This is a genomic window from Allobosea sp. OK403, assembly GCF_900113835.1.
Taxonomy (GTDB): domain Bacteria; phylum Pseudomonadota; class Alphaproteobacteria; order Rhizobiales; family Beijerinckiaceae; genus Allobosea.
The window spans coordinates 1-54,456 of the sequence record NZ_FOQV01000018.1; the positions used below are offsets into that span (position 1 = coordinate 1).

The following is a 54,456-nucleotide window of genomic DNA, read 5'->3' on the forward strand; positions in this document are numbered from 1 at the left end:
ATGATCAGGCGGCACTCCTCCGGCTTCAGCCGGTAGAGCAGCGACAGGATCATGGTGTTGATCGCCACCGACTTGCCCGAGCCGGTGGTGCCGGCAACGAGCAGATGCGGCATCCGGGCGAGATCGACGATCACCGGCTCGCCGCCGATGGTCTTGCCCAGACCCAAGGCGAGCTTGTGCTTGGAGCTCTCGAAATCCTGGCTCGCCAACAATTCGCGCAGGAAGACGGTCTCGCGCTTGGCATTGGGCAGTTCGATGCCGATGGCGTTCTTGCCCGGGATCACGGCGACGCGGGCTGCGATCGCGCTCATCGAGCGGGCGATGTCGTCGGCCAGCGAAATCACCCGCGACGACTTCGTGCCCGGCGCAGGCTCAAGCTCGTAAAGCGTCACCACAGGGCCGGGACGAACCTGGGTGATCTCGCCGCGCACGCCGAAATCCTCGAGCACGCCCTCGAGCAAGGTGGCATTCTGCTCCAGCGCGTCGGTCGAGATCGCGTTGGCGGGCAGTTTCTTGGGCTCCGACAGATAGGTCAGCGGCGGCAGTTCGAACTTGTCACGGTCGAGCAGCGAGGGCTGGGCCTCGCGCTGCATGCGCTTTCCCGGCTTGGGTGCGACCGCAGGCGCGGTGACGCGCGGTGCGTTGAGATCACGCAGATCCTGTGGTTCGTCGTCGTCCTCGGGCAGGTCGAGCGCAGCGTGCCGAGGCGGGCGCGAAACGGGCAGGGGCTCGGGCGCGAAAGGCGGGGTCGCGGCGCGCGGTGCGGCCTCGCCGAATTGCGGCTCGCGGCGGACGCGGCCGGGCACGGGGGGCGAGGCGGCCGGGCCCGCATTGACCAGTGGCTCGGGCGGCTGCGGCAGGCGGCGCAGGATCATGCCCCTGAGCGACATTGCGCCATGGGCGAGCCAGCCGATCAGGATGACGGCGATGCCGGGTTCGTCGTCGCGACGATCCTCGCTCTCGCTCCAGGATTCGTCCTCATCCTCGTTCTCGGCGATGGGATCCTCATCGGTGACGAAGCCGAAGCCGGCCGCGGCCGTGATCGCAAGGATCGAGATGCCGGCATAGAGGAAGCCGACGAGGCCGCTCAGCGCGTTCCCGGCGATGCCAACGAGGTTGCGGGTGCCAAACAGGAGGCCGTCGCCGATGACGCCGCCCATGCCGGTCGGCAGCGGCCAGCGCGGCGTGGCGGGGAGCGCGCTGGCGACCGCGCCGGTGGCGACGATGCCGACGACCCAGAGGCCGAGCTTGAGCGCACCGCGATCGAACAGATGGAAGCGCACCAGCCGTAGCGCCCAGATCACCGGCGGGAACAGCAGGGCGATGACACCGAGCCCGATCAATTGCATCAGCAGATCGGCGACCATGGCACCGGGGCGGCCGAGCCAGTTCCTGACGGCGCCGCTGGTAGCGTTGTTGATGCTGGGGTCGTCGACCGACCAGGTCGCGAGCGCGATCGCGATCGCCGATGTCAGGGCCAGCAGGCCTAGTCCGACGAGCTCCGCCGCGCGCCGCGACAGGAACTCCCGCACCGGATCGGGCAGGCGGTCCATCAGCGAGGAGGAACGTCGGATCGTACGCATGCTGGTGTCGTGCTTCGGGCTTCCGGCCGCCAGAGTCGGGCCTGTCCGGTCACGTTAGGAAGGTGAGGTTAAGACCCGCTTAACCTTGCACGGGCCGCGGTTCTCGGCTGAGCAAATGCACAGTCGACAACGAAAAACCCCGGCGGTTTCCCGCCGGGGTTGTTTCACGTGAGACGTTGAGGCGAGAGCCGCTCAGTCGTGATAGGCGCGCTCGCCATGCTCGGCGATGTCGAGGCCTTCGCGTTCCTGATCGGGGGCGACGCGCAGGCCGACGATGACGTCGACGATCTTGTAGAGGATCAGCGAGCCGACACCGCTGAACACCAGCGTGAACAGCACTGCCTTGGCCTGGGAGAGGAAGGCATCACCCAGCACATAGGCGCCGACGGCAAGTTCACCGGGCTTCGAGGAGTAGTCCGGGATGCCGACGCCGCCGAGATCGACATTCACCAGGATGCCGGTCGCCAGGGCGCCGATGATGCCGCCGATGCAGTGGATGCCGAAGACGTCGAGCGAGTCGTCATAGCCCAGCGCGTTCTTGACGGTGGAGCAGAAGACGAAGCAGACGACGCCGGCGACAAGGCCCAGGACGATCGAACCCATCGGACCGGCAAAGCCGGCGGCGGGGGTGACCGCAACGAGGCCCGCGACCGCGCCAGAGACCATGCCGAGCATCGAGGGCTTGCCCTTGACGGCCCATTCCACGAAGAGCCAGCCGACGGCCGCCGCCGCCGTGGCGACGAAGGTGTTGATCATGGCGAGCGCGGCGGTGCCGTTGGCTTCCAGGTTGGAGCCGGCGTTGAAGCCGAACCAGCCGACCCAGAGCAGGGCGCCGCCGATCAGCGTCATGGTGAGCGAGTGGGGAGCCATCAGCTCCTTGCCGTAGCCGATGCGCTTGCCGAGCAGCAGGCAGCCGACCAAGCCCGCAATGCCGGCATTGATGTGCACGACAGTGCCGCCGGCGAAGTCGAGCGCGCCCCATTTGAAGAGCATGCCGGCATCGGCGTTGGCGGCGTCGAGCGCGGCCTGGGCCGCAACCTTGCCGTCCGCCCCGGCGCTAGCCAGCGCCTTGGCAGCGTTGCCGACAACGTCGGGACCGCCCCAGTACCAGACCATATGGGCCATCGGGAAATAGATGAAGGTGGCCCAGAGCACGCTGAAGAGCAGCAGCGCCGAGAACTTCATGCGCTCGGCGAAGGCGCCGACGATGAGGGCCGGCGTGATGCAGGCAAAGGTCATCTGGAAGCAGATATAGACATATTCGGGGATGACGACGCCGTTGGAGAAGGTCGCGGCCGTCGAGTTCGGATCGATGCCCTTCAGGAAGGCCTTGGAGAAGCCGCCGACATAGTCGTTCAGGCTGCCGCCATTGGTGAAGGCGAGCGAGTAGCCGTAGAACACCCAGAGCAGGCAGACGATGCAGACGATCGCAAAAACCTGCGTCAGCACGGAGAGCATGTTCTTGCTGCGGACGAGACCGCCATAGAACAGTGCGAGGCCGGGAATGGTCATGAGCAGGACGAGGACCGTCGAGCTCATCATGAAGGCGACGTCGCCCTTGTTGGGAACGGGCGCGGGAGGAGTGGCCGGAGCCTGCGCGAGCGCGGTGCCAGCGGCCGCCGCGAGCGCCAGCCCGACAAGTCCGGCCCGGCTGAGGGTCTTGAAATTCATCGTTGGAAACTCCTGAAGGATCGCTGGCTCAGAGGGCGTCGCCGTCGGTTTCGCCAGTGCGGATGCGCACGGCTTTCTCGATCGACGAAACGAAGATCTTGCCGTCACCGATCTGGCCGGTGCGGGCGGCGGCGGTGATCGCGTCGATCACCTTGCCGACGAGCTCGTCGGACACGGCAACCTCGATCTTGATCTTCGGCAGGAAGCTCACGGCGTATTCGGCACCACGGTAGATTTCCGTGTGGCCCTTCTGGCGGCCATAGCCCTTCACCTCGGTCACGGTCAGGCCGTGCACGCCGATGGCGGTGAGCCCGTCGCGCACCTCCTCCAGCTTGAACGGCTTGATGATAGCCATCACGATCTTCATTGCAGGGTTTCCCCGTTTACGCCGCCCGGAAGTCAGCCCCGGCGATCTTGTTGCGCCTCGCGCACCTGTGAGAGTTTCGGCGCACGTCGGGAACCGACAATTCAAGGCGCGTGCCAACTGCCCTGCGGTCACACCGGGGGTTGAATTCGCGAATCAGCGAACACGCCGGCGACGAGGTCGCTGGCGTTGGTCAATAAATATGCAAATGATGATTTATTGGGCTGATGCTTAGAAAGCGCTCATGCCATGTCCGGCCTCGGGCGGATCAGCCCTTCCTGTGCAACCGAGGCGACCAGCTTGCCGTCCCGGTTGAAGATGAGGCCGCGTGAAAAGCCGCGCGCACCGGAGGTCGAGGGGCTGTCCTGGGCATAGAGCAGCCATTCGTCGGCGCGGAAGGGCCGGTGGAACCAGAGCGCATGGTCGAGGCTGGCGCCTTGGATCTGCTTGTCGAAAACGTTCTTGCCATGCGCGATCAGGCTTGAATCGAGCAGCATCAGGTCCGAGGCATAGGCGAGCACGCTCTGGTGGATCGCCGGTTCGTCGGGCAAGGGCTGCATCGCCTTGATCCAGACGTTGAATTTCGGCTCCATCTTGCCGCCACTGGCATAGCGGGCGAGTTCGACCGGCCTGATCTCGATCGGCCTTTCGCGCTGGTAATAGGCGCGCACGGCGTCGGGCATATGCGGCAGCACGCTGCGCTTCATGGTCTCGCGGTCGGGCAGGTCCTCGGGCATCGGCACGTCGGGCATCGGCATCTGGTGCTCGAAACCCTCCTCCGCGGCATGGAAGGAGGCCGACATGGCGAAGATCGCCTCGCCTTTCTGGATCGCCAGCACGCGCCGCGTGGTGAAGGAGCGGCCGTCGCGCAGCCGGTCGACCTCGTAGACGATCGGGATCTCGGGGTCGCCCGGCAGTAGAAAATAGGCATGCAGCGAGTGCGGCTGGCGATCCTCCACCGTCTTGCAGGCGGCGTAGAGCGCCTGGCCGATCACTTGCCCGCCGAAGACGCGCTGCCAGCCGACCTTGGGGCTGCGACCCCGGAACAGATTGCGCTCGAGCGGCTCAAGGTCGAGAATCGACAGCAGGGAGTCGCTGATCTGTGACATGGTCTGAAGGCTCTTCGGGCGGGCGCGATCGCAGTCTATGCTGCATCAGCACCGACGCATCGCGCGTCGTCAAGCCGGCGCGCCTTCTGTGGAGCCGTCAGGCGAGGAGTGGATTGCAATGGCGTCTGGACTGGGCCTGGCCCGCAACCGGATCGTGATCGCGGGTGGCGGGATCGCCGGATTGTCGCTGTCGCTGGCGCTGAAGCAGGCGCTCGGCGCAGGCTTCGAGATCGTGCTGGCCGATCCGTCGCTGAACCAGGCCCCACGCGCCGACAGCCGCGCCTATGCGGTTGCCGCTGCAGCGCAGAACATGCTGGAGGCGCTCGGAATCTGGCAGCAGGTCGCGGCAACCGCCCAGCCGATGACCGAGATGGTCGTCACCGACAGCCGCAACCCGGATGTGGTGCGCCCGGTCTTCCTGACGTTCGATGGCGAGGTCGAACCCGGCCAGCCCTTCGCTCATATGGTCGAGAATGCAGCTCTGTTGAGCACGCTTCTCGACGCCTGCGGCGCTGCGGGCGTGGTGCTGCGCCCCGAAGCCGTGCGCCGCTTCGAGAGCGAGGACGACAAGGTCGAACTCCGATTCGCTGATGGCGAGCGGCTCCAGGCGGCTTTGCTCGTCGCGGCTGACGGGGCGCGCTCGAAGCTGCGCGAGCAGGCGGGTATTGGCTGGGTCGGCTGGTCCTATCGGCAAACCGGGCTGGTGGCGACGCTGGGTCACGAGCGCCCTCATCACGGCCGCGCCGTCGAGCATTTCCTGCCGTCGGGGCCCTTCGCCATCCTGCCGCTCACCGATGGAGGCCGGCTCGGCCATCGCTCCTCGATCGTCTGGACTGAAGCTGCGGAGAATGTGCCGGCGCTGCTCTCGCTCGACATGGCCGACCTCTTGGCCGAGATCGAGCGGCGTTTTGGGCTGGAACTCGGCGAGATCGCGCTGGAGAGTGCTGTCAGCGCGCATCCGCTCGGCTTCGGCGTGGCGCGGCGCTTCGTCGGGGAGCGGCTGGCCCTGCTCGGCGATGCCGCCCATGTCATCCATCCGATCGCCGGACAAGGGCTCAATCTCGGACTGAAGGATGTCGCGGCCCTGGCCGAAGCGATCGTCGATGCGGCCCGACTCGGGCTCGATCCTGGAGCCGCCGAGGTGCTCGAGGGCTATGAGCGTGCGCGTCGCTTCGACACTGTGGCGATGGGAGCAGTCACGGACGGGCTGAACCGGTTGTTCTCGAACGACGTCACCCCGGTGCGGCTCGCGCGTGATCTGGGCCTGGGCCTGGTCGATCGATTGCCGGGGCTGAAGCGCTTCTTCATTCGCGAGGCGGCGGGGCTTGCCGGCGCGACGCCGCGGCTGTTGCGGGGCGAGGCCCTTTAAGGGCGCATGCCGGACCCGCGGCTTCGAGCCGGGATCCGCGCGGTGTTTCGTCCCGCATCATCCTGTTCCAGAGAGGCCATTCCGTGAATCAAGCCGCCGTCATGCCCGTTCTGGACGATACCCTGTGCCACCGCCTGAAGGGGCTTGCCCTGCCGCCGGTCCGCCTGGCCTCGACGCAAGGCGGCAGCATCGATCTTTCAGCTTTGCCGTCCCCGCGCACGGTTATCTACTGCTATCCCCGCACCAGCGAGCCGGGGCAGCCCTCCCTGGCTGGATGGGATGTGATCCCCGGCGCGAAGGGCTGCACGCCACAGGCCTGCACCTTCCGCGATCACCATGCGGATCTCGCTGCGCTCGGGGCGGCGGTGTTTGGGCTGAGCACGCAGCCGACGGCCTATCAGCAGGACATGGCAGCGCGGCTGCATTTGCCTTTCGCTGTGCTGAGCGATGCGCAATTCGCGCTGACCGAGGCATTGGGCCTGCCGACTTTTGAGGCCGGGGGCATGCGGCTGATCCAGCGCCTGACGCTGGTCTTGCGGGACGGAGCGATTGAAGCGGTGTTTTACCCCGTCAGCCGGCCCGAGCAGAGCGCGGCGCAGGTGGTTGACTGGCTGGAGGACAACCCTCTGTAAGGAACTTCACGCCTGCAACCGGCCGGGGACGACCAGCTTTTAGAGAAATTTCCGATCTGATTGGATCGTTCGACTGCTCGAGATCTTTATTTCAAGGCGTTTTCTTCGCGCGAACCTGTGTCCGATTCGCGCGAAAACGCTCTACCCCTCCAATTGCCGTGCCTCTTCCGGCAGCATGATCGGGATGCCGTCGCGGATCGGGTAGGCGAGCTTGGCGGCGCGGCTGATCAGCTCCTGCTTGGCCGCGTCATATTCGAGCGTCGTCTTGGTCACCGGGCAAACCAGGATCTCAAGCAGCTTCGGGTCGATGCGGGTCGCGGTCGGTTCCGGTCCGGTCTCGGTCATGCGGGGTCTCGTTCAACTGTGCTTGTTGGGCAGGTCGGCAAGCATGCCGGCCGCGACCATCAGCTTTGGCAGGGAGAGGCCCGACATGGCAATGGCCGAAACCGTGCTGCGGGTGCGTTCGGCATCGGCGCCGCGCGTGTCGAGCCAGGCGTCGAGGGTGCCGGCGCCGTTGGCCGCGCCCGCGATCTCCTGGGTCAAGCCGGCATGGGCATCGACCAGGGTCTCGACGGCACGCTCGCGGGCGAGGCGTTCGTAATCGTCGGTCGCGGGCACGGCTGCGGCGGCTCCCTCCAGATTCGACAGGCCGAAGACCGAATCGACTCCGAAATGAATCCGCGCGACCTCGGTGATGTCGCGTCCCGTGCGCTCCGCGATATCGACGATGTCGGTCGCCTGGGCGAGCGCCGGCAGGCTGGCGACCCGGGCGGCGAGCACCTCGGGCACGCCTTCCGACGTCAGCACCGCGATCCGGGCGATGCGGGCCTGGGCGGCGGCCTCCGGCAGCAGGGTCTCGAGCTCGGCCGCGAGCGCGCTTACACCCTTGGCATAGCGCGCCACCGTCTGCTCGATCGCGCCCGGCTTGGCCACGCCACGGCGCAGGAACCAGCTCATCCGGTCGCTCACCAGCTCCTGCGCGGCAGCGTAGAGCCCGAGCTGGGTCTTGCCCGGCACTTTCGCGTCGAGCGCGTCGATCGATGCATTGAGTGCGATCAGATCGAAGGAATCGCGCGCGATCGCATAGGCGGCGGCGATGGCTGGAGCCTCGGCGCGGGTCTGGTCGGCGAGCGTCGTCACGATCGCCGGGCCGCCGCGATTGACGATCGCGTTGGCGAGCTGGGTTGCGACGATCTCGCGGCGCAGCTTGTGGCCAGCGATCTCGGGCGCGTAGCCGTCGCGCAGCGCTTTCGGGAAATAACGGACCAGTTCGCTGTTCAGATAGAGGTCGTCGGGCACCGGAGAGGCCAGAAGCGCGTCGTGCAGAGCGAGCTTGGCATAAGCGAGCAGCACCGAAAGCTCCGGCCGCGTCAGGCCTTCGCCGCGTTTCTCGCGCTCGGCGATGGTTGCGTCGCTCGGCAGATATTCGACGCTGCGGTCGAGACGCCCTTCGGCCTCCAGCGCCTGCATCAGACGTCGCAGGCCCGGCGTCGCCGCCTGTCCCTGCGCTTCGGTGAGGGAGAGCGCCAGTGTCTGCAGATAGTTGTTGCGCAGCACCAGCAGGCCGACCTCGTCGGTCATCTCGGCCAGGAGCGCGTTGCGGTCGTCCTCGGCGAGGCGGCCATCCTTGACCGGCCCGGCGAGCGCGATCTTGATATTGACCTCGACGTCGGAGGTGTTGACGCCGGCCGAATTGTCGATCGCGTCGGTGTTGAGCTTGACGCCCTTGCGCGCCGCCTCGATGCGTCCGCGCTGGGTCGCGCCGAGATTGGCGCCCTCGCCGATGGCGCGCGCCCGGACATCGGCGCCAGTGATGCGGATCGCGTCATTGGCGCGGTCGCCGACCTGCGCGTCGCTCTCGTCGGCGGCGCGGATATAGGTACCGATGCCGCCGAACCAGAGCAGGTCGACCCGCGCCTTCAGGATCGCCGTCATCAATTCGGGCGGCGTGACCTCGGCCTTGGGCAGATCGAGCAGCGCCTGCATCGCCGACGAAAGCGAAATGCTCTTGGCCTGCCGCGAGTAGACGCCGCCGCCGGGCGAGATCAGCGATTTGTCGTAGTCGGCCCAGGAGGAGCGCGGCAGATCGAACAGGCGCTGGCGCTCGGCCAGGGTCTTTGCCGGATCCGGATCGGGATCAAGGAAGATGTCGCGGTGGTCGAAGGCGGCGACCAGCTTGATCGCCGGTGAGAGCAGCATGCCGTTGCCGAAGACGTCGCCCGACATGTCGCCGACGCCCGCGACGGTGAAGGGGGTGGTCTGGATATCGATGTCGATTTCGCGGAAATGGCGTTTCACCGCTTCCCAGGCGCCGCGCGCCGTGATGCCCATCTTCTTGTGGTCGTAGCCTTGGCTGCCGCCTGAGGCGAAGGCGTCGCCGAGCCAGTGGTGCTTCTCCAGTGAGAGCGCATTGGCCGTGTCGGAGAAGGTCGCGGTGCCCTTGTCGGCGGCGACGACGAGATAGGGATCGTCGCCGTCATGGCGCACCGTGTCGGCGGGCGGGATCACGGTCTCGCCGTCGAGATTGTCGGTCAGCTCGAGCAGGGTGCGCACGAAGATGCGGTAGCTCTCGGTGCCCTCCGCCAGCCAGGCCTGCCTGTCCGAGGGAGCGGGAAGCTGCTTGGGCACGAAGCCGCCCTTGGCGCCGACAGGTACGATGACGGCGTTCTTGACCTGCTGCGCCTTGACCAGGCCGAGCACCTCGGTGCGGAAATCCTGCGGTCGGTCGGACCAGCGCAGGCCGCCGCGCGCGACCTTACCGAAGCGCAGATGCACGCCCTCGACGCGTGGCGAATAGACGAAGATCTCGTAGAGCGGGCGCGGCAGTGGCAGCGAATCGAGCTTGGCGCATTCGTATTTGATCGAGATCGTGCCGCGCGGATGCCCGTCCGGGCCGATCTGGAAGAAATTCGTGCGCAGGCCGGCATCGATCAGATTGACGAGGCGGCGCAGGATGCGGTCCTCGTCGAGGCTGGTGACGTCGTTGAGCGCGGTCTCGATGTGTTCGCGCTCGGCGGCGACGCGGGCCTCGCGTTGTTTCGCATCGATGCGTGGGTCGAATTTGGCGAGGAAAAGCGCGACGAGGCCGGAGGCGATGCCGGCATGGCGGGTCAGCGCATCGGCGATGTAGTCCTGCGCATAGGGCGCGCCGACCTGCCGCAGATAGCGCCCGAGCGAACGCAGCAGCGCCGCCTCACGCCAAGCCAGCCCCGCGACCAGGACGAGCTGGTCGAAGCGGTCGGATTCGGCCAGGCCCCGGAACTGCGCCATCAGCGCCGCCTCGATGGTCGGGTCGAGCCGTTCGACGTCGATCGCGCCGTCATCGGCGCGCTCCAGCGTCATGTCGTGCAGCCAGACGGGGGCGGTCTCCGAGCCTTCGCTCGCGGCCGACTGCGGCAGGATGTTGTAGGTGCGCTCGTTGACGACGCGGAAGCCCATATTCTCCAGCACCGGCACGCGGGCGGAGAGGGAGATCGCCGCGCCGCGCGAGAACACCTTGAGATTGGCGCGTGTCGCCGGATCGCCCTCGCGGCGGTAGAGATTGACCGCGCGGCCCCGGTCCGGGGTCAGCTTCTGGAGAATGTCGATGTCGGCAAGCGCATCCTGCGCCTCAAAGCGCTCGCGATAGGCGGCGCCGAATGCTTCGGCATAACGCTCGACCAGTGCCCGGGCGGCGGGTCCTGCCCTCTGCCGGTCGAGCACATCCTTGAGGCCGTCGCCCCAGGTTCGCACGATCGCGCTGATGCCACGTTCGAGCGCGGCGCGATCGACCTTGGGGGTTCTGCCCTCGTCGCGGCCGATGATGTAATGCGTGCGGGCGAGCGGACCTTCCGGATAGGCCGGATAGGCTGCCGAGATGCGGCCTTCATAGATGCGGGCGAGAAATTCGCCGACACGGCGGCGCACGGTCGTGTCGTAACGATCCTTGGGGATGAAGACGAGGATCGAGACGAAGCGATCGAACTCGTCAGCACGGGCCAGCGCCCGGATGCGCGGCCGTTCGGTCAGCTGCAGGATGTCGAGTGCGAAGCTTTCCAGCGTCACGGAGTCGATCTGGAACAGCTCGTCGCGCGGGAAGGCGTCGAGCACGTTCATCAGGGCCCGGCCCGAATAGCTCGCCGGATCGAAGCCGATATTGCGAGCGACGCGGGCGACCTTGAGGCGCAGATAGGGAATCGCGCGGGCGCTGCCGGTATAAGCATTGGAGGTGAGCAGGCCGACGATGCGCAATTCGCCGTCGAGCCGGCCGTCGGAGGTGAAGAGCTTGACCCCGACATAGTCGAGATGGACGCGCCGGTGCACCCGGCTCTTGACGTTGGCCTTGGTGATGATCAGCGCCTGGGGCTTGGCCAGGAAGGCGCGGATTTCGGGGGTGGTCACCACCATTTCGCGGTTCTTGCGCAAGACCCGGACGGAGGGGTCACGCAGAATCCCCAGGCCCGAACCTTCGATCGGGTCGGCGGCGGCATCGCCTCCCGGGAAGCGATAGGCGCGGATGCCGAGCAAGGTGAAATTGTCGCCGGTGATCCATTCGAGGAATTGCAGCGCCTCGCTGACCTCATCCTCCGGCAAGGGCGGCGGATTGGCGCGATAGGCCTGGATCACCTCGGTGATTCGCCCGCGCATCGCCGCCCAATCGTCGACGGCAAGGCCGACATCGGCGTAGACACGGTCGAGCGCGCTGCGCAGGCGCTCGCGCGCCTCGGGCGTGTCGATGCGGTCGAGATGGATATGGATCATGCTCTCTCGGCGGGTGCCTTCCGGCGCGCGGCCGGCGGCTTCGCCGGCAAGCTCGAGGAATTTTCCGTCCGCATCACGCGCGACCGCCAGGATGGGGTGGGCGACGAGGCGCGGCTCGAAACCCTGGTCGGCGAGTTCGGCCAGGGTCGAATCGAGCAGGAAGGGTTTGTTGTCGTTGACGACATCGAGAATCGTCAGCTGGCGCTCGCGGCCCTCGCTGTCGAAACTTTCGTCGCGGAAGCGCAGATTGATCGCTCCGGGCGCGCGGGCTGCGGTCAGATGGTCATAGGCGGCGATGGCGGTGCGGGCGAGCATGGCCGGTGGTAGGGCGTCGAGATCCTCGGCGACGACGCGGCCGAAGAGCAGCCGCACGAATTCGGCGGGGAGAGCGCTACCGCTCTGGGAGGCGGCGGCCTCGATTGCCGCGATGGCCGCAGCCGTCGCATTCGTTACCCGCTTAGCCATGCTTCTCCCCCTGTTCTTTTGCCGCAGCGATGACATAGGCTGCGCGGCCTTTCAACTTTCGCCGCGACTGAGGTCGCGGCAAGGCCAAATCGGACCCTGACTCGACCGATCCTGTCGAAGTCCGGGCAAAAGCGACGTGACAGGAGGAACCATGGCGACCAAGCATGACAAACCGAAGGTGGGCGAGGCTCCGGCGCAGCAGGATTCGCCGCCCGCGGTGATGGCGCTGTCGCTGCCGCCTGGCACGCTTTCGGCCGAGAATCAGGCCTATTTCGACAAATGCCTGGAGAAGCTCAGCTTCGTGCCCAATGTGCTTGTGTCTTATGCCCATGACGACGCCAAGCTGAGCGCCTTTGCGACGTTCTACAACGACCTGATGCTGGCGCCGTCGGGCCTGTCGAAGCTGGAGCGGGAGATGATCGCTGTTGCCGTCTCCAGCGTGAACCGCTGCTATTACTGCCTCACCGCGCATGGCGCGGCGGTGCGCCAGCTTTCAGGCGATCCGGTGCTCGGGGAATTGATGGTGATGAACTACCGAGCGGCCGAACTCTCGGTGCGGCATCGCGCCATGCTCGATTTCGCGGTCAAGCTGACGGAGACGCCGCATCTGATCGGAGAGGCCGATCGCGAGGGCCTGCGCAAGGCGGGCTTCGGTGAGCGCGACATCTGGGATGTCGGCGCGGTCGCGGCCTTCTTCAACATGTCGAACCGGATGGCCTCGGCGGTCGATATGCGGCCCAATGCCGAATATCACGGCCAGTCGCGCTAAGACCACCCTCATCGATTAGGCTGATGGCCGGAGAGCATCGACCGAGATGGGGCCGGGTGCGCGTCGCACCGCCCGGCCCCGCCGGCGGCCTCGGCCGACAAACCCTCACACGCGCAGCAGCGTCTTGATGGCGCGGCGTTCGTCCATGGCGCGATAGCCCTCGGCTACCTCGGCAATGGGCAGTTCGAGATCGAAGACCTTGCCGGGGTCGATCTTGCGTTCCAGCACCATGTCGATCAGGTCGGGAAGGAAGCGACGGACCGGCGCGGGGCCGCCGAGCATCCCGGTCTGCGAGAAGAACAGCGCCTGGCCGTCGAGCTCGACCCCGTGGGGAACGCCGACATAACCGATCATGCCGCCCGGCCGCGTGCACCGGAGCGCCTGCTGCATCGATTCCTGTGAGCCGACGCATTCGAGAACCGAGTCGGCCCCGATGCCCTTCGTCAGATCCTTGATGCGGGCTATGCCGATATCATCGCGCTCCGCGACGATGTCGGTCGCACCGTATTCGAGCGCGAGATCCTGACGGCTCTTGTGGCGACTCATCGCAATGATCCGTTCAGCCCCCATCTGCTTGGCCGCAAGGACGCCCATCAGCCCCACCGCTCCATCGCCGACCACGACGACGGTCGAGCCGGGCTGAACCCGGGCCGCATTCGCGGCGTACCAGCCCGTGCCCAACACGTCCGACGTCGCCAGCAGGCTGGGGATGAGATCATCGGGTGGCATCTCCTCCGTCGCCACCAGCGTGCCGTCCGCCAGCGGCACCCGCGCATAAGGCGCTTGCGCACCCGACATGAACTCGCGCTGCTCGCAGGAGGATTGGAAGCCGAAGCGGCAATGCGGGCAGGTGTTGTCGGAGAGACAGAAGGAGCCGACGACGAACTGACCAGGACGCACGGTTCTCACCGCGCTGCCGACTTCCACGACGACACCGCAATACTCGTGGCCCATATGGGCCGGCCCCTCCATCGGCTGAAGCCCACGATAAGGCCAGAGATCGGAGCCGCAGATGCAGGTCGCGGAGAGTTTGATGATGGCGTCGGTCGGCTTGAGTATCTTGGGTTCCGCTACGTCTTCGAAGCGGACGTCGCCGGGGCCGTGCAGGACAGTAGCCAGCATGGGTCAGTTCCTTTCGTTAGTCAGGAGATGCGAGGCCCGCAGTGGGAAGACGCCGCGTGTGAGCAAAGGTTGCGTGCCCCCGTCTAGGCGGCCGAGCCGGATCAGCCCGCTGGAGTAGCGATAGCCGGCATGGAAGAAGGCGAGGTTGCCCCAGGGGGCGTAGTAGCAAAGGTCGCCGGGCGCCTCGTTGCCGAACCGGCCGCTGCCATCGGTGGTGAGTTTGCGCGGGAGATAGGCGATCTTCTCGTTGGTGGAATAGTCGTCGATCTTGAGATCGAGCGGCAGCATCGATGCGAAGTCGCGGGCCGAGCGGTTGTCCTCAAGCGTGGCCGTGAACTCCCGCCCGTCAAACGCGAACCGGATCTTCATCGGCGGCGTCTCCTGGCCTGTGGCGGAACGGCGTGCGGATCGCGACCATGCGAGTGACGGCACGATCAGGCTCGCGGCAGCGGCGATGACGGCGCGCCGGGTCGGAGGGGGTAATCTCGTTGTCACTTCGCATGCCCCCGCTCGATCGAGGCCGCCCAAGCGGCGAGCGCGGATCCGAGCAGCAACACTGCGGCCAGGACTAAGGTGGCCCACCAGCCCGCCAGGTCGAAGAGCAGCCCGCCGCCGGCCGCGCCGAGGGTGATGGCGAACTGGATGACGGCGACCTGCAACCCACCGCCGGCCTCCGCGTCGTCGGCGAGCACGCGGCTGAGCCAGGTGCCCCACCCCACCGGCGCGGCCGTACTGAAGAAGCCCCAGGCCACGAGCAGGACCGCGACCGGAAGCTTGAACGAAGCGACGGCGACGAGCATCGCCGCGAGAGCCGCCATCACCAGCGGGATTGCAATGACCACCGAATAGAGGCGCCGATGCAGCAGATGCCCGATGCTCCAGGTTCCGGCGACGCCGGCCAGGCCCATCAGCAGCAACGCCAGGGACAAGGCGGGGACAGAATAGTCCGCGACCTGCTCGAGGAAGGGGCGCAGATAGGTGAACAGCGCGAATTGCCCCATGAACAACAGGAACATCGACGCCATGCCGAGCGCCACCTGAGGACGTCGCAGGAGAAGCAATACATTGCCCTTCGCCTTGCGGTTCCGGGGAGGAAGTGCCGGCATGCCTATCCACTGCCAGACCAGCGCGACAAGGGCGAGTGGGACCACGCAGAAGAAGGCGCCGCGCCAGCCGATGAGGTCGCCGAGAAAGCTGCCCAAGGGCGCGGCGATCGTCGCCGCAACGGCGTTTCCGGCGTTCAGCATGGCAAGTCCGCGCGGCACGGCGTCCTCGGGCAGCAGGCGCATGACGATGGCGGTGGACATCGACCAGAAACCGCCGATCGCCACGCCGAGCAGAGCGCGGCCGAGCATCAGCACGGCATAGCTCGGGGCAAAGGTGACGATCGCGCCGGACAGGATCAGCAGACCCGCGAACGCCGCCAGGACGACCTTTCTGTCGATACCGCGGGTGAGCTGCGCGACGAAGAGGCTGGTGACGACGGCGAACAGGCCGGAGATCGAGATTGCCTGTCCGGCTTGCCCTTCCGACAGACCGAGATCGGCGGCGATCGGCGTGAGCAGACTCACCGGCATGAATTCGGAGGCGATCAGAACCGCGACGCAGAGCGACATCGCCGCGACCGCTCCCCAGGCCGCAGCCGGCCTGGCCTGTGTCGTATGTTCGAAGGTGGCGTGCATGATGTGTCTGCCTTACCGCGCGGCGCCTCGGATGCGCCGGGCCTTGTTCGGCAGAGATAGGCCCGGACGGTCACGTGGATTAGCCACTATAATCAGCATGAATTTATCGATATGGGCCATCAATCTGGACTGCGTCGAAGAAGCGGACCGCCGAACGGGCAGCGGCACGGCATGGCGAAGCGCCCACCAGATCGTCGACCTAGCGGGCGCCATCGAAGGAGGCGGGTCTCAGCGCGAGCCGAGGAACTCGATGATGGCGCGGCGCTCCTCGGCGTTGCCGAAACGCTGGATCATGCGGGTGCCACGAACCAGCGAGGCCGGATTGGCGAGGAACGCATCCAGGTTCTCGGTGGTCCAGGTGATCCCGGATTCCTTAAGGCCGGTCGAAACATTGCTGCCCTGAACGGAACCGGCCTGGCGCCCGATGATGCCTTGCAGATGGGGGCCGACGCTGTTGCGGCCGGTATCAATCTGATGGCAGGCACCGCAGCGTTGCTGAAACAGCCTTTGCCCGACAGGCGGCTGGCTGGTCTGGGCCCGTGCGGATTGAGTGGCACAGGCCAAGAGCCCGAGCGCCAGCGAACCGAGAAAAACGTGCCTCATCCCTGCGACCCCTTCAGGTCGATCTTGGAGAGCGGCAGGCTGCGAATGCGCTTGCCCGCGAGCACCGACACGGCATTCGCGACGGCGGGAGGCACACCGGGCAATCCCGGCTCGCCGATGCCGCCCATCGGCGCGCCGCTCTCGACGATCCGGACATGGACCTTCGGCATCTTGTCCGGCGACAGGATGGGGTAGCCGTCATAATTGCGGGCCCGCGGCATGCCCTTTTCGTAGACGACCTCCTCGAGCAGGGCCGACGACAGGCCGAGCGCAACGGCGGAGTTGACCTGCGATTCGATGACAGCCGGATTGACGATACTGCCGGGATCGATCGCGACCCAGACATCGTGAACGATGACCTCGCCGTCGCGCAGCGAGACCTCGGCGATCGTCGCCACCTCGCTGCCGAAGGGCGAAGCCATGGCGACGCCCCGGGCTCGCCGGCTGCCATCCGCCGCGGCGAAGGGCCCGCGCCGCCAGCCGCCCGCCAGATCGGCTACAGCCTCGAGCAGCGCCTTGTGTCGCGGGCTGGCAGCAAGGAGCCGCAGCCGCAGCTCATAGGGATCATGCCGGCCGACATCGGCCATCTCATCGAAGAACGTCTCGTAGAAGAAGTCGTTCATGGAATGGCCGACCGAGCGCCAGAAGCCGAGGATCGCGGGATCGTCGACATGGATCTGCCCGACACGGCGGTTGGGGATCGCATAGACCTTGCCCGCGATCCCCTCGACGGTGGAGCTGTCGACCTTGTCGGGCTGCCGGCCGAACCAGCGCCCGGTGGGGCCCTCGGTGACGGTGACCGCTTGAAGGGCGATCGGCAGCCCGTCCGCGTCGAGACCGGCTCGGAAGCGGGCGACGCTCATCGGCCGCAGCGCATCGCGCAGGAACTCCTCCTCGCGGCTCCAGATCAGCTTGACCGGACGGCCCACCGCCTTGGCCAGCGCGATTGCTTGCGGATAGGGATTGGCGGTCTGGTAGAGGAAATGCCGGCCGAAGAAGCCGCCGAGGGGCGGCGAATGGATGATCACCTTCTCGGGCGCGATCCCGGCGACCTTCGCGGCGTCGGCCTGGAACATCTCCGGAGCCTGGTTGGGCAGCCACAATTCGAGCGTGCCGTCCTGGCTCCAGTGGGCCAAGGCCGAGGGAGGCTCGAGCTGCGCATGCGCCAGATAGGGCGCGTCATAGGTCGCTTCGACGACTGTCCGCGCGCGGTCGAAGGCACGGGCGGCATCGCCCACCGTCTCGAAGGCCACGCCTTGCCCCGGCATGGCCTTGAGCTTTGCCATATGGGCTTCGGAGGAGAAATCCGCCGGCATGACGCGGACGGAGCCCGGGCTCGTCTCGGTCCAGGTCACCTGCAAGGTTTCGACGGCACGGCGCGCCCGCCACCAGCTCGTGGCGAGCACTGCCACCGCACCCGGCAGCCGATGGATCGAGTGCACGCCGGGCATCGCGCGCACCTCGGCCTCGTTTGCGAAGGCGCTCGGCTCGAGGCCGAGACGCCCGGCATGTTGCACGGCCGCGTGCAGCATGCCCTCGAGCTTGAGGTCGATCGCATAGCGGATCTTGCCCGTGGACTTGTCACGCACGTCCAGGCGCGGCACCGGCTTACCGATCCAGCGGAAATCGACAGGGCGGCGCAGGGGTACATTGGCCGGCACCGGCAGTCCCGCAGCCGCCTCGGCAATCTCGCCATAGGCAACGGCCCTGCCCGATGCGGCATGGACGACCCGTCCCGGTTGCGTCGAGAGCGAGGAGACCGGCACGCCGAGCCGCGTCGCGGCGGCCTGGAGCAGCATCTGGCGCGCGGAGGCGCCGAGCTTGCGCATCGTCTCGTAGCTTCGGCGGACTGACATGCTGCCGCCGGTAAATCGCCCGCCCCCAATCAGGAGATAATCGCGGCCGGGAGGCGCGCCCTCGACGACGAATTTCGAGGGCTCGACATCGAGCTCCTCCCCGACGATCTGCGCCATGGCGGTGAAGATGCCTTGTCCGCCCTCGATGAAGGGGCTGCGAAACAGGACGCTGCTATCAGGCCTGATTTCGAGAAAGGCGCGCACGCGTGTGCCCGGCACGATGGCCGCAGCGGCGCCCTGTGCGCGCGCGGAGCCTCCCGGCAGGGAGATGCCGAGGACCAGCGCGCCCACCCCGCCGACGAAGCCCCGGCGGGACAGGTTCAGCGGGGCGGCCTCGGGTAGCTCGGCGGAGATGGCGGACGTCGGAGTGATCGCGTTCATGCCGGCCCCCTCAGGCGCGCGCCGCATGCCGCACGGCGGCAGCGATGGCGTTGTAAGTGCCGCAGCGGCAGAGATTGACCATCGCACTGGCGATGTCAGCGTCGCTCGGCTGCGGGCTCTGCTTCAGAAGCGCCGTCGCCGCCATCACCTGGCCGGACTGGCAATAGCCGCATTGCGGAACCTGATGGGTGACCCAGGCCTCGACGACCTTCTGGCCGACGACATCGGAGGCGATCGCCTCGATCGTCGTGATCTGGGCCGCGGCGACGCTCTCCACGGGGGTGACGCAGGAGCGGGTCGCCTGACCGTCGATCAGCACCGTGCAGGCGCCGCATTGCGCGAGCCCGCAGCCATATTTCGTGCCGGTCAGCCCGAGTTCGTCGCGCAGCACCCAGAGCAATGGCGTGTCGGGCTCGACCTCGACCTGATGCTTCGACCCGTTGATGCTCAGCTCCATGGCTCTCTCCTCGGGCATGGGTTGCGAAGCGCGACCCGTAGGCGGATCGCGTCTCTTGAGATCGCTTTTAGATAGCGGGGGGCCAGGACGCCGATTAGTGGCGATAATTCACTTGCATATATTGATGGGAGCCATAAATCGCCTGAATCCAGGGAGCGCGCCGATGGCCAGGGAAGACTTCAACGATCTGATATGGTTCCTGGCGGTAGCGGAGGAACGCAGCTTCACACGGGCTGCGGCCAAGCTCGGCATCACGCAATCCACGCTCAGCCATACCATCAAGCGGCTCGAGACCCGCATGGGCATCCGCCTGCTGACGCGGACGACGCGCAGCGTCGCTCCCACGGATGCCGGCGAGCGCCTGAAGCAGTCGCTGGCACCGCGCGTTGCCGAGGTTGAGGCAGAGATCGCCGCATTGATGGCCTATCGCGACAAGCCTGCAGGGACCATCCGCCTGACATTATCGGATCATGGGCTCGAGAGCGTCGTCTGGCCGAAGCTGCGGCCCGTGCTGGGCGCCTATCCGGACATCAAGCTCGAATTCAGCATCGACAACGGTCTGCGCAATATCGTCGAAGATGGCTTCGATGCGGGCATTCGGCTCGGAGAAAGCGTCGAGAAGGACATGATTGCCGTCCGGATCGGCCCCGACTGGCGTCTCGTCGCCGTCGCCTCGCCGAACTACCTCGCGACGCATCCGCGCCCCGTGCATCCGCACGACCTGATCGGACACGATTGCATCAACATGCGTCAGGCTCGCGCGGGAGGCCTCTACGCCTGGGAGTTCGAAAAGGACGGCCAGGAATTGCGTGTCAGGGTGGACGGTCAGCTCACCTTCAACGCGTCCTATGCGATGGTCGATGCGGTCGTAAACGGCTACGGCATCGCCTACCTGCCCGAGGACCTGGTCGATCGCCACATCGCCGCCGGCGATCTGGTCGTTTTGCTCGACGAATGGTCGCCGCGCTTCCCCGGCTATTACATCTATTACCCCAGCCGACGGCAGAGCCTCCCCGCATTCAAGATCATCGTCGATGCGCTACGGCACACGGATGGTTGACCGCTGGGGACGGCCTTTTCCATGAAGGCCGTCAGTATTCGTTGACGGCAGGCAAGTTGCTGGTGCGACGGCTCGAGCCGATGCCGAATCAAAGCCTGAGGCCTGAACCGCGGCAACAAACGGCAAAAGAAAACGGCCAGCGGAGACCGCCGGCCGTGAGGTAGCCTCGAACCGATTGGCCCGGCCCATCCGAAATCCGGGGGGCTGGGGGGCTGACAAATCCGAAGATCGGCAGGCCGGGCCGTCGAGGCAACATGGTCAGTTGAACCGCCTAGTTTGGCCGTCGCTTGTCCCGTTTCGGGCGAAAATGCGGCGAAGCTGACGAAGCTGTGATGGTCTTGAATGCCCTGTCGGCGGGGAACCTTGCCAGCGCAGCATCGCAGGCGCATCATTGGTTGCCAAACAGCGTGGCGACTTGGCGGTCGCCGATCGGGAGGCGCAATGAGCGAAAGCGAAACGCCGCAATCGCAGCAGGCCGGCGGGGTCATTGCCTTCCCCAGCCCGGCCAAAACCCCCACCGTCACCTTCGACCGACGCGAACTCGCGGAATTGCTGAACCTCTACGGCCGTATGGTCGCATTGGGTGAATGGCGCGACTATGCGATCGATTTCCTGAAGGATAAGGCACAGTTCTCAGTCTATCGCCGCTCTTCCGAGGTGCCGCTTTACCGCATCGTCAAGGATCCGGCACTGGCCAAGCGTCAGGGCGCCTATTCCGTCGTGGCGGCGACGGGGCTCGTGCTCAAGCGCGGCCCCGATCTCGGCCGCGTGCTGCGGGTTGTCGACAAGCGCCTGAGCGTGGTGAGTTGAGGCTCACAGCGAGGGCGGCGTCCTGCCCGCCTCGCCCAGCTCCTTCTGCATCAGCATCTGGTCGAGCCAGCGGCCATGCTTGTAGCCGACCTTCTCGGCCACGCCGATGAGCCGGAAGCCGGCGCGCTCATGCAGGCGGCGCGAGCCGATGGAGGCGCCGGTGCCGTCGCCGATGACTGCAATCATCTGCCGGAAGCCGCGTGCGGTGCAGGCCTCGATCAGGGCTGCCAGCAAGGCGCCGCCGACGCCCGAGCCTTGTGCGGCCGGAGCGATATAGATCGAATTCTCGACGGTCGCGCGATAGGCGGGGCGCGGGCGGTAGGCCCCGGCATAGGCGTAGCCGAGCAGAGCCCCGTCGCGCTCCGCGACAAGATAAGGGTAGCCCCCGGCCAGGATCGCCTCCTGCCGGCGCAGCATCTCGGCCTCGTCCGGGGGCTCGACCTCCCAGGAGGCGGTGCCGTGCAGGACGGCTTGAGCGTAGATCGCCGTGATGGCGGGAATGTCGGCGGGGCCGGCGGGTCGGATCGAGAGCGTCGTCATTCACCGATGATGACGGTGCGCTCGCCTAAAAGAAAAGCCCCGGCCTTGCGGCCGGGGCTCGTTTTTCATGCAGGGCGGAGGTCGCTTAGCGACGGTCGCCGAAGAGCTGCAGCAGCATCTGGAACATGTTGATGAAGTTCAGGTAGAGCGACAGCGCGCCGTTCACCGAGAGCTTCGCGGCCGATTCCGCATCCATGTCCGAAGACAGGTACATTTCCTTCAGGCGCTGCGTATCCCAGGCGGTCAGGCCGGCGAAGACCAGCACGCCGATCGCCGAGATGGCGAAGGACAGCGCGCTCGAGGCCAGGAAGATGTTGACCACCGAGGCGATGATCAAGCCGATCAGGCCCATGATCAGGAACGAACCCATGCCCGAGAGCGACTTCTTCGTGGTGTAGCCGGCAAGGCTCAGCGCCCCGAAGGCCGCAGCCGTGATGAAGAAGACCTGGGTGATCGACGCACCGGTGAAGACGACGAAGATCGAGGACATCGAGACGCCCATCACCGCCGCGAAGGCGAAGAACATGATGCGCGCCGAGACCGAGCTCATGCTTTCGGCCTTGAACGAGAACAGCATGATGAAGGCGAGCGGAGCCAGCATCACGACCCATTTCAGCGGGCTGAGATAGAGCGCCCTGCCGAATTCGGTCAGGCCGGCGATCTTGCCGCCATCCGTGTAGCCGGCGATCGCCAGCGTCGAGATGCCGATGGCGGCGAGGCCGGTGATGGCCAGACCAATCGACATGTTGTTGTAGACGCCGAGCATGAACGAGCGCAGGCCCTGATCCATCTCGACGGCGCTGGTCTGCTGTGCGCGGCCGGCACCCCAGACTGGAGCATTGCGGTCGAAGTTGCTCATCGAGCGAGTTCCCCTGACGTTGATTCCGGAGACGGATATCGCCTCCGCGAAACCCATCATCGCCGACAATCGTGGCGATGTCGCGAATATGAGGGGGATCAGCCGCGCTTACAAGGGGGCGTCATGGTTAAGACGGGCGCCCCATAGAAACGCGGCGCGCGAATAATGCAATGCAGCGGCCATTTCATGTCTATCGTTAGCCGGGGCAGATAGTCATCACAAATTCCGCAGATGAGAAGCCGGCGCTTTCGATAGTATCTGCAGCGTGCCGACAAGCCCGAACAGGACGGTAACGCCGACAGCCGCAGTCGCAGCTAGTAGAGCTCCGGTCGGATCACTGACGAATGCGATCTTCATCACTTGCGTGACGACGCCCCAGCCGGCCAGGGTGCCCGCGAGAACGCCGAACAGCGCCGAAACGAGGCCGATCGCAGCGTACTCAAGGGCGTACGACGAAAGTATAAAGCGCCTCGTCGCGCCCAGCGTCTTCAGGATCATTGCGTCATAGAGCCGCGCGTGCTGTCCGGCCGCGAGCGCGCCGCCCAGGACGAGCAGGCTTGCGGCGATGGCGAGGCCCGATGCGCCCCGGATCGCGGTGGCGAGCTGGCCAACGATGGTGTTGATCGCTTCCAGCGCGTCCTTCACCCGCACGGCCGTCACCGAGGGAAACGTGACGGCGAGCTTGCGCAGCAGGCTGGCATCGTCGGCGCTGCTTGCGTTGGTGGCGGGCGTGATCGTGGCGAGGTTGGTGTGGGGTGCGCCGGCGAAGGTGTTGGGCGAGAACAGCATCACGAAATTGATGCCGAGCGAGCGCCATTCGACCGCGCGCAGATTGGCGACGCGGGCGGTGATGTTGCGGCCGAGCACGTTGACGGTGAGCGTATCGCCGACCTTGAGGCCGATTCCCGCCGCGATCGGCGCGTCGAAGGAGACCAGCGGCTCGCCCTTGTAATCCGCCGGCCACCACTCGCCGGCAGTGAGCTTCGAGCCTTCCGGCAGGGCTGCGGCATAGGTGATGCCGCGGTCGCCGTCGAGCACCCAGGCGGATTGCTCGGTCGCCTTGACGTCCTCGGCCCTGACTCCGTTCACGCTGACGATGCGCCCGCGCATCATCGGCACGCGCTCGATCACCGCGCCCGGCCGCTGTTCGGCGAGAAAGGCGTCGAAGCGCGCCGATTCGGCATTGGGGATGTCGAGGAAGAAGAAGCTCGGGGCTTTCTCCGGCAGCGCCTGGGTGAGCTGGCGCGTCAGGCTGACATTGATGAAGGCCAGCGCCGAAAGCAGGGCGACGCCCAGCCCCAGCGAGAGCACGAGCGAAGGCGTCAATGCGCCGGGGCGGTGGCTGTTGGCGAGCGCCATGCGCAGGCTCGGATTGCGCGGTCGCGGCAAGGCGCGCGCCAGCGCCATCAGACCCCATGAAACCGCGCGCAGCAGCAGGAAGATGCCGGCCATCACAGCAAGGTAGATCAGCGCGATGCGCTGGTCATAGGCGAAGACGAGTGCGACGCCGACGAGCCCCGCCAGCGCCAGGGCGAAGATCGCCATATAGATCGGGCGCGGGCGGCGGGCATCCGGCTCGATCTGGTCGCGGAACAGCGCGGAGACCGGCACGTCATGGGCGCGGCCGAGCGGCAGAATCGCGAAAACCAGCGCCGTCAACATGCCGTAGAGCGCCGCGACGCCGAGTTCGCCCGGCGCCAGGGTCGGCTCGAAGGGCAGCGGCAGAATGTCCTGCAGCGCATAGCCCAGCGCGAAAGGCGCGGCTGCGCCGAGTGCGAGGCCGATTGCGGTGCCCAGGGCCGCGACCAGCATGACCTCGGTCAGATGAATCGCGACGACGCGTCCGCCGGTCGCCCCGATCGCCTTCATCGTTGCGAAATCGAGCTTCTTCGCCTCGACGAAGCGGCGCACTGCATTGGCCACGCCGACGCCGCCGACGAGCAGGGCGGTCAGCCCGACCAGCGTCAGGAACTGGGTGAAGCGCTCGAGATTGCGCTGGAAGCCCGGATTGGCGTTGGAGCGCGAGCGGATCTCCCAACCCGCCTCGCGCTGCTGAGTGCCGGCGGCTGCGATCAGCGCGTCGAGCGAGGCTTCGTCGGAGGCGGCGGCGGGCAGGATGACGCGATAGGTCCAGCGCACCAGGCTGCCGGGCTGGAGCAGGCCGGTAGCGCGCAGGGCAGCCTGCGTCGTCAGCAGACGCGGACCGAAGCCGACGCCAGCTGCGATCTTGTCGGGCTCCGAGACGAGATTGGCGCGAAGCTGAAGCTTTGCGGCGCCAACCGAGATGATGTCGCCGGGCTTCAGGTCGAGACGCCCCAACAGGACCGGATCGGCGACCGCGCCGAAGACGCCGTCACGTTCAGCGAGGAGATCCGAGAGCGGCGCTGCCGGTTCGGTCGTGACCGCGCCGATGCTGGGATAGCCGGCATCGACCGCCTTGATCTCGACCAGGGCCGCGCCCTTTTCGCCGGCATTGGCCATGCCGCGCATGGTGGCGATGGTGGAGACGGCGCCATGGGAGGTGAGGAAGGCCAGTTCCTGCGGGCTCGCCTCGCGGTGGATCAGGCTGAAGGCGGCGTCGCCGCCGAGGATACGCCGTCCTTCCCGGGAGAGGCCCTCGGTCAGGCCGCGCGAAGCCGAGGCCACCGCTGCGATCGCCATCACGCCGAGCGCGAGGCAGGCGATGAAGACGCCGAAGCCGCGCAGACCGCCGCGCAGATCGCGCCAGGCGAGCCGCAGCGCCAGGGCGACGCTGGCAGCACGGGAGGGGGGCAGGGCTTCCGGCTTCACGATTGCGTGCATGATCAGGCGACCGCCAGATCGGCATCGGCCTCGATGCGCCCGGCGCGCAGGCGGATCGTCCTGTCGCAAAGCGCTGCAAGCGACAGGTCATGCGTGACCAGGACGAGCGTCGCGCCACGCTCGCGCCGGAGCGCGAAGATGAGGTCGACGATCGAGCGGCCGGTGTTTTCATCGAGATTGCCGGTCGGCTCGTCGGCGACGAGGATAGCCGGGTCGGGCGCGACCGCGCGCGCGATCGCGACGCGCTGCTGCTCGCCGCCCGAGAGCTGGGCGGGGTAATGGTCCATGCGATCGCCGAGGCCGACATTGCGCAGTTCCGCCTCGGCGCGGGCGAAGGCGTCGTTCGCGCCGGCCAGCTCCAGCGGCAGCGCGACATTTTCACGCGCCGTCATGGTCGGGACGAGATGGAAGGACTGGAAGACGATGCCGATGCGCTTGCCGCGGAACAGGGCGAGGCCGTCCTCGTTCAGGCTGCCGAGATCCTGGCCCGCGACCTTGACGATGCCGGAATCGGGGCGCTCCAGTCCAGCCATGGTCATGAGGAGCGTGGACTTGCCCGAACCGGAGGGACCGACGAGCCCCGTCGCCTCGCCCGAGGGCAGCGACAAAGAAACACCCTTCAGGATATGGACGCGGGCAGCGGCACGCCCCAGACTAAGGTGGACATCCTGCAATTCGATCGCCGGGGCGGGCTTTTCGCTCATTGTGACATGATCCTGACTTCACGTTCCATCAGACCCTCTCGCACCGCATCATGGAGCGAGTGGGGCGGTATCGCAGCGCACCCCGTTCCGGGGCGATATGGGCGTGCCCATGCGCTTGTCCAATCGCTTGCCGCGGTTTTTCTGTTCTGTCTCATGCTGCTTCCGGTCGCGACCATGGCCCAGACACCGTCCCGCCCGCTCAAGCTCGTCGCGTTCGGGGACAGCCTCTCGGCCGGCTACGGCCTGCCCGCCAGCGCCGCCTTTCCCGCCGTGCTGGAGCAAGCCCTGCGCCAGAAGGGCGTTCAGGTCGAGATCAGCAATGCAGGCGTCTCCGGCGATACCGCCTCGGGGGGGCTGGAGCGACTGGATTGGTCGGTTCCCGACGGGACCGATGCCGTCATCCTCGAGCTCGGCGCCAATGACGCGCTGCGCGGCATCGATCCGGCGATCACCGAGAAGGCGCTGGATGCGATCATCACGCGGTTGAAGGCGCGCAACATCGCCGTGCTGCTGGCCGGCATGTATGCGCCGCGCAATCTCGGCCCGGACTACACCAGCCGTTTTGACGCGCTGTTCCCGCGGCTTGCGCAGGCGCATGGACTGGTGCTTTACCCGTTTTTCCTGGACGGCATCGCGGGCGACCGCGCGCTGAACCAGGCCGATCTGCTTCATCCCACCCCTGAGGGCGTCCGCGTCATCGTCCAGCGCATCCTGCCGACGGTCGAGCGCTTCCTCGCGACGCTGCCCGCCAAATCCTGAACGCGGTTCTCGGCCCGAAAATCGCTTCCCCTCCTTTTTCGTCTTGCCCGCCTTTTCCGTTTTGCCTTCCTCGCGGCGCGCGTCTGCTCGCCGGTCTTTTCTCGGAGCTGCATCGCCATGGAATACCGTCGTCTCGGGCGCACCGATCTCAAGGTCTCGGTGATCTGCCTTGGAACCATGACCTATGGCGAGCAGAACACGCAGGCCGAGGGCCATGAACAGATGGACTACGCCCTCGACCAGGGCGTGAATTTCTTCGACACGGCCGAGATGTACTCGATCCCGCCCAAGGCGGAGACGCAGGGCTCGACCGAACGGATCATCGGCAACTGGTTCAAGGCCAGGGGCAATCGCGACAAGGTGATCCTCGCCTCCAAGGTCGTCGGGCGCGGCACCAGCGATTGGCTGCGCGACGACAAGGGCCCGACGCGCGTCACCCGCAAGCAGATCTTCGAGGCCGTCGACAAGAGCCTGGCGCGGCTGCAGACGGACTATATCGACCTCTACCAGATCCATTTTCCCGAGAGGCCGATGCCTTGGGGCTCGAACCCGACGCGCTTCAGCAAGGCGGCCTTCGAAAAGCCGGCGGACGAAACGCCGATCGCCGAGCAGCTCGATGCCTTCGCCGAGGTCATCAAGGCCGGCAAGATCCGCCATCTCGGCCTCTCCAATGAGAGTGCCTGGGGCACGATGAGCTTCCTGCGCGATTCGGAAACGCGCGGCGGCCCGAGGGTCCAGTCGATCCAGAACGCCTACAGCCTGCTGAATCGCACTTTCGACACGGCGCTGGCCGAGGTCGCGATCCGCGAGGATGTCGGTTTGCTCGCCTATTCGCCGCTCGCCCAGGGTTTCCTCACCGGCAAATATCTCGACGGCGCGCGACCGGCCGGAGCCCGCACCACCCTGTTCAATCGGGCGCAGCGCTATGAGACGGCAGGCGCGGAGGATGCGATCAAGCGCTATGTCGCGCTTGCCCGCGAGGCGGGGCTCGATCCGGCGCAGATGGCGCTGGCATTCGTCAATTCGCGCTCTTTCGTGACCGCCAACATCATCGGCGCCACCAAGATGGATCAGTTGAAGACCGACATCGCCTCGATCGGCGTGACGCTTTCGTCCGAGCTTGAGGCGAAGATCGACGCGATCCACCAGCTCGTCGGCAATCCCTGCCCTTGATGGGTGACGTCATTTCCCGGGCTTGCCCGGGTATCTCCCGCCAGGGATGCTCGGGTCTTTGCCCGAGCATGACGGGTGAGCAACGCTGCCTTGTGGACGAAGCCGGTGCTCACCCGGCTTTTCGTCTCGCCAGAGTCACAAAAAACTGGCACTGATTCGTCATGCCGAGGCTGTTCACAGCTCTGGAAATACCCGCCGAGGTTGCCTCGGTGCTGACGCTGCATCGAGGCGGCCTCGTCGGCGCGCGCTGGATCGAGCCCGCCGATTATCACATCACCTTGCGCTTCCTTGGCGATATCGATCGCCGCATGGCCAACGACGTCGATAGCTTTCTGGCCGATCTGCAATCCTATCCCTTCCAGGTGACGCTCGATTCGCTTGGCAGCTTCGGCGGCGACAAGCCGCGCGCGGTCTTCGCCAGGGTGCAGCCGAGCCAGAAGTTGAGCGAACTCCAGGCCGATATCGAGCGATTGATGCGCCGGCTCGGCCTGCCGCCGGAGGCGCGCAAATTCGTGCCGCACGTTACCCTGGCGCGGCTGCGGGACGCCTCCCCGGTCGATGTCGCGCATTATCTCAGCCAGCACCCGATCGTCCGGCCGATCAGCTTCACGACCCGGCGGCTGGCGCTGATGTCGTCGCGCGATTCGGTCGGCGGCGGCCCCTATGTGCTGGAAGCGGCCTATCCGCTTGGACCTGCCTACCCCAACCGGCTGTCCCAGACCGGTTTCCAGCGGAGATGACGATGCCGAAGCGATTAGGCGCGGAGGCCCGCAACGAGGCGCTGGTGACATTGACCGGCTGGCGGCTTGTCGAAGGGCGTGAGGCGATCACGAAGCGCTTCATCTTCCGTGATTTCAGCGAGGCCTTCGGCTGGATGACGCGCGTCGCGCTACTGGCCGAGAAGATGGACCATCATCCGGAATGGTCGAATGTCTACAAGACCGTCGAGGTCACGCTGGCGACGCATGACGCCGGCGGCCTGACTGAGCTCGACGTCAAGCTCGCCCGCGCCATGGACGCGCTGGCGGGCTGAGACCCATCAGGACCGCGCCGTTATCCCGGATCTGCGCCGCTCCGCGGCTTGTCCAGGGTGACGGGGAGGTTCCTGGCCAAGGCTGAACTCGTCAGCCCTTGCCGGTGTTCGACCAGGCGACGAGGCGGCGGGTCACCGGCTCCGGCAGGTTCCGGACGGCGGCCCGCAGCGTCGGGCGCAGATGGCGCAGCCCGAGCCGGCAGACCAGGCGGCCCCACCAAGACAGCGGTAGCATCGAATCGCTCACCACGGTCTGCCCATCGGCATGCTCGAGCTTGTAGGCGTCGGCCGGGGCCAGCAGATCAAACAGCGTGTTGCCGCGCGCCTTGGCGGCGGCGAAGCTGCGATGCACCAGGATGCCGCCGACGCCGCCTCGCTCATGGTCGGGATGGGTCGCGATGACGTGGCCGAAGCTCACCTGCTTGCAGTCGAGCGCGAGGTCGATGCCGATCGCCTGGTCATCGCAGCGAATCACGGCGATCCGGAGTGGCGAGCCGCCCTCGGCGTCGCCGGCGAGATCGTGGAAAAAGGCAGCAAAGCGCGGATCGGCGACGGTCGGTGCGACGATACCGTGCCGGGTCAGTGCCACCTGCTTCATGGCGATCGCCTCGGCGGCGAGCACTGCGGCCTGCGGGCCTGGGTCCAGCGTTGTAAAGGAGATGTCGCCGCGCTCGCTCAAACGGCGCAAGCGCCTGCGATGGTTCGAGCGCTCGCGCGCGGCGTAGACGGCGCTGGGGCCTTCCCGGCCGACGCGCAGGTCGAGATCGGCGTAGGGCGCCTCGCGCTGCTCAAGCAGGATCGCATCGCCCGGCATTCCGGTGGAGGCAAGGGCGGCATCGGTACGCAGCTTGCGCAATTCGAACAGGTCGGCGCGCAGCCCGCGGACCGCCGCCCAGCCGGCCTGCAACAGCTCGGCTTCATGACCGGTACGCTCGACGAGCACGTCGCCGAACTGCGCGACCGGTACGCCCATGAAGCGCAGGATGGTCATACCGAAGCGGCGTTGGGTGATCAGCGGCCAGACCATGACGAGTCGGCCTCCGCGCCTGGCCGTGACGATGCTGAGGCGGCTGCCGGCTTCGAGGTAGTGCTGCGCCCAATGGCGCAGGAAGACATGGCTCTGGAAGACCTGCTGCGGCAAAGCGGCGCGGGCGAAGAGCGCATCCCATTCGGGCTGCAGCGCCAGGAAGCCGCCATGCTCGCTGACGATGTCGATGGCGGGCGCACCATCGCGTGTGGCCGGGGCCGCCATGCTGGGCGCAGGCGGCTCGATGCATTTGGTACGCAGCGCGGTGAGGACGGCCATCAGGCGCCGGTCCGGACATGCGAGATCAAGCGTTTCACGCCCGCCAGCGGGAAGCGCAGGAGATAGGGCGCAAGCAGGAGCGGGTGGCGGGCTGCGAAGGGAGCGTCCTGCTCGACCATGTGGCGGATGGCGAGCACCGGTAAAGGCGCGCGCAGCGGCCGGAATTCGGGGTTCCACAGTCCTGGCGCGTCGGAATCGGCATACATCAGCCCGATCATGCGGTTGCGGGTAAGCGAATAGAATCTGTGGCGCTTCTGGATGCGCTTGAGCATCGCGATGCCGTCGGGCGCAGCGCAGGCGGGAAAGCCGATGATCACGGTGCGGAAATGCGCCATGGCCGGCTTGGCGGGAATCGCGTTCAGCGCCTTGAAACCGTCGCGCAGCAGCGTGAAGACCGCCTCTTCGTCCCCGGGGCCGGCATCGCTGATGCTGAGACGCACCGTGTCGAGCTTGGCGGCCTGACGGGTGAATGGGCAGACTGCGCCGGTGCGGCCGAGATCGGCATGAGCGCTCATCAGATAGCTCTCGACCCAGCCGAGCAAGATCGACAGCGCTGTTCCGGTTTGGCCAGCGCAGCGGGAGCGCGCTTCGGGCAATGTCAGAAGAGGACGTGCAGTTGGACCGACCGACATTGGAGTGTCGGCCGCGCTGATTGTCTGATGCATGGCCCCGCCCGGCTTTGATGTCGGGGCGGGTTTTAATGGGTACACGTTAGGGAAGGGTTTCCCGCAACCTCCGGTAGCCGATGAACGGCGTTAGGATTTTGTAAAAGATTTTGTCCAGCCGCAGAGCGAAAGCGCCTCCTGCATATGCTCCGGCGGCGGGGCCTCGACATGGATCGGCGCGCGTTTGCGGTAGAGCGGGATCGTGATGCTGCGGGCATGTAATTGCAGCCCCGGCCCGCCCTCGCGCGGCGCCGTGCCGTAGATTTCGTCGCCGAGCATCGGCCAGCCGGACGCCGCGCAATGCACACGCAATTGATGGGTGCGACCGGTCAAGGGCTCCAGAGCGAGCCAGGCGAGCGGCCCGGTCTCGTTGGCACCACGTCCGAGCACACGGAAACGTGTCTGCGAGGGCAGGCCTTCGGGGTCGACCTTCATCCACCAGCCGCGATCGGGCGCGCGCTTGCCGAGGGCCAAGTCGATCAGACCTTGGTCGCGAGCGGGATCTCCCTGCACGATCGCCCAATAGGTCTTGTCGATGCGGCCCTCACGGAACATCTGATTGAGTTCGGCCATGGCGCGGGGATGGCGGCCGAGCACGAGGCAACCGGAGGTGTCCTTGTCGAGCCGATGCGCGGCCTCGGGCCGGCGCGGCAGGCCGAAGCGCAGCGCGTCGAGGTGATCGGTGAGGACCGGGATGACGCGGCGTTTGGCCTGGGGACCGCGATGCGAGGGTAGGCCCGCCGGCTTGTCGATGACCAGCATCATGGCGTCGCGATAGAGCAGCGGGACGGGAAGCTCGGAATCCGGCGTCGCGTCCGGCGTCCCTTGCGAAATTTCTGGTTGATCGGGCGCGGTCATGGCATTGCGCTAGAGCAGGATGCGAAAAAGTGGGAACCGGTTTTTCGCATCGATCCTGCTCTAACTCTTAGATGAGAGACGGATTCAGACGTCAGATGGGATCACTTCGTGAGCCCTTCTGACATCATCCGGCTCTAGCGAAGGCGGCCGGACGACGCAACCTCTAGGCGCGGCGCGGTCGGACGACAGGACGGATGATGAGCGAGACGCAACCGAAGAAACGCGGTTTCTTTTCCAGGCTTTTCGGCGGTGAGGACGAGCAGGCGAAGCCGGCGGAGCACCCCGGCGCGCCCGCCCCGCAGGCGGCGCCGGAGCCGGAACCTGACGCGCTGATCGCACCCGACCTGCTGATGGGCGAGGCCGCGCCCTTGCCGATCGCGATGCCGGAGTCCGCGCCGGTGCAAGCCCCTCCGGTCATCGCACCTCCAGTCATGGCGCCTCCAATCACGGCTTCCCCGCCGGTGGTCGCCGCGCCGGAGCCGAAGCGGAGCTGGTGGCGCAGGCTGACCGAGGGGCTGTCGCGGACCTCCTCGGCGCTCACCACCGGGATCACGGACCTCTTCACCAAGCGCAAGCTCGACGCCGGCACGCTCGAAGACCTCGAGGACATCCTGATCCAGGCCGATCTGGGTCTCGCGACCTCGGCTCGCATCGCCAAGGCGGTCGGCGAGGGGCGCTACGACAAGCAGATCGATCCGGCTGAGGTGAAGGCGATCCTGGCGCGCGAGGTCGAGGCGATCCTCACCCCCGTGGCCTTGCCGCTGGCGATCGACGCCACGAAAAAGCCGTTCGTGATCCTGATGGTCGGCGTCAACGGTTCGGGCAAGACGACGACGATCGGCAAGCTCGCGGCCAAGTTCAGAGCTGAGGGCAAATCCGTGATGCTCGCTGCCGGCGACACCTTCCGCGCTGCCGCGATCGAGCAGCTCAAGGTCTGGGGCGAGCGCACCGGGGCCGAGGTCATCTCCGGCCAGCAGGGCGCGGATGCGTCGGGCCTGGCCTACGAGGCCTTGCAGAAGGCCAAGGCCACTGGGGCCGACGTGCTGCTGGTCGATACCGCCGGGCGGCTGCAGAACAAGACGGGATTGATGGACGAACTTGCCAAGGTGGTCCGCGTCATTCGCAAGATGGATCCGGAAGCCCCGCATGCGGCGCTGCTCGTGCTCGATGCGACGGTGGGGCAGAATGCGCTCGCCCAGGTCGAGGCGTTCCAGCACACCGCTGGCGTCACCGGGCTGGTCATGACCAAGCTCGACGGTACGGCGCGCGGTGGCATCCTGGTGGCGCTGGCGGCGAAATTCGGCCTGCCGGTGCATTTCATCGGCGTCGGCGAGAGCGTCGACGATCTGGAGCCGTTCTCGGCACAGGAATTCGCCCGCGCGGTCGCGGGATTGGGAGAAGCAGCGTGAGCGAGAATGTGGTCGAGGCGAAGCCGGGCAAAAGCGTCAACCCGCTGCTCAAGCTTGCGCTCGAATTTGGGCCGTTGGCGATCTTCTTCTTCGCCAACTCCTATGGCGACCGGCTCTTTGGTGTCGCGCCGGACCGGCGCATCTTCGTTGCGACCGGTATCTTCATCGCCGCCTCGCTGGTGGCACTGGCGCTGTCGCGGATCGTGCTGGGCTATCTGCCGCGCATGGCGATCGTCAACGCCGTGGTGGTCAGTGTCTTCGGCGGACTGACGATCGCGCTCGACGACGCCTTCTTCATCAAGGTCAAGCCGACCATCGTGAACGCGCTATTCGGCTGCGTACTGCTGGGCGGCCTGTTCTTTGGCCGCTCGCTGCTGGCGCTGGTGCTGGAGACGGTGCTCCAGCTCGACGCGGAAGGCTGGCGCAAGCTGACCTTCCGCTGGGGTCTGTTCTTCTTCGTGCTGGCAGCTCTGAACGAGGTGGTCTGGCGCACGCAGACGCAGGATTTCTGGGTTGCCTTCAAGGTCTGGGGCGTGATGCCGCTGACCATGGCCTTTGCGCTCGCGCAGACGCCATTGATCCTGAAGCATGAGCTGAAGCCGGCGAAGACCGAGGAGTAGCAGGCGGCCTCGCGAGCTGGTTGCTCCCGTAAATTGGGCTTGCGCCATGCCATGGGCGCATCGTGGGCTTGCCCTGCGAGGCGGGGTTACAGGTTGCGATCGGCGGATATCGAGGCTCTGCTGACCTCACTCAGGCAGTTTGACAACCAAGGTCTGTCGACAACGAAGACCTGTCGACAACCAAGACCTGAGACGGAGGTAACGCCCATGCCGTCACTTCGTTTTCCGTCGCTTGCCCTCATCTTCGCTATCAGTGGTTCCATAGCCGCCTGGGCCCAGGCGGTTCCGGCCCCGCAGGCTGCGCCGCCGGCCAGTTTCGCTGCCGAACAAGCTGCCGCCAACGCCGCGGATGGTCCGCGCAGGACGCCGCCGCGCAGCTTCCCGGTGCCGACCGAGGAGGTCAGCCCGGAGATGCGCAAGCTGATCGCCCTGCCGTTCCCGCCGCATATGGACGCTGCGCCCAAGAGCGCCGCCGAATGGAAGGACTTGGTCGACAGGCGCGCCAAGCTCGCCATCGCCGCCCTGCCGGCGCTGAAGGAGAAGCTGAAGGTCAATGTCCAGCCTGCCGTGATCGGCGGCGTGAAGGCCTTCATCGTCACGCCCAGGACGATCCCGCGCGCCAACCGGGACCGGCTGCTCGTCCATGTCCATGGCGGCGGCTATGTCTTCGGGCCGGGAGAGGCGGCGCTGCCGGAAGCGATCCTGCTCGCCGGCTTCGGCGGCTACAAGGTGATCTCGGTCGATTACCGCATGCCGCCCGATGCGCCTTATCCCGCCGCGATGGACGACGCCATGGCGGTCTGGAAGGCGGCGACCAAGATGGCCAAGCCTCGCAACATGGCGATCTTCGGCACCTCGACCGGTGGCGCGATGACGCTCGCCATGGTCCTGCGCGCCAAGGCGGAGAGGCTGCCGCTACCGGGGGCGATCGCGCCGGGCACGCCCTGGTCGGACATTGCCAAGATCGGCGACAGCTACGCCACCAATGAATGGGTCGACAATGTCCTGGTGACCTGGGACGGCTGGCTCGGGCGCGCGGCCTTGCTCTACGCCAATGGCCACGATCTGAAGGATCCGCAGCTCTCGCCGATCTATGGCGATTTCCACGGCTTTCCGCCGACCATCCTGACCTCGGGCACGCGCGACCTGTTCCTGTCGAACACGGTCCGGACCCATCGCAAGCTGCGCCGCGCCGGCGTCGTCGCCGACCTCAACGTCTATGAGGGCCAGAGCCATGCACAGTATGGCGCGGATATGAACGCCCCCGAGACGAAAGAGGCCTTCACCGATATCGCCAAATTCTTCGACCGCCATCTCGGGCGATAGAGCCCGTTGTCTCGGTACCGATCACAGCGTCATTCCGGGCCTCTGCTTCCTACGCCCGGGATTCGATCTTGGGCCTGATCTTGCCATTTGGCATTTTATGTATTATTCGATGCCAAATGGAGATTGCGTCATGACCGCCTTGCAGCGCATCGAGACGACCCAGCGCGACTTTGTCCCGGATCCGATTTCGGATGACGAAGCCAGCGCGATGTTTCGCGCCGCAATCAATCTCTTCCGGCTCTGGCACGTCACCGACGAGCAGGCGGCGACACTGCTCGACCTGCCCTTGCGCAGCTACCGGCGCTGGAAGGCCGGCGAGATCGGCCGCATCTCGCGCGACGGCAAGGCGAGGCTCTCCAATTTGATGGGCATCCACAAGGCGCTGCGCCTGATCTTTCGCGAGCCGCAGCGCGGCTATGACTGGATCCAGGCGCCGAACGCTGCCTTCTCCGGCCATACGGCGCTGGCGATCATGCTGGGCGGCGAATTGACGGATCTGATGCGGGTCAGGCGCTATCTCGACGACGAGCGGGGCGGCTGGTGATCGATGTCAGCGCCGTCCCCGCCACCGATCTGGTGTGGCGGGGGGCGGTCCGGATCATCCGCAGCCTGTTTCCGCCGATCGACCTGTTCGAGGACATCGCCGATCCCGCCGACTGGCCACTGATCCTGGCGGCCGAGCAGAAGACCAATCCACGCTTGATGGAGAGCATCGGCAATCTCGCTCTCGTGCCGCCGGAGAGGCGCGTCTCGGGCCCGGGCGCGAGCTGGCTGATGGCGCCCTTCACCCATGTCAGCCCGGACCGGCCGAGCCGCTTCAGCACTGGGGGGTTCGGTGTGCTCTATGCCGGCGACAGCTTCGAGGTCGCGCTGTTCGAGACGGTGCACCACCATGGCCGCTTCATGGCCGCGACGAAGCAGCCGCCGGGCTGGACCTCGCAATTTCGTGAAATCCTGCTCGATGTCGAGGCGCGACTGCACGATCTGTGCGCGCCCGGGGCGGCCGTCAGCGCGGTGCTCGACCCGGACGATTATGCGCAAAGCCAGGTGCTCGGCAGCGCGCTTCGCGCTGTCGGTTCGGAAGGCGTGGTCTATCCGAGCGTTCGCCGGGCCGGCGGGGCCTGCGTCGGCCTGTTCTATCCGGACGGCGCCTCGAACCCGGTTCAGGGCCGCCATCTCGACTATCACTGGAACGGCGAGCGAGTGGATCTCTACCGTGATCTCAGCCGCGGCGAGGTCTACCGGATCGTTCAGGGTCGCGGTTGAGGCTCGTTCGTTGCTCAAGTATCGGCCGAACGCAGCGATTCGAGCAGGGGCCGGTACTCCTCGAGGGCAAGATTTGGAAGCGCAAGGGCTTCCTCCAAGCGAAACCAGCCGAACTCGGTGTGCTCATCATCCATGATACGCGGCTCGCCCTGCCATTTCCTCACAGCATAGATATGGAAGGCAACCGGCTCGGCCGATGTATGCGGACCGGCGATTCGGCCAAGAGCATCGCAAGCCAGGATCGCGATGCCCATCTCTTCGTGAATTTCGCGGATGAGCGCCTGTTCCAGCGTTTCTCCGACCTGAACATGGCCGCCGGGAAAGCTCCACAGGCCAGGATGAGCCTTTCGATGCGGACTGCGCCTGGCCAGGAGGACGGCATCGTCTCTCAGCAGCACGGCGTTGACGATGTCATGCATTCAAACCTCCGGGTGCTGATCCCGAAGGATGGCCTCGGCCGGGACTGACAGCGATGAACCGAAGTCCATCGCGTTGTTCTACTTCGCCGCCAGCCGAATCGCGCCGTCGAGCCGGATCGCGGTGCCGTTGAGCATGTCGTTCTCGATGATGCTCTTGACCAGGGCCGCGTATTCGCCGGCCTTGCCGAGCCGCGACGGGAAGGGGATCGAGGCGCCCAGCGAGGCGCGCGATTCCTCCGGCAGACCGTCGAACATCGGCGTCTCGAACAGGCCGGGCATGATCGTCATCACGCGGATGCCGTAGGCGGCGAGTTCGCGCGCGATCGGCAGCGTCATGCCGACGACGCCGGCCTTGGAGGCAGAATAGGAAGCCTGGCCGATCTGGCCGTCCTCGGCGGCGACGGAGGCCGTGTTGACGATCACGCCACGCCCGCCATCCTCTGTGACCGGGTCGAGAGCAGCCAGCGCCACGGCTGATTTCGCGATCACGCGAAAAGTGCCGGTCAGGTTGATGGCGAGGCCTTTCTCGAAGGTCGCCATGTCGTGAGCGATGAGCTCGCCGGTCTCGCGCTTCCTGGAGATGACACGGCGGCCGGGTGCGATGCCGGCGCAGTTGACGATGATGCGGGCGACGCCATGGGCGGCCCGCGCCTTGGCGAGCGCTGTGTCGACGGAGGCGTCATTGGTGACGTCGCAATGGCAGAAGACCCCGCCGATCTCGGCCGCGACCGCCTCGCCGCGCTCCGTGTTCAAATCCAGGAGCGCGACCTTGACGCCGAAGCCCGCGAGCATGCGCGCGGTGCCTTCGCCGAGGCCCGAGGCGCCGCCGGTGACGATGGCGGAGAGCGAGGAATCGAGTTTCATGGGCGCTTCCTGTTCGCAATGGCGTTTGCAACGCGTTTAGAGGCCCGGCCGCCCCGCTCCAAGCGAGATTCTTGGGCCGCCCCTTGTGCAGCCTTTGGCCTGGGGCCACATTTTCCTACGTTCCAGGCAGGGCATCACCCCGATGCCCTGCCTGGATCGATAGCCCGCAAGGAGGGGCTGGCATGAGCGACACGTTCCATTCGCGCTTTTCGCCCGAGGAGATGGCGGAGATCCGCCGGAGCCTGCGCGACGAGGCGCGCTTCGGTGCGGAGTTCCTGGGCCGGCTCAAGCGCGTGGCAAAGCGGGTGCCCTTCGCCGAGGATCTGCTGGCGGCCTGGATCTGCACGCGCGATCCGGCGACGCCGCGGCGCGTGCGGCTGACGCTTCTGGCGGCGCTGGGCTATTTCGTGCTGCCGCTCGACGCCATTCCCGACTTCCTGCCCGTCATCGGCTTCACCGACGATGCGGCGGTGATAGCGGCTGCCCTCGCCGCGGTGGCGGGCTCGATCACGCCTGAGCATCGCGAGAAGGCGAAGCGGACGCTGGCGGAACTGTAGAGCCGGGCCGCCCGCTCGTCGAAAGATGTCATTCCGGGGCGACCTGGAATGACGGCGAGATCACAGCGTCAGGATGATCTTGCCCTTGGCCTTGCGGTTCCCGATCAGGGCGAAGCCCTCGGCCCAGCGCTCCAATGGCAGGGCGGCGTGGACATGGGCGCGGATATGCCCGTTCGCGGCCCAGTCCAGCAGGCGCTCCATATTGCGGCGATGCGCGGCGGGCTCGCGCCGGACGAACTCGCCCCAGAACACGCCGCGCAGATCGCAGCCCTTTAGCAGCAGCAGGTTGAGCGCGATCTTGGGGATCGCACCGCCGGCAAAGCCGACCACGAGGTAGCGGCCCTCCCAGGCCATGGCGCGCAAAGCCGGCTCGGCAAATTCGCCACCGACCGTGTCGTAGAGCACGTCGACGCCGCGTCCTTCGGTCAGGCGCCGCAGGCCAGCCTTGAGATCCTCGTTGCTGTAGTCGAGCTCTTCCTGGGCGCCGTGCGTCTTCGCCAGCGCGAGCTTCTCGGCCGAGGAGGCGCAGGCGATGACATGGGCGCCGAGCAGCGCGCCGATCTCGACCGCCGCCAGCCCCGCGCCGCCGGCGGCGCCGAGCACGGCCAGGGTCTCACCAGCCTTGAGGCCAGCGCGCTGGATCAGCCCGTGCATCGCCGTGCCATAGGTGACAAACAGCCCCGCCGCCTGGACGTCGTCGAGCGCATCGGGCACACGCACGATCTGCTGGGCGGGGACCACGACGCTCTCGCGCGCCGCGCCATGGCCGAGCCAGGCGGCAACGCGCTCGCCGACACGCCAGCCGGTGACGCCTTCGCCGATGCTGGCGATTGTGCCGGCGCATTCGGCCGAGGGCGAGAAGGGCAGCGCCGGCTTGGTCTGGTAGCGCCCCTCGATGATCAGCGTGTCGAAGAAGTTGAGCGCGGCCGCCTTGACCGCGACGACGACTTCGCCCGGTCCGGGGCTGGGCTCGGCGATGTCCCGGATGACGAGCGACTCGGCCGGCCCATGGGCCTCGCAGAGCAGTGCCTTCATCGTTTCCCCAACCGCTGTGATGGCGCTGCACGCGAATGTGGCATGCTCAGATGACGAACGGAACCATAGCGGGGGTGTAGGCATTCGCATTTTCGCCCGGATCGTGACATCCTATCGTTTCCGCGATCTTGAACTCTCGGGTCAAATGCCCCGGGAATAGAGACGCTGTTAAGATTTCTGCTGATTGATGGCGGCCTATGAATCTCTGTTTGCTCCGCACCGATTTCGCCGCCTCACGGCTCATGATCGTCGCATCGCTGTTCGCCGCGAGCGTGATCGCCGCCGTGCCGGCCTCCGCTCAACCCAAGCCGAAGCCCCAGGCGAAGCCTGCGCCGGTCGCATCGGCAAGCACTGGCCAGGCTCAGGCGATGCTCCTGGAGACGGCCGGCAAATGGCAGGCCTTTTCCTCGCAGCAGGGCCGCTCGAAGGTCTGCTACGCGCTCTCCAAGGCGGAGACACGCGTGCCCGCCAACCTCAAGGAGGTCGAGGGACTGCTCTTCGTCTCCAGCCGCCCGACGGAGGGCGTGCGCAATGAGATCAGCTTCGTGATGAATTTCGACCTGAAGGAAGATGTCGAGCATCAGGCGATCATCGGGTCCGAGCGCTTCGCGCTGGTCGCGAAGGGCCAGAACATGTGGCTCAAGAACCCGGCCGAGGAGCCACGCATGCTGGACGCGCTGCGCAAGGGTTCGGGGCTCGAGGTCAAGGGCACCTCGAAGCGCGGCAACCCGACCAGCGACAAATACTCGCTCGCCGGCATGAACCAGACGGTGAAGCGCGCCGAAGACGCCTGCAAGTAGGGCGGCGCCGGAATCCGCGAGCGCGGCCGTCTGACGCGGCTTTCTGTGCTTCCGGTGCTCACGGACATGAAGTCCGCTGCGCTCCGGTTCTCGAAATCCGCCCCAGCCGACTCACGCTGGCGAATTCCACCTGCCACCCTGCGTCGCACCGGTTTATGGGGGTGTTCGGACTGTGATTTCGCGGCTGGGCGTTCTCGTGCTATGAGCCCCGGATATTCGGGCCGATGATCGCCCGTCCGAGCCAGAGTTCCGATGACCTTGTCCGTGCTTGAGCCCGCCGCGCCAGCGGCCGAACCCGTTGTTACGAGCCGCGTCTCGCTGGTCGGGCGCACGCGCGCCGGGCTTGGCGACGCGCTGGCCGAGATCGGCGTTCCCGAGAAGGAACGGCGCATGCGCGTCGGCCAGCTCTGGAACTGGATCTACCATTACGGCGTCCGCGATTTCTCCGCGATGACGACGATCGGCAAAGGTTTGCGCGCGGCGCTCGGTGAGCGCTTCACGCTCGACCTGCCGGAGGTCACGGCCGAACAGGTCTCGACCGACGGCACGCGCAAATGGCTGATCCGCATGGCGTCGACCGGCCCGCGCGATCGCGGTGCCGAGATCGAATGCGTCTATATTCCCGAGGTCGACCGCGGCACGCTTTGCGTCTCCAGCCAGGTCGGCTGCACGCTGACCTGCACCTTCTGCCACACCGGCACGCAGCGCCTGGTGCGCAACCTCACCTGTGAGGAGATCGTGGCGCAATTGATGGTGGCGCGCGACCGGCTCGGCGATTTCCCGAACCGGAGCAAGCCCGACGGTGCTTTCGTGCCCAATGATGGCGGGCGCTTCGTCTCCAATATCGTCTTCATGGGCATGGGCGAGCCGCTCTATAATTTTGACGGCGTGCGCGATGCCATCGACGTGATCTCGGACAATGAGGGGCTGTCGCTCGGCCGCCGCCGCATCACGGTCTCGACCTCCGGCGTCGTGCCGCAGATCGGTCCGCTCGGGCATGAGATGGGCACGATGCTGGCGATCTCGCTGCATGCGGTGCGCGACGAATTGCGCAACGAGCTCGTGCCGCTGAACAAGAAGTATCCGATCGCCGAACTGCTCGAGGCCTGCCGGACCTATCCTGGCGTCTCGAACGCGAAGCGGATCACCTTCGAGTATGTCATGCTCAAGGGCGTCAACGACAGCGATGCGGATGCGCGCGAACTGGTGCGCTTGCTCAAGGGCATTCCGGCCAAGATCAACCTGATCCCGTTCAATCCCTGGCCCGGCACCAAATACGAATGTTCGGACTGGGACCGGATCGAGCGCTTCTCCGAGATCGTCTTCCGGGCGGGCTATGCCTCGCCGGTGCGCACCCCGCGCGGGCGCGACATCCTCGCCGCCTGCGGCCAGCTCAAGAGCGAGACGGAGAAGCTCTCGGCCCGCGCCAGGCTGCTGCTGGATCAGGACGAGGCGGCGGCTGCCGCCGTCGCTGCGGAATAATCGCCTTGCTGCGCTGGCTGCTGCTGATACCCTTCGCCTTGCTCGTTGCCATGGGGGCGGGGTTGTTCGCCATGCTCGTCGCCAGCGTGGTCTCGCCCGAGATCGCGCTTCTGATCGGCGGCGGTTTCCAGCGCTTGATGGAGGCGCTGTTCGGCCTGGCTGAAAGCGACATCGATCCCACGCCGGTGGCGCAGGCCGCCTTCAGCCTGCTCGGGCGGCTTGGCATGGCGATCATCGTCGCGCCGGTCGTGCTGGTCGCGGTCTTCAGTGAGCTCTTCCGCTTGCGCAGCGGGCTGATCCAGAGCGGGCTCACCGGCCTGCTGGCAACCGCAATGCCGCTGGCCATGCTGCGCCTGTCGCGCGCGCCGAGCGAGGCCGAGATGCGGGTGATCGGCGCCCTGTTCCTGATCGGGGCCGCGACGGGGTTCGTCTATTGGCTGATCGCGGGGCGTGGGGCGGGCGCCGCCCGGACCGTTCCGGCCGGCGCGCCGCCCCGATAAGGCTTACGGCTCTCATCAAAGAGTTAGAGCAGGATCGATTGCGAAAAACCGGTTCCCACTTTTTCGCATCCTGCTCTAGAGGCCGAGGACCTTGCGCAGTTCGGCCTTCGCCACGGCATATTCAGCCTGAAAATCGGGCTGCTCCATGATCTTGGCTGCGATCACCGTGCCGGCGATGCGGCCAGCCTCGATATCGGCGCGGAAATGGATGCCGCCGATGATCCGGTTCTCGCCATAGGCCCAGGCGCGCGCCATGATCTCGTTGCGCTTCTCCGGAACCATGTTCGAGAGAACGACGCCCATCAGCGTGCCGACAGTGGTATGGCCCGAGGGGTAGGCGCCGGAGTTGGAGAGCTTCACCGCGGGCTTGACCAGCGGGCTGTACTGATGCGGGCGCGGGCGCTTCCAGCTGTCCTTGGCGGGGTCGACGACCTCGCCTTCGGTCGCAACGATGCGGTCGAAGAAGGCCGAGAAGGCCGGTAGCGCCTCGGTCTTGAAATTCGGCCCCATGACATTGGCGAAGCGCCAGACATTCTCGACGACATCGGCCTGGGCCTGGGCTTCCATCTCCGGCGTGCGCGTGACCTGGATGCTCAGCACCTCGGCGAGTTCGGCGCGGGTCTGGGCCGAATCATTGGCCGGCGGCGGCTTGAGCAGGGTCATGAGATCGATGGTCTTGGCCGTGGCGAAGGGCTTTGCCTCCTCGGCGTGAACCGGGGAGAGGGCGAGCACGGCCGTCGTCAGGGCGGCGAGGAAGAGGGAGCGCATGGTGGGTTTCCTAGAGCCGGATGATGTCAGATGGCATCACGCAGTGATCCCATCTGACATCTGAATCCGCCTCTCAACTAAGAGTGAGAGCAGGATCAATGCGAAAAACCGGTTCCCACTTTTTCGCATCCTGCTCTGGTGGGGAGAAACCGACGCGCCCAAAACATGACAGGGCTATGAAGCCAGGCGGAGATGCTGCACAGCTTCAAATGGATGTGAGCGAAAGCGGGCACTGCAGTCAGCGCATCTCTCAGAACAGATGCGTGAGATCACGGCGGCCGTCGATGACGCGGACGATCTCGACGCTGTCGATCGACCCCTCGTCGCTATCCGGCTCGGTCTTATAGAGCAGCAGAAAGGGTGGTTCGATCAGCATGCGAAGGCTTGGCCGAATCTCGGGCCGGCGCACGCCAAGGCGCGGATACTCAGCAAGGATCACGGCCTAGGCCTCAATGCGCTCGAAGTAACGCTCGGCCGCTGCCGGGCTCTCAAGCCCGATCACCACATAGAGATCGAGCAGATCTCTGCGTGCTTGAGGTGACCAGAGAACCTCATCTGCGGCCACCGGCCACGGCCTTTCTGGCCTTGGCAAGACGATCGCGCGCCTCATCCCGCAAAGCAGTCATGTCGATCGCTCCGGCTTGGCCGCTTTGCAAGCCCTCATCCCAAAGCTGCCTAAGGCGTTCGATTTCGCCGCGCCGCATATCTCTCTTGATCTGCCAGTCGCGAAGGGCGTCACGGACGACTTCGCTGGTCGTCGCATAGTCTCCGCCATCGACCGCCGCACGAACCGCACTCAATTGCTCGCTCGTCAAGGCGATGCTGATCTTTTCTATGGTCGGCATCCAGCCATTCTCCCCGTTGAGGCCAGTGATAATGCTACTCAGTCATACCACCGGGGTAAAACCTCGGGAACCGCTCAATCGCCGATCGCGACACCCTCGCGCCGGCCATCGGCGCCGCCGACGAAGCCTTCCGGCGTCTTGACGATCGCCTGGATGCCCGAGGTCATCTCCAGCAGGCGGACCTCATGGCCTTTCGCCTCCAGCGCGGCCTTCCAGGGTTCGGCTTCGGTGCCCTTTTCCAATTCGGTCGGGCCGTTGCGGCTGCCGAAATTGGCGAGGTCGACAGCATTCTGCGGATCCATCTTCCAGTCGAGCAGCGCAACCAGCGTCTTGGCGACAAAACCGATGATCTGGCTGCCGCCGGGCGAGCCGACCACGGCATAGAGCCTACCGAAGGCGTCGAAGACCAGGGTCGGCGCCATCGAGGAGCGCGGGCGCTTGCCGGCCTCGACGCGGTTGGCGACAGGCTTGCCGTCTTCTTCCGGGGCGAAGGAGAAGTCGGTCAATTCGTTGTTGAGCAGGAAGCCGCCCTTGCTCATCAGGCGCGAGCCGAACCCGTCCTCGATCGTCGTGGTCATCGCGACGGCGTCGCCATTGGCGTCGATCACCGAGATATGGCTGGTGCCGTGCTCGACGCCATCCGAGGGCGCGAGCAATTGGGCGCGCTTATGCGGCGGGTCGCCGGGCGTGGCGCGGCCCATGGATTTGTCGGGGCTGACGAGGCCCGCGCGCGAGCGGATATAGTCGCGGTCGATCAATCCCGAGACCGGGACGCTGAGAAAGGCGGGGTCGGCGAGATAGAGCGCGCGATCGGCGAAGGCGAGGCGGCCGGCCTCGCTGAACCAGTGCGCCGCCTCGGGCCCTGGGCCCATGCGCGCCAGATCCTTGGTTTCGAGGATGCCGAGCATCTGCTGCACGGCAATAGTGCCGGAGCTCGGCGGACCCATGCCGCAGATCCGATAGACGCGGTAGAGCCCGCAGACGGCCTCGCGCTCCTCGATCTTGTAGGCAGCGAGGTCGGCGAGTGTGATGTCGCCCGGATTGCTCTTGTGGCCGGTGACCTTGGCGACGATGTCCTCGGCGATCGGCCCGGCATAGAAGGCAGCCGAGCCGTTCTCGGCGATGGCGCGCAAGGTCGCGGCGAAGGCCGGGTTCTTCAGGATGGTGCCGACGGCCTTGGCCTTGCCGTCGGGCTCGTAGAAATAGGCGGCAGCGAGCGGGTCGGCGCTCAAGGCCTTCTCGCCGGCCAGGAGGCCGTTGAGCCGCGGCGAAATCGCAAAGCCGTCCTCGGCGAGCTTGATTGCGGGTGCGACGACCTGCGACCAGGGCAGCTTGCCCCAGCGCTGATGCGCGCCCTCAAGCAGTTTCAGCGTGCCGGGTACGCCGACCGAGCGGCCGCCGATGACGGCCTCCATGAATTTCATCGGCTTGCCGTCCGCGCCGATGAAGCGATTCGGCTTTGCCGCTGCCGGTGCGATCTCGCGCCCGTCCAGCGTCGAGAGCTTCCGGCCGGCCTCGTCCCAATGCACCATGAAGGCGCCGCCGCCGATGCCCGAGCTCTGCGGCTCGACGAGGTTGAGCACGAACTGGATCGCGATCGCTGCATCGACCGCACTGCCGCCGGCGCGTAGGATCTCGCGGCCGGCATTGGTGGCCAGCGGATTGGCGGCGGCGACCATGTAAAGCCGGGTGTGGCCGGAGGTCTTGGCGATGCGTCCCGTGGCGGCTTCGGGCGCCGGAGAGAGGCTCTGGGCGGCCGCGGAGGTTACGACAGCTGCGGACAGGGCGATCGCGAGGAGAGCGCTCCTCGATACTGACAGGGTCGTCATCTCATCTTCCTTACTGTCGCGTCTTCACGACAGACTAGCGCCAGATTGCGTTGGCGCGCCATGGTCTCGGGCGCTGAGCTTCTCATCCGCCTTGGAGGCGGCGCCCGGGACGGCTAAGGTCACGGTCCTGCCTGTCGATACGTCAGCAAAGGGACCCGGCATGTCGTTCCCAGTTTCCATCGCCTTTCGCCGTAATTTGACGGCGGCAGTGCTTGCTTTCCTCGGTTTTGCGCTCGCGGGTTGCGGTTACAACAACGTCCCGACGCTCGAGGAAAAGGCCAAGGCGTCCTGGTCCGAGGTGCAGAATCAGTATCAGCGCCGCGCCGATCTGATCCCGAATCTGGTTGAGACGGTAAAGGGCTATGCCGCGCAGGAGCGCGAGGTGCTGACACAGGTCGTCGAGGCGCGCGCCAAGGCGAGCCAGGTCAAGGTCGACGCCTCGACCATCACCGATCCGGCGAAGTTCAAGGAATATCAGGACGCGCAGAACCAGCTCACCGGCGCGCTCGGCCGGCTGCTGGTCACGGTGGAGCGCTACCCCGATCTCAAATCGAACCAGAACTTCCTCGCCTTGCAGTCCCAGCTCGAAGGCACCGAGAATCGGGTCACGGTGGCGCGGCGCGACTACATCCAGGCGGTGCAGGCGTTCAATACCGAGATCCGCACGTTTCCGGGCGTGATCTGGGCAAAACTGTTCTGGGGTTCCAAGCCGATGGAGACCTTTGCCGCGACGGCCGGGGCGGAGCGACCACCGACGGTGAAGTTCTGAGGCGGCGGCGGTCGCGAGGCGCGTGATGGCGCGCAGCAGCCTTTGGTCGCTGATCCTGCTCGCTGCGCTCCTATTTGCGGGCGCGGGCGCTTGGGCGGCGGACCCCTCCTATCCCGCCCTCACCGGCCGTATCGTCGATGGCGCCAAGCTCATCGCGCCTGAGGCACGCCAGCGCATCGAGGCGAAGATCAAGGCGCATGAGGACAAGGCCGGCGACCAGCTCGTGGTCGCGACGGTGCCCTCGCTGCAAGGCATCGGCATCGAGGACTTCGCCAATGGCCTGTTCCGGTTCTGGAAGCTCGGCGAGAAACCGCGCAACAATGGTGTGCTGTTCATCGTCGCGCCGAATGAGCGCAAGGTCCGCATCGAGGTCGGCTACGGGCTGGAAGGGGCGCTGACCGATGCGCTCTCCAAGGTCATCATCACCACGGCGGTGGCGCCGAAGTTCAAGACCGGCGATTTCGCCGGCGGCATTGAGGGCGGCGTCGACGCGATCCTGACGATCCTCTCCGGCGACGCCGAGGAATGGCAGCGCCGCGCCCTGGTGCGGAACGATGAGAGTTCGCCGGCCGAGACGCTGGCCGTCATCCTGGTGATGGTGTTCATCTTCATCCTGGTGGTCTCCTTCATGCGCAGCCTGAGCCAGGCGGGCGGGGCGGGCCAACATCGCCTGCGTGACGGGCGCTGGATCACGTTGCCGCAGAATTCGAGCTGGGGTTCGGGTTCAGGTTCGAGCTGGGGAGGTGGCGGCGGCTGGAGTTCTGGTGGCGGTGGCGGCTTCTCCGGTGGAGGCGGCTCGTCGGGCGGCGGCGGAGCTTCGGGGAGTTGGTGATGGATTCTGACGACAGGAACGCGATCGCGGCGGCCGTCGCCCAGGCCGAGCGCCTGACCAGCGGCGAGATCGTGGTGGTGATCGACCGCGCCGCGAGCAGTTATCGCTCGGTACCGATGGTGCTGGCCTTGGTGCTGTCGCTGTTGGTGCCCTGGCCGCTCCTGGCGCTGACGATGACGAGCGCGCCGCGCATCTTCCTGATCCAGCTGATCTGCGCGGCCCTGCTGATGGCCGCGCTGCTCTGGTATGGGCGCGGCGGCCGCTTCGTGCCCGGCTTCGTCAAGCGCGGCCGCGCACATGACGTGGCGCTGCGCGAGTTCACCGCGCGCGGGCTGACGCAGACGCGCGGGCGCACCGGCGTGTTGCTCTATGTCGCCCTGCAGGAGCGCTATGCCGAGGTCGTCACGGATATCGGCATCGAAGGCAAGGTCGGTCCGGAGACATGGCGGGACATCGTCGCGGGCCTGCTCGACGCTGCCCGGCAGGAGCGTTTGCGCGAGGGGCTGATCGATGCGGTCGGGGCGCTCGGACGTGTCCTGGCGCAGCATGCGCCGCCGACCGCCGACGATATCGACGAACTGCCGAACAGGGTGATTCTGCTGTGAGGCGGGATCAGCGTGCGCTGCGGGCCGCGCCCAGCATCGCGGCGGGCATCATGCCGTATTTGCCGAGCGTTTCGGCCTGCACGACGACGACATAGCTGTCGGAATCGGCGGCGCGCGTTGTCGTGAGGGGAGCCGTCAGGGTTGTCTCGCCGCCATCCCATTCGCCGACGCGCACCATGCCACGCACGACATTGGCGTAGGTGATGGTGCGGCCTTCATTCTCGCCGCGCGTGATCGGAACGGTGACCAGCTTCGCGACCGGAAGAATCCAGACGCCGGCGGGCTTATCACCTGGGCTGGCGGAAGCTGCGATCTTGATCCGCAGCGTCGTGCCGTCCTCCTGGAGCGAGAGCTTTGCGGGCAGGGCGCCGGGCACCTGCTCGCGCAGCGCGCGCTCGATCTCGGTCTTGTCGGAGCCGACGATGTGGGAGGCGCCGTTGATCACGGCCTGGGGCGTGTAGACCTGGCCGTCGCCGCGGGCCTTGGCATAGAATTTCTGGCGCTTGGTGAAGACGTCCTGGCCGAGTGTGTCCTTCCAGCCGAGATAATCCCAGTAGGTCACCGGCAGCGTCAGCGCGATGACAGCCGGGTCCTTGGAAATCTCGCGCAGAAGTGCGTCCGCGGGCGGGCAGGACGAGCAGCCCTGGCTGGTGAAGAGCTCGACGACCGCCTTCGGCTGCACCGCAGGTGCCTGCGCATGCGCCGTCGCGCCGCTCAGGAGGAGCGCGGCGATGGATACAGGAAGGAGGCGGGCGCGAAGGGTCATGGCTGAACTCGGCGACCATTATAGCTGCGAGGTATTACCAAAGCGCCCAACCGCCCTCACTTGGAAATCACGTTGCCTTGAAAACCGGTTGAATCGTCATGGCGGGCGTGTCGTCGCCCTTCGCCGCGGCGATCAGATTAGGCCGCCAGCGCCGATGCATCCAGAGCCATTGCTCGGGATGCTCGCGCACCCATCCCTCGACGACGGCAGTCATCATCGCCATCGCGCCTTGAACGTCGATTTCGCCATTGGCATCGCGCGGCAAGTCGAGCGGCGGCGTCAACTCCAGCCGGAAACGATGATGGGGCAACCGGATGACGCGCACGCCATGGACCGGGCATTCGAAGCGGCGGGCGAATTTGCCAAGGATCGGGTTGGTCAGCGCCGGCCGGCCCATGAAAGGCACCACCACGCCGCGGGTGAAATGCTGGTCGATCAGCATGCCGAGATGGCCGCCCTTCTCCAGCACGCCCTGCATGGCGAAGGCCGCGCCCTGCTTGGCGGCGGCGAGACCGCCCATCGCGCCGGAACGGATCTCATGCACGATCGCGGCGATGGCCGGGTCGTTGGGCGCGCGGAACACGGCGGTGGTGTCGAGCTTGTAGGCAGCGGCGCAGATCGCCGGCAGCTCCCAATTGGCGAGATGGGAGGAGAAGATCAGGCCAGGTTTGTCATCGCCCCTGAGCGCGATGAACTGCTCGATGCCATCGACCTCGACACGCGAGGGGGCGTCCCGGTGATCATCATCATAGTCGAACAGGGTGTTCAGATGAGCGTATTCGGCGGCGGTGCGGCCGAGATTCTCCCAGGCTCCGCGCGCGATCCGCCGAACCTCGTCCTCCGCCATGCCGGGGAAAGCCGCGCGGATGTTCGCGAGCGCGACGCGGTTGACCGGGATCACCGGGCTGACGCTGCGCAGCAGCCAACCGCCGAGATCGCTCGCGCGCTCGGGCCCGAGCCAGCGCAGGAAGCCGAACAGCGCCCGGATCAGGCCGATCATCACCACGGCGCCGGCGCGCGCGGCGAGAGCTTTCAGTCGTCTCAAGGTCAGCCCGGTCCCATCTCGCCCGTGCATTGAGCTTATCGGGCAGGAACCGGGGACTTGCGGCAGGAAGGCCGCTTGCGTCAAGCCTTCCGGGCGCGGACGGCCGCGTCAGAAGGTGACGATGACCTTGCCGAAGACCTGCCGGCCTTCAAGCCGGGCCAGGCCTTTTTCGAAATCGGCGAGCGGAAACACCGAATCGATCACGGGTTTCATGCCGCCAGCCATCTTTTCCAGCGATTGCGCGATGTTTTCGATGCGGCAGCCGAAGGACCCGGTGATGCGGTATTGCTGCTGAAAGAGCTGCATCAGATTCATCGTGGTCGAGGCGCCGGAGGTCGCGCCGCAAGTGACGAGCCGGCCGCCACGCTTGAGGCAAAGCAGCGAGCCGTTCCAGGTGTCGGCGCCAACATGCTCGAAGACGACATCGACGCCCTTGCGCTTGGTGAGCTGGCGCACCTCGCCCTCGAAGCGCTCGGTCTTGTAGTTGATGACGAAATCGGCGCCGAGCGCCTTGGCCTTGCGGCCCTTCTCGTCGTCGCCGACGGTGGTGTAGACCGTGCAGCCGATCGCCTTGGCCATCAGGATGGCGGCCGTTCCGATGCCCGAGCCGCCGGCATGGACCAGGATTGATTCGCCGGGTTCGAGCTTGGCGTTGTCGAACAGCATGTGCTGGACCGTGCCGAAGCCGATCGGCGCGCAGGCCGCATCCTCGAAGGAGACGCCCTCAGGCGCCTTGATGACGAGGCGCGCCGATTTGTTCAGCAGTTCGCGCGCGAAGCCGTCGATATGGAAGCCCATGATGCCGGCGACGTTTTCGCAGAGATTGTCGCGGCCCTCCTTGCAGGCCTTGCAGTGGCCGCAGGTCTCGGCGCCATAGGCGGTGACGGTGTCGCCGACCTTGAGATTGGTGACGCCCTCGCCGACGCAGACGATCTCGCCCGCGGCCTCGACGCCCGCGGCCTGGGGCATCTTGCGCTTGGCGAAGGCCATGCCGCGAAAGCCCCAGACGTCGAGATAGTTCAGCGCGACCGCGCGGATGCGGATCTGCACCTCACCGGCGGCGGGCGGCGGCGGCGGCTCGATCTCCTCGAGACGGAGGTCGCGGTCGCCATGAAGCTGGAGGGAACGCATCGGTATAGTGCCTTTCAGAACTGGTCGGGCCAGTCACGCGCGGCGTGCAGCGCGGCCAGGATTTCGACGCGTCCTTCGCGGACGCGGTAGGGGAGGATATAGCTCGTGCCAGAGACCCCGAGTTCTCGCGTTTCCTCAACCCGGCCCGGCCGGCCTATGGCGGGGCTGTCGGCAAGCGTTTTGGCTGCAAGTCGAAGCCTTCGGACCAGCGTCAGCGCGGCAGTCGGATTGAAATCAGCGATATAATGGCCGACCTCGCGTAAGTCATCTTTGGCACGAGGCGTCCAGATCAACTTCATCGGGCGGCATCAATGCGGGCTTGCAACTCCACTTCAATCGCGTCGAGCTCTTCCTCCGTCGCGAACTCGCCGCGGTCGGCCTGGGCGATGCCCTCCTTGATCTTGGCGATCTGCCAAGCATTCAGCTCGACGTAGGATTCGATCGCCTTGGCCGCGATCCAGCTGCGCGAGCGGTCCGTGTCGGCGGCCAGCGCGTCGAGCTTGGCCAGCATCTCGTCGTCGAGGCGGATGGTGAAGGCTGCGGTCATGATGGTTCACCCCGGTTCGGAGTGAACCTGGCATATTTGGGTCGCTGGGTCGAATTCAGCGATGCACGCCGAGCTGCGCCGTTACCCCGCCGTCGATCGGCAGCACGGTGCCGGTGATGTAGGCCGCCGGCTCGCTCATCAGGAAGGCGGCGAGCCCCGCGACCTCCTCGGGCTTGGCGAAGCGGCCGGCCGGGATCTGGGCCTGCATCTTGTCGCGATAGGCGGCATAGGGCGCCATCATGTCGGTGTCGACGAAGCCCGGCGCGATCACGTTGACGGTGACGCCGCGCTTGCCGGTCTCGACCGCGAGCGTCTTGGCATAGGAGATCAGCGCGCCCTTGGAGGCGGCGTAGGCGGCATTGCCCGGATTGCCGCGCAAGGCCGCGACGGAGCCGATCGCGACGATGCGCCCGGCGCGGGCGCGGATCATGTTGCGCATCAGGCACTTGGCGAGGCGGGTGAAGGCCCAGAAATTGACCTGCATCGCCGCTTCGGCCTTGTCCTGCGCCATCATCGCGGCGAGCGAATCATAAGGCTGGCCGGCATTGTGGATGAAGCCGAAATAGCTTTCCGCGTCGCGCCCCTCGCAGAAGGCGTCGAGCGCGGCCTTGTCGGAGAGATCGAGCGGGAGGGCCGCGAGCAGGCGATCGGGGTGGGCCGCATTGATCTCCGCGACGAGCGCCTGCGCCTGGTCGGGCGATGAGCGATAGGTGAAATCGACATCATGGCCGGCCGCGGCCAGCGCACGGACGATCGCGGCGCCGACACCTTTGGCGCCGCCTGTGACGAGGATGCGGGTCATGCGTGAGTAGGCTCCGCCGTCAGCACGAGGCAGGTATTCTGGCCGCCGAAGCCGAAGGAGTTCGAGATGACGGTGCGCACCTTCGCATCGCGGGCCGTGTTGGGCACGACGTCGAGCGCGATCGCCGGATCGGGATTGGTGTAGTTGATCGTCGGCGGAATGCGGCCATTGGCGATGGTCATGAAGGAAATCACGGCCTCGACTGCACCGGCCGCCGTCAGCGTATGGCCGATCATCGACTTGTTGGAGGAGATCGGCAACGTCGCCATGCGCTCGCCGAAGACGGCAGTGCAGCTCATCGCCTCCATCTTGTCGTTCTCGGGCGTCGAGGTGCCGTGGGCGTTGATGTAGTCGACATCATCGGGTCCCAGCCCGGCATCGTCGAGCGCATCCCGCATGGCGAGGATCGCCGGCTTGCCATCAGGACTCGAGCGGGTGCGGTGAAATCCGTCGCCGCGCTCGCCGCAACCCGCGACGATACCCAGGATGGTCGCGCCGCGCGCGAGCGCATGGTCGTATTCTTCCAGCACCAGCGCGCCGGCGCCTTCGCCCATGACGAAGCCGTCGCGGTTCTTCGAGAAGGGTTTCGCGGCGGCTTCCGGCGGATCGTTCTGAGTCGAGAGCGCCGAGAGCAGCGAGAAGCGGATCAGCGCCTCGGCATGGACCGAGCCGTCGGTGCCGATGCAGAGCGCGGCCTCCGTATCGCCGCGGCGGATTGCTTCGACGCCCATCTGGATCGCGGTCGCGCCGGAGGAGCAAGCCGTCGAGAGCGAGATCGGCGAGCCCTTGGTGCCGAATCTGTCGGCGATATGATCCGCGACTGCGCCGAACAGGAAGAGCTCGTGCATGGGTTTGAATTTTTGCGAGGCGGCCGCCCTCAGCAGCCCGTCATAATCCACATCGCCTTCGAAGGTTCGGGCGAGCTCCTGCTTCTGCGGCCATTCCATCTCGACCGGCGGCACCGCCATGAAGAGCTCCCCGGGGAAATCGCCGGGCTGACCGAGGCCGCTCTGGCTAACCGCTTCGTCGGCTGCGAGCGTCGCGAGTTTTTCGGAGAGCTGCGGTGCGGTGAAGGAGCCGTCGAAGAGATAATCGACCGTGCCGGCGATGGTGGTGCGCAGGCCCTCGGTCGGGAAGCGCTCGATCCGGTGGATGCCGGATTCACCGGCGGTCAGCGCTTGCCAATTGGCCTCCTTGCCCTGGCCGAGCGAGGTGACGATGCCGAGGCCGGTCACCGCGACGACCCGGCGGCCCTTGGCGTCGCGATGGGCTGCAGTCTGGCCCGCTGCAGTCTGGTTCACGGCAGTCTGGTTCACTGCAGGCTGGTTCTTGGCGCTCATCGCTTGATCCTCACGCTTTCACCAGGCGCGCCGCGCCCTCGCCGCGCCAATGGCCGGCGCCGGTGACGATCGCCTCCTTGGCCTGCCCCGCCGAGATGGCGGCTGCGGCCAAGGCGACGGAGACCGGGAATGCGGCCTCCAAGGCATGGCCGACGAGATCGCCGGTCGCGACGCGCCTGGCTTGCGGCAGCGCAGCGATGACCGAAGCCTCTTCCGCCGTGATTCCGGCGGCGCCGGTCGCGGCCGAGATCGCCAGGGCGCCGGGCGCAATCGCGCCGAAGCCCGAGAGCAGTCCGTTCAGGGCCGCCTCCACCGTGCCGGGCTGGCGCTTCGAGCGCGCCGCAGCAACATGGCTCAGTCGAGCGTGGATCTTGGCGCCGCGCGCGGCGGCGCGCCCGGCCGATTCAAGCACCAGGAAGGCTCCGGCGCTGCCGGTGATGAGGCCCGGCGTTGCCTCGCGCGCGAAAACAGGGGCAAATTCGCCCTTGCGCAGAAAGCCGCCGAGTTCGAGCAGCAGCAGCATGTCGCGCCGCTCGGCATTATAGGCGCCGCCGACCAGCATGACCTCGGCCTGGCCGGCTGCGATGCGGGCATGCGCGGTGCGGATGGCGTCGACGCCGGCCTGCTCCTCGCCCATGAAGGTGCGCGAGGCGCCGGTGACGCCGTGGACGATGGCGATATTGCCGGCAAGCAGGTTCGAGAGCTGGGCGAGGAAGAGCGTGGGGCGCAGATCGCCCATCAGGCGCTCGTTCAGAAAGGCTCCCGGCTCGCTTGCGTCGCGCAGGCCGGTGAGGATGGCACCATCGACGGCATGGTCGCGCTCGCCGCCGCCGGCGGCGACGATGACCTGCAGCACGCCCTTGGCCTCGGCATCCTCCTTCAGCCCCGCATCATCGAGAGCCAGACCAGCGGCGTAGACGCCGAGCCGCTGCCAAGGCTCCATCTGGCGCTGATCCGATTTCTTCGGGATCTGGCGGTCGAGTTCGAGCGGCTTCAGCGGGTGCACGGGATAGGGTGCGAAGCTCGTAGCGTCGGTATTCGGTGCGGCGCCGGATGCCAGCGCCTGCGCATGGGTCTCCAGCCCCTCTCCGAGACTGGACGCCAGTCCGATCCCGGTGATGACGACGTCGTGCGGGTTCATCGTGCAGGCTCCGGCTTGAGGCCGATGGTTTTGATGCGGCTTTCCATCAGCGCGCGCATGTCGGCGGGGAAAGGCATCAGTCGGAACCGCAATTCAGCGTCGCAGATCGGCTTGCCGGCGATGGTGATCTTCGCCTTGGTGGCGGCGTAGCCCGATCCCTCGATCACCAATTCGGCGGAGACGTCGAGAACGGCGTCGGGCTCGACGAAGGTGCGGAAGCGCGCCTTGTCGACGGTCATCAGGAAGGGCATCTGGGTCAGCCCGTTCAGGCCCAGCAGCAGATAGCCGGAGGCCTGCGCCATCGTCTCGGTCAGCAGGACGCCGGGCACGAGGGGGTGGCCGGGGAAATGGCCTTCGAAGACGGGGCTCGCACTCGCAGACGGCAC

At 66.4% G+C, this 54,456-nt stretch carries 56 protein-coding genes (1 of these 56 only partly in view); 21 read left to right on the forward strand and 35 right to left on the reverse strand.

Annotation, left to right across the window (positions count from 1 at the left end):
* From BMZ97_RS29535 to tesB, 4 genes are all read right to left on the reverse strand, one after another.
* A partial coding sequence (locus BMZ97_RS29535; RefSeq protein WP_139221388.1) for a DNA translocase FtsK occupies positions 1–1,583 on the reverse strand: 1,583 nt, incomplete at its 3' end.
* 192 nt (positions 1,584–1,775) lie between these two features.
* The gene (locus BMZ97_RS29540) at positions 1,776–3,254 is read right to left on the reverse strand and encodes an ammonium transporter (protein WP_092178244.1); all 1,479 of its coding nucleotides are present in this window, start codon (positions 3,252–3,254) and stop codon (positions 1,776–1,778) included.
* Between the two features lie 28 nt (positions 3,255–3,282).
* Entirely contained in the window at positions 3,283–3,621 is a 339-nt protein-coding gene (locus BMZ97_RS29545) for a P-II family nitrogen regulator (protein WP_092178245.1), read from the reverse strand.
* Between the two features lie 239 nt (positions 3,622–3,860).
* Positions 3,861–4,727, reverse strand: a complete 867-nt coding sequence (gene tesB / locus BMZ97_RS29550) for an acyl-CoA thioesterase II (RefSeq protein WP_092178247.1) — start codon at positions 4,725–4,727, stop codon at positions 3,861–3,863.
* Positions 4,728–4,845: 118 nt separating this feature from the next.
* On the opposite strand from tesB, the gene BMZ97_RS29555 reads away from it, so the two are divergent.
* Together BMZ97_RS29555 and BMZ97_RS29560 are read left to right on the forward strand one after the other, a co-directional pair.
* Complete coding sequence (locus tag BMZ97_RS29555; RefSeq protein ID WP_092178250.1) at positions 4,846–6,096, forward strand: ubiquinone biosynthesis hydroxylase; 1,251 nt, start codon at positions 4,846–4,848, stop codon at positions 6,094–6,096.
* A gap of 83 nt (positions 6,097–6,179) precedes the next feature.
* The gene (locus BMZ97_RS29560; RefSeq protein ID WP_210188363.1) at positions 6,180–6,728 is read left to right on the forward strand and encodes a peroxiredoxin; all 549 of its coding nucleotides are present in this window, start codon (positions 6,180–6,182) and stop codon (positions 6,726–6,728) included.
* 141 nt (positions 6,729–6,869) lie between these two features.
* Here BMZ97_RS29560 and BMZ97_RS29565 read toward each other — a convergent pair whose 3' ends face one another.
* Together BMZ97_RS29565 and BMZ97_RS29570 are read right to left on the reverse strand one after the other, a co-directional pair.
* Positions 6,870–7,073 carry a Trm112 family protein gene (locus tag BMZ97_RS29565; protein ID WP_092178252.1) on the reverse strand — a complete coding sequence of 68 codons (204 nt, stop codon included), beginning with the start codon at positions 7,071–7,073 and terminating at the stop codon, positions 6,870–6,872.
* 12 nt (positions 7,074–7,085) lie between these two features.
* Positions 7,086–11,933, reverse strand: coding sequence for an NAD-glutamate dehydrogenase (locus tag BMZ97_RS29570; RefSeq protein ID WP_092178254.1), 4,848 nt, complete (start codon positions 11,931–11,933; stop codon positions 7,086–7,088).
* A 220-nt stretch (positions 11,934–12,153) separates the two neighbouring features.
* Here BMZ97_RS29570 and BMZ97_RS29575 point away from each other — a divergent pair, with 220 nt between their 5' ends.
* Entirely contained in the window at positions 12,154–12,702 is a 549-nt protein-coding gene (locus tag BMZ97_RS29575) for a peroxidase-related enzyme (protein ID WP_210188364.1), read from the forward strand.
* 105 nt (positions 12,703–12,807) lie between these two features.
* Here the strand turns inward: BMZ97_RS29575 and BMZ97_RS29580 are convergent, their stop codons facing one another.
* The 6 genes from BMZ97_RS29580 to BMZ97_RS29605 all read right to left on the reverse strand — a co-directional run bounded on the left by BMZ97_RS29580 (position 12,808) and on the right by BMZ97_RS29605 (position 18,803).
* The gene (locus tag BMZ97_RS29580; RefSeq protein WP_092178258.1) at positions 12,808–13,824 is read right to left on the reverse strand and encodes a zinc-dependent alcohol dehydrogenase family protein; all 1,017 of its coding nucleotides are present in this window, start codon (positions 13,822–13,824) and stop codon (positions 12,808–12,810) included.
* Positions 13,825–13,827: 3 nt separating this feature from the next.
* Positions 13,828–14,262 (reverse strand): cyclophilin-like fold protein, encoded by a 435-nt coding sequence (locus BMZ97_RS29585; RefSeq protein ID WP_244546672.1) that lies wholly within the window; start codon positions 14,260–14,262, stop codon positions 13,828–13,830.
* A 53-nt stretch (positions 14,263–14,315) separates the two neighbouring features.
* Positions 14,316–15,506 carry an MFS transporter gene (locus BMZ97_RS29590; protein ID WP_092178262.1) on the reverse strand — a complete coding sequence of 397 codons (1,191 nt, stop codon included), beginning with the start codon at positions 15,504–15,506 and terminating at the stop codon, positions 14,316–14,318.
* Positions 15,507–15,734: 228 nt separating this feature from the next.
* On the reverse strand, positions 15,735–16,109 hold the full coding sequence (locus BMZ97_RS29595; RefSeq protein WP_092178264.1) for a c-type cytochrome: 375 nt from the start codon (positions 16,107–16,109) through the stop codon (positions 15,735–15,737).
* Positions 16,106–18,346, reverse strand: a complete 2,241-nt coding sequence (locus BMZ97_RS29600) for a xanthine dehydrogenase family protein molybdopterin-binding subunit (RefSeq protein WP_092178376.1) — start codon at positions 18,344–18,346, stop codon at positions 16,106–16,108. Before BMZ97_RS29600 ends, BMZ97_RS29595 begins: the two co-directional genes overlap by 4 nt.
* Positions 18,347–18,356: 10 nt before the next feature.
* The gene (locus BMZ97_RS29605) at positions 18,357–18,803 is read right to left on the reverse strand and encodes a (2Fe-2S)-binding protein (protein ID WP_092178266.1); all 447 of its coding nucleotides are present in this window, start codon (positions 18,801–18,803) and stop codon (positions 18,357–18,359) included.
* A 163-nt stretch (positions 18,804–18,966) separates the two neighbouring features.
* Between BMZ97_RS29605 and BMZ97_RS29610 the strand changes: the two genes are divergently transcribed.
* On the forward strand, positions 18,967–19,863 hold the full coding sequence (locus BMZ97_RS29610) for a LysR family transcriptional regulator (protein ID WP_092178268.1): 897 nt from the start codon (positions 18,967–18,969) through the stop codon (positions 19,861–19,863).
* A 441-nt stretch (positions 19,864–20,304) separates the two neighbouring features.
* Positions 20,305–20,673, forward strand: coding sequence for a DUF2794 domain-containing protein (locus BMZ97_RS29615; RefSeq protein ID WP_092178270.1), 369 nt, complete (start codon positions 20,305–20,307; stop codon positions 20,671–20,673).
* Positions 20,674–20,676: 3 nt separating this feature from the next.
* Here BMZ97_RS29615 and BMZ97_RS29620 read toward each other — a convergent pair whose 3' ends face one another.
* From BMZ97_RS29620 to BMZ97_RS29635, 4 genes are all read right to left on the reverse strand, one after another.
* Positions 20,677–21,213: a GNAT family N-acetyltransferase gene (locus BMZ97_RS29620; RefSeq protein WP_092178272.1), complete on the reverse strand. Its 537-nt coding sequence runs from the start codon at positions 21,211–21,213 to the stop codon at positions 20,677–20,679.
* An 85-nt stretch (positions 21,214–21,298) separates the two neighbouring features.
* Positions 21,299–22,072, reverse strand: a complete 774-nt coding sequence (locus tag BMZ97_RS29625; protein ID WP_092178274.1) for a Bax inhibitor-1/YccA family protein — start codon at positions 22,070–22,072, stop codon at positions 21,299–21,301.
* A 216-nt stretch (positions 22,073–22,288) separates the two neighbouring features.
* Positions 22,289–24,874, reverse strand: coding sequence for an ABC transporter permease (locus tag BMZ97_RS29630; RefSeq protein ID WP_092178276.1), 2,586 nt, complete (start codon positions 24,872–24,874; stop codon positions 22,289–22,291).
* A gap of 2 nt (positions 24,875–24,876) precedes the next feature.
* Positions 24,877–25,578: an ABC transporter ATP-binding protein gene (locus BMZ97_RS29635; RefSeq protein WP_069689052.1), complete on the reverse strand. Its 702-nt coding sequence runs from the start codon at positions 25,576–25,578 to the stop codon at positions 24,877–24,879.
* A gap of 153 nt (positions 25,579–25,731) precedes the next feature.
* Between BMZ97_RS29635 and BMZ97_RS29640 the strand changes: the two genes are divergently transcribed.
* From BMZ97_RS29640 to BMZ97_RS29655, 4 genes are all read left to right on the forward strand, one after another.
* On the forward strand, positions 25,732–26,337 hold the full coding sequence (locus tag BMZ97_RS29640; RefSeq protein WP_092178278.1) for an arylesterase: 606 nt from the start codon (positions 25,732–25,734) through the stop codon (positions 26,335–26,337).
* 117 nt (positions 26,338–26,454) lie between these two features.
* Positions 26,455–27,510, forward strand: a complete 1,056-nt coding sequence (locus BMZ97_RS29645; RefSeq protein WP_092178280.1) for an aldo/keto reductase — start codon at positions 26,455–26,457, stop codon at positions 27,508–27,510.
* Between the two features lie 161 nt (positions 27,511–27,671).
* Entirely contained in the window at positions 27,672–28,250 is a 579-nt protein-coding gene (gene thpR / locus BMZ97_RS29650) for an RNA 2',3'-cyclic phosphodiesterase (RefSeq protein WP_092178282.1), read from the forward strand.
* A 2-nt stretch (positions 28,251–28,252) separates the two neighbouring features.
* Entirely contained in the window at positions 28,253–28,543 is a 291-nt protein-coding gene (locus BMZ97_RS29655; protein ID WP_069689048.1) for a 4a-hydroxytetrahydrobiopterin dehydratase, read from the forward strand.
* Positions 28,544–28,634: 91 nt separating this feature from the next.
* On the opposite strand, the gene BMZ97_RS29660 is transcribed toward BMZ97_RS29655, so the two are convergent.
* From BMZ97_RS29660 to BMZ97_RS29670, 3 genes are all read right to left on the reverse strand, one after another.
* The gene (locus BMZ97_RS29660) at positions 28,635–29,849 is read right to left on the reverse strand and encodes a GNAT family N-acetyltransferase (protein ID WP_092178284.1); all 1,215 of its coding nucleotides are present in this window, start codon (positions 29,847–29,849) and stop codon (positions 28,635–28,637) included.
* On the reverse strand, positions 29,849–30,514 hold the full coding sequence (locus BMZ97_RS29665) for a DUF6875 domain-containing protein (protein ID WP_348272139.1): 666 nt from the start codon (positions 30,512–30,514) through the stop codon (positions 29,849–29,851). The genes BMZ97_RS29660 and BMZ97_RS29665 overlap by 1 nt, the downstream gene beginning before the upstream one ends.
* Before the next feature lie 90 nt (positions 30,515–30,604).
* A complete protein-coding gene (locus tag BMZ97_RS29670; protein WP_092178288.1) occupies positions 30,605–31,372 on the reverse strand; it encodes an RluA family pseudouridine synthase in 768 nt (255 codons plus the stop codon).
* 194 nt (positions 31,373–31,566) lie between these two features.
* Between BMZ97_RS29670 and ftsY the strand changes: the two genes are divergently transcribed.
* The 5 genes from ftsY (at position 31,567) to BMZ97_RS29695 (ending at position 35,993) form a co-directional block, all read left to right on the forward strand.
* Entirely contained in the window at positions 31,567–32,781 is a 1,215-nt protein-coding gene (gene ftsY / locus BMZ97_RS29675) for a signal recognition particle-docking protein FtsY (protein WP_092178290.1), read from the forward strand.
* Positions 32,778–33,401 carry a septation protein A gene (locus tag BMZ97_RS29680; RefSeq protein ID WP_244546671.1) on the forward strand — a complete coding sequence of 208 codons (624 nt, stop codon included), beginning with the start codon at positions 32,778–32,780 and terminating at the stop codon, positions 33,399–33,401. The genes ftsY and BMZ97_RS29680 overlap by 4 nt, the downstream gene beginning before the upstream one ends.
* A gap of 207 nt (positions 33,402–33,608) precedes the next feature.
* A complete protein-coding gene (locus BMZ97_RS29685; protein ID WP_092178292.1) occupies positions 33,609–34,727 on the forward strand; it encodes an alpha/beta hydrolase in 1,119 nt (372 codons plus the stop codon).
* A 130-nt stretch (positions 34,728–34,857) separates the two neighbouring features.
* A complete protein-coding gene (locus tag BMZ97_RS29690) occupies positions 34,858–35,271 on the forward strand; it encodes an MbcA/ParS/Xre antitoxin family protein (protein WP_092178294.1) in 414 nt (137 codons plus the stop codon).
* The gene (locus BMZ97_RS29695) at positions 35,268–35,993 is read left to right on the forward strand and encodes an RES family NAD+ phosphorylase (RefSeq protein WP_092178296.1); all 726 of its coding nucleotides are present in this window, start codon (positions 35,268–35,270) and stop codon (positions 35,991–35,993) included. The genes BMZ97_RS29690 and BMZ97_RS29695 overlap by 4 nt, the downstream gene beginning before the upstream one ends.
* A 14-nt stretch (positions 35,994–36,007) precedes the next feature.
* On the opposite strand, the gene BMZ97_RS29700 is transcribed toward BMZ97_RS29695, so the two are convergent.
* Positions 36,008–36,412: an NUDIX domain-containing protein gene (locus tag BMZ97_RS29700; RefSeq protein WP_092178298.1), complete on the reverse strand. Its 405-nt coding sequence runs from the start codon at positions 36,410–36,412 to the stop codon at positions 36,008–36,010.
* Between the two features lie 78 nt (positions 36,413–36,490).
* Positions 36,491–37,276, reverse strand: coding sequence for an SDR family NAD(P)-dependent oxidoreductase (locus BMZ97_RS29705; RefSeq protein ID WP_092178300.1), 786 nt, complete (start codon positions 37,274–37,276; stop codon positions 36,491–36,493).
* 182 nt (positions 37,277–37,458) lie between these two features.
* On the opposite strand from BMZ97_RS29705, the gene BMZ97_RS29710 reads away from it, so the two are divergent.
* The gene (locus BMZ97_RS29710; RefSeq protein ID WP_092178302.1) at positions 37,459–37,833 is read left to right on the forward strand and encodes a YkvA family protein; all 375 of its coding nucleotides are present in this window, start codon (positions 37,459–37,461) and stop codon (positions 37,831–37,833) included.
* Between the two features lie 60 nt (positions 37,834–37,893).
* On the opposite strand, the gene BMZ97_RS29715 is transcribed toward BMZ97_RS29710, so the two are convergent.
* The gene (locus BMZ97_RS29715) at positions 37,894–38,868 is read right to left on the reverse strand and encodes an NADPH:quinone oxidoreductase family protein (RefSeq protein ID WP_092178304.1); all 975 of its coding nucleotides are present in this window, start codon (positions 38,866–38,868) and stop codon (positions 37,894–37,896) included.
* 197 nt (positions 38,869–39,065) lie between these two features.
* On the opposite strand from BMZ97_RS29715, the gene BMZ97_RS29720 reads away from it, so the two are divergent.
* The 3 genes from BMZ97_RS29720 (at position 39,066) to BMZ97_RS29730 (ending at position 41,650) form a co-directional block, all read left to right on the forward strand.
* Positions 39,066–39,668, forward strand: a complete 603-nt coding sequence (locus BMZ97_RS29720; RefSeq protein WP_092178306.1) for a hypothetical protein — start codon at positions 39,066–39,068, stop codon at positions 39,666–39,668.
* Positions 39,669–39,920: 252 nt separating this feature from the next.
* Positions 39,921–41,150: a dual-specificity RNA methyltransferase RlmN gene (rlmN, locus tag BMZ97_RS29725; RefSeq protein ID WP_092178308.1), complete on the forward strand. Its 1,230-nt coding sequence runs from the start codon at positions 39,921–39,923 to the stop codon at positions 41,148–41,150.
* A 5-nt stretch (positions 41,151–41,155) separates the two neighbouring features.
* Positions 41,156–41,650 carry a hypothetical protein gene (locus BMZ97_RS29730; RefSeq protein ID WP_092178310.1) on the forward strand — a complete coding sequence of 165 codons (495 nt, stop codon included), beginning with the start codon at positions 41,156–41,158 and terminating at the stop codon, positions 41,648–41,650.
* A gap of 75 nt (positions 41,651–41,725) precedes the next feature.
* On the opposite strand, the gene BMZ97_RS29735 is transcribed toward BMZ97_RS29730, so the two are convergent.
* The 4 genes from BMZ97_RS29735 to ggt form a co-directional block, all read right to left on the reverse strand.
* Positions 41,726–42,418 (reverse strand): acid phosphatase, encoded by a 693-nt coding sequence (locus BMZ97_RS29735; protein ID WP_092178312.1) that lies wholly within the window; start codon positions 42,416–42,418, stop codon positions 41,726–41,728.
* A 250-nt stretch (positions 42,419–42,668) separates the two neighbouring features.
* Entirely contained in the window at positions 42,669–42,794 is a 126-nt protein-coding gene (locus tag BMZ97_RS31850) for a hypothetical protein (protein ID WP_348272140.1), read from the reverse strand.
* A 175-nt stretch (positions 42,795–42,969) separates the two neighbouring features.
* Positions 42,970–43,263 (reverse strand): ribbon-helix-helix domain-containing protein, encoded by a 294-nt coding sequence (locus BMZ97_RS29745; protein WP_092178314.1) that lies wholly within the window; start codon positions 43,261–43,263, stop codon positions 42,970–42,972.
* A 74-nt stretch (positions 43,264–43,337) separates the two neighbouring features.
* Entirely contained in the window at positions 43,338–45,092 is a 1,755-nt protein-coding gene (gene ggt / locus BMZ97_RS29750; RefSeq protein ID WP_092178316.1) for a gamma-glutamyltransferase, read from the reverse strand.
* Between the two features lie 160 nt (positions 45,093–45,252).
* Between ggt and BMZ97_RS29755 the strand changes: the two genes are divergently transcribed.
* From BMZ97_RS29755 to BMZ97_RS29765, 3 genes are read left to right on the forward strand one after another with little or no spacing between them, the layout of a single operon-like run.
* On the forward strand, positions 45,253–45,861 hold the full coding sequence (locus BMZ97_RS29755; RefSeq protein ID WP_092178318.1) for a LemA family protein: 609 nt from the start codon (positions 45,253–45,255) through the stop codon (positions 45,859–45,861).
* A 25-nt stretch (positions 45,862–45,886) separates the two neighbouring features.
* Positions 45,887–46,693: a TPM domain-containing protein gene (locus BMZ97_RS29760; protein ID WP_092178320.1), complete on the forward strand. Its 807-nt coding sequence runs from the start codon at positions 45,887–45,889 to the stop codon at positions 46,691–46,693.
* On the forward strand, positions 46,693–47,298 hold the full coding sequence (locus BMZ97_RS29765) for a TPM domain-containing protein (RefSeq protein ID WP_092178322.1): 606 nt from the start codon (positions 46,693–46,695) through the stop codon (positions 47,296–47,298). The genes BMZ97_RS29760 and BMZ97_RS29765 overlap by 1 nt, the downstream gene beginning before the upstream one ends.
* A 7-nt stretch (positions 47,299–47,305) precedes the next feature.
* On the opposite strand, the gene BMZ97_RS29770 is transcribed toward BMZ97_RS29765, so the two are convergent.
* The 9 genes from BMZ97_RS29770 to BMZ97_RS29810 form a co-directional block, all read right to left on the reverse strand.
* Complete coding sequence (locus BMZ97_RS29770; RefSeq protein ID WP_092178324.1) at positions 47,306–48,064, reverse strand: DUF1223 domain-containing protein; 759 nt, start codon at positions 48,062–48,064, stop codon at positions 47,306–47,308.
* A 67-nt stretch (positions 48,065–48,131) separates the two neighbouring features.
* On the reverse strand, positions 48,132–49,064 hold the full coding sequence (locus BMZ97_RS29775) for a lipid A biosynthesis lauroyl acyltransferase (protein WP_244546673.1): 933 nt from the start codon (positions 49,062–49,064) through the stop codon (positions 48,132–48,134).
* 153 nt (positions 49,065–49,217) lie between these two features.
* Positions 49,218–50,240 (reverse strand): zinc-binding dehydrogenase, encoded by a 1,023-nt coding sequence (locus tag BMZ97_RS29780; protein WP_092178328.1) that lies wholly within the window; start codon positions 50,238–50,240, stop codon positions 49,218–49,220.
* 14 nt (positions 50,241–50,254) lie between these two features.
* On the reverse strand, positions 50,255–50,539 hold the full coding sequence (locus BMZ97_RS29785; RefSeq protein WP_092178330.1) for a type II toxin-antitoxin system RelE/ParE family toxin: 285 nt from the start codon (positions 50,537–50,539) through the stop codon (positions 50,255–50,257).
* The gene (locus tag BMZ97_RS29790) at positions 50,536–50,787 is read right to left on the reverse strand and encodes a CopG family ribbon-helix-helix protein (protein ID WP_069689023.1); all 252 of its coding nucleotides are present in this window, start codon (positions 50,785–50,787) and stop codon (positions 50,536–50,538) included. Before BMZ97_RS29790 ends, BMZ97_RS29785 begins: the two co-directional genes overlap by 4 nt.
* A gap of 55 nt (positions 50,788–50,842) precedes the next feature.
* Entirely contained in the window at positions 50,843–51,589 is a 747-nt protein-coding gene (locus tag BMZ97_RS29795) for an SDR family oxidoreductase (protein ID WP_092178332.1), read from the reverse strand.
* The gene (locus tag BMZ97_RS29800) at positions 51,586–52,929 is read right to left on the reverse strand and encodes a beta-ketoacyl-ACP synthase (RefSeq protein WP_092178334.1); all 1,344 of its coding nucleotides are present in this window, start codon (positions 52,927–52,929) and stop codon (positions 51,586–51,588) included. Before BMZ97_RS29800 ends, BMZ97_RS29795 begins: the two co-directional genes overlap by 4 nt.
* Before the next feature lie 10 nt (positions 52,930–52,939).
* On the reverse strand, positions 52,940–54,070 hold the full coding sequence (locus tag BMZ97_RS29805; protein ID WP_092178336.1) for a beta-ketoacyl-ACP synthase: 1,131 nt from the start codon (positions 54,068–54,070) through the stop codon (positions 52,940–52,942).
* Positions 54,067–54,456, reverse strand: the 3' portion of a protein-coding gene (locus BMZ97_RS29810) for a 3-hydroxyacyl-ACP dehydratase FabZ family protein (RefSeq protein ID WP_092178338.1). The gene runs 81 nt beyond the window's last position; the window shows 390 of its 471 coding nt (coding positions 82–471); its start codon lies off the right edge, out of view; the stop codon is at positions 54,067–54,069. Before BMZ97_RS29810 ends, BMZ97_RS29805 begins: the two co-directional genes overlap by 4 nt.

Excerpts from the sequence above, each read along its gene's own strand:
- BMZ97_RS29540 (WP_092178244.1), bottom strand. The coding sequence starts at position 3,254 with ATGAATTTCAAGACCCTCAGCCGGGCCGGACTTGTCGGGCTGGCGCTC.
- BMZ97_RS29545 (WP_092178245.1), bottom strand. The coding sequence starts at position 3,621 with ATGAAGATCGTGATGGCTATCATCAAGCCGTTCAAGCTGGAGGAGGTG.
- tesB (WP_092178247.1), bottom strand. The coding sequence starts at position 4,727 with ATGTCACAGATCAGCGACTCCCTGCTGTCGATTCTCGACCTTGAGCCG.
- BMZ97_RS29555 (WP_092178250.1), top strand. The coding sequence starts at position 4,846 with ATGGCGTCTGGACTGGGCCTGGCCCGCAACCGGATCGTGATCGCGGGT.
- BMZ97_RS29565 (WP_092178252.1), bottom strand. The coding sequence starts at position 7,073 with ATGACCGAGACCGGACCGGAACCGACCGCGACCCGCATCGACCCGAAG.
- BMZ97_RS29570 (WP_092178254.1), bottom strand. The coding sequence starts at position 11,933 with ATGGCTAAGCGGGTAACGAATGCGACGGCTGCGGCCATCGCGGCAATC.
- BMZ97_RS29575 (WP_210188364.1), top strand. The coding sequence starts at position 12,154 with ATGGCGCTGTCGCTGCCGCCTGGCACGCTTTCGGCCGAGAATCAGGCC.
- BMZ97_RS29580 (WP_092178258.1), bottom strand. The coding sequence starts at position 13,824 with ATGCTGGCTACTGTCCTGCACGGCCCCGGCGACGTCCGCTTCGAAGAC.
- BMZ97_RS29590 (WP_092178262.1), bottom strand. The coding sequence starts at position 15,506 with ATGCACGCCACCTTCGAACATACGACACAGGCCAGGCCGGCTGCGGCC.
- BMZ97_RS29595 (WP_092178264.1), bottom strand. The coding sequence starts at position 16,109 with ATGAGGCACGTTTTTCTCGGTTCGCTGGCGCTCGGGCTCTTGGCCTGT.
- BMZ97_RS29600 (WP_092178376.1), bottom strand. The coding sequence starts at position 18,346 with ATGAACGCGATCACTCCGACGTCCGCCATCTCCGCCGAGCTACCCGAG.
- BMZ97_RS29605 (WP_092178266.1), bottom strand. The coding sequence starts at position 18,803 with ATGGAGCTGAGCATCAACGGGTCGAAGCATCAGGTCGAGGTCGAGCCC.
- BMZ97_RS29610 (WP_092178268.1), top strand. The coding sequence starts at position 18,967 with ATGGCCAGGGAAGACTTCAACGATCTGATATGGTTCCTGGCGGTAGCG.
- BMZ97_RS29615 (WP_092178270.1), top strand. The coding sequence starts at position 20,305 with ATGAGCGAAAGCGAAACGCCGCAATCGCAGCAGGCCGGCGGGGTCATT.
- BMZ97_RS29620 (WP_092178272.1), bottom strand. The coding sequence starts at position 21,213 with ATGACGACGCTCTCGATCCGACCCGCCGGCCCCGCCGACATTCCCGCC.
- BMZ97_RS29625 (WP_092178274.1), bottom strand. The coding sequence starts at position 22,072 with ATGAGCAACTTCGACCGCAATGCTCCAGTCTGGGGTGCCGGCCGCGCA.
- BMZ97_RS29630 (WP_092178276.1), bottom strand. The coding sequence starts at position 24,874 with ATGCACGCAATCGTGAAGCCGGAAGCCCTGCCCCCCTCCCGTGCTGCC.
- BMZ97_RS29635 (WP_069689052.1), bottom strand. The coding sequence starts at position 25,578 with ATGAGCGAAAAGCCCGCCCCGGCGATCGAATTGCAGGATGTCCACCTT.
- BMZ97_RS29640 (WP_092178278.1), top strand. The coding sequence starts at position 25,732 with ATGCTGCTTCCGGTCGCGACCATGGCCCAGACACCGTCCCGCCCGCTC.
- BMZ97_RS29645 (WP_092178280.1), top strand. The coding sequence starts at position 26,455 with ATGGAATACCGTCGTCTCGGGCGCACCGATCTCAAGGTCTCGGTGATC.
- thpR (WP_092178282.1), top strand. The coding sequence starts at position 27,672 with ATGCCGAGGCTGTTCACAGCTCTGGAAATACCCGCCGAGGTTGCCTCG.
- BMZ97_RS29655 (WP_069689048.1), top strand. The coding sequence starts at position 28,253 with ATGCCGAAGCGATTAGGCGCGGAGGCCCGCAACGAGGCGCTGGTGACA.
- BMZ97_RS29660 (WP_092178284.1), bottom strand. The coding sequence starts at position 29,849 with ATGGCCGTCCTCACCGCGCTGCGTACCAAATGCATCGAGCCGCCTGCG.
- BMZ97_RS29665 (WP_348272139.1), bottom strand. The coding sequence starts at position 30,514 with ATGCATCAGACAATCAGCGCGGCCGACACTCCAATGTCGGTCGGTCCA.
- BMZ97_RS29670 (WP_092178288.1), bottom strand. The coding sequence starts at position 31,372 with ATGACCGCGCCCGATCAACCAGAAATTTCGCAAGGGACGCCGGACGCG.
- ftsY (WP_092178290.1), top strand. The coding sequence starts at position 31,567 with ATGATGAGCGAGACGCAACCGAAGAAACGCGGTTTCTTTTCCAGGCTT.
- BMZ97_RS29685 (WP_092178292.1), top strand. The coding sequence starts at position 33,609 with ATGCCGTCACTTCGTTTTCCGTCGCTTGCCCTCATCTTCGCTATCAGT.
- BMZ97_RS29690 (WP_092178294.1), top strand. The coding sequence starts at position 34,858 with ATGACCGCCTTGCAGCGCATCGAGACGACCCAGCGCGACTTTGTCCCG.
- BMZ97_RS29700 (WP_092178298.1), bottom strand. The coding sequence starts at position 36,412 with ATGCATGACATCGTCAACGCCGTGCTGCTGAGAGACGATGCCGTCCTC.
- BMZ97_RS29705 (WP_092178300.1), bottom strand. The coding sequence starts at position 37,276 with ATGAAACTCGATTCCTCGCTCTCCGCCATCGTCACCGGCGGCGCCTCG.
- BMZ97_RS29710 (WP_092178302.1), top strand. The coding sequence starts at position 37,459 with ATGAGCGACACGTTCCATTCGCGCTTTTCGCCCGAGGAGATGGCGGAG.
- BMZ97_RS29715 (WP_092178304.1), bottom strand. The coding sequence starts at position 38,868 with ATGAAGGCACTGCTCTGCGAGGCCCATGGGCCGGCCGAGTCGCTCGTC.
- BMZ97_RS29720 (WP_092178306.1), top strand. The coding sequence starts at position 39,066 with ATGAATCTCTGTTTGCTCCGCACCGATTTCGCCGCCTCACGGCTCATG.
- rlmN (WP_092178308.1), top strand. The coding sequence starts at position 39,921 with ATGACCTTGTCCGTGCTTGAGCCCGCCGCGCCAGCGGCCGAACCCGTT.
- BMZ97_RS29735 (WP_092178312.1), bottom strand. The coding sequence starts at position 42,418 with ATGCGCTCCCTCTTCCTCGCCGCCCTGACGACGGCCGTGCTCGCCCTC.
- BMZ97_RS31850 (WP_348272140.1), bottom strand. The coding sequence starts at position 42,794 with ATGCTGATCGAACCACCCTTTCTGCTGCTCTATAAGACCGAGCCGGAT.
- BMZ97_RS29745 (WP_092178314.1), bottom strand. The coding sequence starts at position 43,263 with ATGCCGACCATAGAAAAGATCAGCATCGCCTTGACGAGCGAGCAATTG.
- ggt (WP_092178316.1), bottom strand. The coding sequence starts at position 45,092 with ATGACGACCCTGTCAGTATCGAGGAGCGCTCTCCTCGCGATCGCCCTG.
- BMZ97_RS29755 (WP_092178318.1), top strand. The coding sequence starts at position 45,253 with ATGTCGTTCCCAGTTTCCATCGCCTTTCGCCGTAATTTGACGGCGGCA.
- BMZ97_RS29760 (WP_092178320.1), top strand. The coding sequence starts at position 45,887 with ATGGCGCGCAGCAGCCTTTGGTCGCTGATCCTGCTCGCTGCGCTCCTA.
- BMZ97_RS29765 (WP_092178322.1), top strand. The coding sequence starts at position 46,693 with ATGGATTCTGACGACAGGAACGCGATCGCGGCGGCCGTCGCCCAGGCC.
- BMZ97_RS29770 (WP_092178324.1), bottom strand. The coding sequence starts at position 48,064 with ATGACCCTTCGCGCCCGCCTCCTTCCTGTATCCATCGCCGCGCTCCTC.
- BMZ97_RS29775 (WP_244546673.1), bottom strand. The coding sequence starts at position 49,064 with ATGATCGGCCTGATCCGGGCGCTGTTCGGCTTCCTGCGCTGGCTCGGG.
- BMZ97_RS29780 (WP_092178328.1), bottom strand. The coding sequence starts at position 50,240 with ATGCGTTCCCTCCAGCTTCATGGCGACCGCGACCTCCGTCTCGAGGAG.
- BMZ97_RS29785 (WP_092178330.1), bottom strand. The coding sequence starts at position 50,539 with ATGAAGTTGATCTGGACGCCTCGTGCCAAAGATGACTTACGCGAGGTC.
- BMZ97_RS29790 (WP_069689023.1), bottom strand. The coding sequence starts at position 50,787 with ATGACCGCAGCCTTCACCATCCGCCTCGACGACGAGATGCTGGCCAAG.
- BMZ97_RS29795 (WP_092178332.1), bottom strand. The coding sequence starts at position 51,589 with ATGACCCGCATCCTCGTCACAGGCGGCGCCAAAGGTGTCGGCGCCGCG.
- BMZ97_RS29800 (WP_092178334.1), bottom strand. The coding sequence starts at position 52,929 with ATGAGCGCCAAGAACCAGCCTGCAGTGAACCAGACTGCCGTGAACCAG.
- BMZ97_RS29805 (WP_092178336.1), bottom strand. The coding sequence starts at position 54,070 with ATGAACCCGCACGACGTCGTCATCACCGGGATCGGACTGGCGTCCAGT.